53 protein-coding genes, 1 rRNA gene and 2 pseudogenes (1 of these 56 cut by a window edge) are annotated in these 57,439 nt (G+C 64.4%); 42 read left to right on the top strand and 14 right to left on the bottom strand.

The genetic code is table 11. The annotated features are described in order from the left end of the window. Positions 1-685: the 5' portion of an L-2-hydroxyglutarate oxidase gene (gene lhgO, locus RhoFasB10_RS21365; protein WP_068430247.1), read on the bottom strand. It extends 515 nt beyond the left edge of the window; only the first 685 of its 1,200 coding nucleotides appear in the window; its start codon is at positions 683-685; its stop codon lies beyond the left edge, outside the window. Between the two features lie 148 nt (positions 686-833). Between lhgO and RhoFasB10_RS21360 the strand changes: the two genes are divergently transcribed. Beyond that, entirely contained in the window at positions 834-3,233 is a 2,400-nt protein-coding gene (locus tag RhoFasB10_RS21360; protein ID WP_167678458.1) for an ATP-dependent Clp protease ATP-binding subunit, read from the top strand. Positions 3,234-3,512: 279 nt separating this feature from the next. Then, the gene (locus tag RhoFasB10_RS21355; RefSeq protein WP_346764452.1) at positions 3,513-4,376 is read left to right on the top strand and encodes an alpha/beta hydrolase; all 864 of its coding nucleotides are present in this window, start codon (positions 3,513-3,515) and stop codon (positions 4,374-4,376) included. Here the strand turns inward: RhoFasB10_RS21355 and RhoFasB10_RS21350 are convergent. After that, entirely contained in the window at positions 4,373-5,725 is a 1,353-nt protein-coding gene (locus tag RhoFasB10_RS21350) for a cytochrome P450 (protein ID WP_167678455.1), read from the bottom strand. The two genes, RhoFasB10_RS21355 and RhoFasB10_RS21350, sit on opposite strands and share 4 nt — an antisense overlap. 84 nt (positions 5,726-5,809) lie before the next feature. Here RhoFasB10_RS21350 and RhoFasB10_RS21345 point away from each other — a divergent pair, with 84 nt between their 5' ends. The 3 genes and pseudogenes from RhoFasB10_RS21345 to RhoFasB10_RS26495 all read left to right on the top strand — a co-directional run bounded on the left by RhoFasB10_RS21345 (position 5,810) and on the right by RhoFasB10_RS26495 (position 6,861). Next, the gene (locus RhoFasB10_RS21345; RefSeq protein ID WP_174551486.1) at positions 5,810-6,433 is read left to right on the top strand and encodes a TetR/AcrR family transcriptional regulator; all 624 of its coding nucleotides are present in this window, start codon (positions 5,810-5,812) and stop codon (positions 6,431-6,433) included. Next, positions 6,343-6,576: pseudogene (locus RhoFasB10_RS26830) on the top strand (DUF2256 domain-containing protein); the annotation flags it as partial. The gene RhoFasB10_RS21345 and the pseudogene RhoFasB10_RS26830, both read left to right, overlap by 91 nt. A gap of 15 nt (positions 6,577-6,591) precedes the next feature. Continuing rightward, positions 6,592-6,861, top strand: coding sequence for a DUF3253 domain-containing protein (locus tag RhoFasB10_RS26495; protein ID WP_346764453.1), 270 nt, complete (start codon positions 6,592-6,594; stop codon positions 6,859-6,861). A gap of 43 nt (positions 6,862-6,904) precedes the next feature. Here RhoFasB10_RS26495 and RhoFasB10_RS21335 read toward each other — a convergent pair whose 3' ends face one another. Further along, positions 6,905-7,852, bottom strand: a complete 948-nt coding sequence (locus RhoFasB10_RS21335; protein WP_167678451.1) for a sugar-binding domain-containing protein — start codon at positions 7,850-7,852, stop codon at positions 6,905-6,907. A gap of 128 nt (positions 7,853-7,980) precedes the next feature. Here RhoFasB10_RS21335 and RhoFasB10_RS21330 point away from each other — a divergent pair, with 128 nt between their 5' ends. The 10 genes from RhoFasB10_RS21330 (at position 7,981) to RhoFasB10_RS21285 (ending at position 18,079) form a co-directional block, all read left to right on the top strand. Further along, a complete protein-coding gene (locus tag RhoFasB10_RS21330) occupies positions 7,981-8,622 on the top strand; it encodes an SIS domain-containing protein (protein WP_240931366.1) in 642 nt (213 codons plus the stop codon). Then, on the top strand, positions 8,619-10,103 hold the full coding sequence (gene xylB, locus RhoFasB10_RS21325) for a xylulokinase (protein WP_167678447.1): 1,485 nt from the start codon (positions 8,619-8,621) through the stop codon (positions 10,101-10,103). Before RhoFasB10_RS21330 ends, xylB begins: the two co-directional genes overlap by 4 nt. After that, the gene (locus RhoFasB10_RS21320; protein ID WP_167678445.1) at positions 10,100-10,714 is read left to right on the top strand and encodes a hypothetical protein; all 615 of its coding nucleotides are present in this window, start codon (positions 10,100-10,102) and stop codon (positions 10,712-10,714) included. Before xylB ends, RhoFasB10_RS21320 begins: the two co-directional genes overlap by 4 nt. Then, entirely contained in the window at positions 10,714-11,757 is a 1,044-nt protein-coding gene (locus RhoFasB10_RS21315; RefSeq protein WP_167678443.1) for an NAD(P)-dependent alcohol dehydrogenase, read from the top strand. Before RhoFasB10_RS21320 ends, RhoFasB10_RS21315 begins: the two co-directional genes overlap by 1 nt. Beyond that, on the top strand, positions 11,754-12,518 hold the full coding sequence (locus tag RhoFasB10_RS21310; RefSeq protein WP_167678442.1) for a glucose 1-dehydrogenase: 765 nt from the start codon (positions 11,754-11,756) through the stop codon (positions 12,516-12,518). Before RhoFasB10_RS21315 ends, RhoFasB10_RS21310 begins: the two co-directional genes overlap by 4 nt. Further along, positions 12,512-13,567: an alcohol dehydrogenase catalytic domain-containing protein gene (locus tag RhoFasB10_RS21305; RefSeq protein ID WP_167678440.1), complete on the top strand. Its 1,056-nt coding sequence runs from the start codon at positions 12,512-12,514 to the stop codon at positions 13,565-13,567. Before RhoFasB10_RS21310 ends, RhoFasB10_RS21305 begins: the two co-directional genes overlap by 7 nt. Next, on the top strand, positions 13,564-15,117 hold the full coding sequence (locus tag RhoFasB10_RS21300; RefSeq protein WP_167678438.1) for a sugar ABC transporter ATP-binding protein: 1,554 nt from the start codon (positions 13,564-13,566) through the stop codon (positions 15,115-15,117). Before RhoFasB10_RS21305 ends, RhoFasB10_RS21300 begins: the two co-directional genes overlap by 4 nt. Continuing rightward, a complete protein-coding gene (locus RhoFasB10_RS21295; protein ID WP_068430212.1) occupies positions 15,114-16,133 on the top strand; it encodes an ABC transporter permease in 1,020 nt (339 codons plus the stop codon). The genes RhoFasB10_RS21300 and RhoFasB10_RS21295 overlap by 4 nt, the downstream gene beginning before the upstream one ends. Before the next feature lie 50 nt (positions 16,134-16,183). Then, positions 16,184-17,224, top strand: coding sequence for a substrate-binding domain-containing protein (locus tag RhoFasB10_RS21290; RefSeq protein WP_068430208.1), 1,041 nt, complete (start codon positions 16,184-16,186; stop codon positions 17,222-17,224). Between the two features lie 96 nt (positions 17,225-17,320). Further along, positions 17,321-18,079, top strand: coding sequence for a GolD/DthD family dehydrogenase (locus RhoFasB10_RS21285; protein WP_167678436.1), 759 nt, complete (start codon positions 17,321-17,323; stop codon positions 18,077-18,079). Between the two features lie 44 nt (positions 18,080-18,123). Here the strand turns inward: RhoFasB10_RS21285 and RhoFasB10_RS21280 are convergent, their stop codons facing one another. Further along, positions 18,124-19,632 carry an acyl-CoA synthetase gene (locus RhoFasB10_RS21280; RefSeq protein ID WP_167678434.1) on the bottom strand — a complete coding sequence of 503 codons (1,509 nt, stop codon included), beginning with the start codon at positions 19,630-19,632 and terminating at the stop codon, positions 18,124-18,126. A 120-nt stretch (positions 19,633-19,752) separates the two neighbouring features. Between RhoFasB10_RS21280 and RhoFasB10_RS21275 the strand changes: the two genes are divergently transcribed. The 5 genes from RhoFasB10_RS21275 to RhoFasB10_RS21255 all read left to right on the top strand — a co-directional run bounded on the left by RhoFasB10_RS21275 (position 19,753) and on the right by RhoFasB10_RS21255 (position 23,049). Further along, positions 19,753-20,544, top strand: coding sequence for a LuxR C-terminal-related transcriptional regulator (locus RhoFasB10_RS21275; RefSeq protein WP_068430199.1), 792 nt, complete (start codon positions 19,753-19,755; stop codon positions 20,542-20,544). Between the two features lie 87 nt (positions 20,545-20,631). Continuing rightward, complete coding sequence (locus RhoFasB10_RS21270) at positions 20,632-21,801, top strand: LLM class flavin-dependent oxidoreductase (protein ID WP_167678432.1); 1,170 nt, start codon at positions 20,632-20,634, stop codon at positions 21,799-21,801. A gap of 2 nt (positions 21,802-21,803) precedes the next feature. Beyond that, positions 21,804-22,220, top strand: coding sequence for an SRPBCC family protein (locus RhoFasB10_RS21265; RefSeq protein ID WP_167678430.1), 417 nt, complete (start codon positions 21,804-21,806; stop codon positions 22,218-22,220). Beyond that, a complete protein-coding gene (locus tag RhoFasB10_RS21260; RefSeq protein WP_068430192.1) occupies positions 22,217-22,561 on the top strand; it encodes a hypothetical protein in 345 nt (114 codons plus the stop codon). Before RhoFasB10_RS21265 ends, RhoFasB10_RS21260 begins: the two co-directional genes overlap by 4 nt. Further along, positions 22,558-23,049, top strand: coding sequence for a flavin reductase family protein (locus RhoFasB10_RS21255; protein ID WP_068430190.1), 492 nt, complete (start codon positions 22,558-22,560; stop codon positions 23,047-23,049). The genes RhoFasB10_RS21260 and RhoFasB10_RS21255 overlap by 4 nt, the downstream gene beginning before the upstream one ends. Here RhoFasB10_RS21255 and RhoFasB10_RS21250 read toward each other — a convergent pair. The 6 genes and pseudogenes from RhoFasB10_RS21250 to RhoFasB10_RS21225 form a co-directional block, all read right to left on the bottom strand. Next, positions 23,046-23,933, bottom strand: a complete 888-nt coding sequence (locus RhoFasB10_RS21250) for a TetR family transcriptional regulator (protein ID WP_114330818.1) — start codon at positions 23,931-23,933, stop codon at positions 23,046-23,048. The genes RhoFasB10_RS21255 and RhoFasB10_RS21250 overlap by 4 nt on opposite strands. Before the next feature lie 62 nt (positions 23,934-23,995). Next, on the bottom strand, positions 23,996-25,249 hold the full coding sequence (locus RhoFasB10_RS21245) for a DUF4185 domain-containing protein (protein WP_167678429.1): 1,254 nt from the start codon (positions 25,247-25,249) through the stop codon (positions 23,996-23,998). Positions 25,250-25,410: 161 nt separating this feature from the next. Beyond that, positions 25,411-26,997 carry an MFS transporter gene (locus RhoFasB10_RS21240; protein WP_167678427.1) on the bottom strand — a complete coding sequence of 529 codons (1,587 nt, stop codon included), beginning with the start codon at positions 26,995-26,997 and terminating at the stop codon, positions 25,411-25,413. 55 nt (positions 26,998-27,052) lie between these two features. Next, positions 27,053-28,135, bottom strand: a complete 1,083-nt coding sequence (locus RhoFasB10_RS21235; RefSeq protein WP_167678425.1) for a galactokinase — start codon at positions 28,133-28,135, stop codon at positions 27,053-27,055. Continuing rightward, positions 28,132-29,217, bottom strand: coding sequence for a galactose-1-phosphate uridylyltransferase (gene galT / locus RhoFasB10_RS21230; RefSeq protein WP_167678423.1), 1,086 nt, complete (start codon positions 29,215-29,217; stop codon positions 28,132-28,134). The genes RhoFasB10_RS21235 and galT overlap by 4 nt, the downstream gene beginning before the upstream one ends. Beyond that, positions 29,214-29,996 (bottom strand): annotated as a pseudogene (locus RhoFasB10_RS21225) (DeoR/GlpR family DNA-binding transcription regulator). Before RhoFasB10_RS21225 ends, galT begins: the two are co-directional and overlap by 4 nt. Before the next feature lie 156 nt (positions 29,997-30,152). Between RhoFasB10_RS21225 and RhoFasB10_RS21220 the strand changes: the two are divergent. Then, on the top strand, positions 30,153-31,859 hold the full coding sequence (locus tag RhoFasB10_RS21220; protein ID WP_243636795.1) for a sodium:solute symporter family protein: 1,707 nt from the start codon (positions 30,153-30,155) through the stop codon (positions 31,857-31,859). 12 nt (positions 31,860-31,871) lie between these two features. Beyond that, positions 31,872-32,150: a hypothetical protein gene (locus RhoFasB10_RS21215; protein ID WP_068430175.1), complete on the top strand. Its 279-nt coding sequence runs from the start codon at positions 31,872-31,874 to the stop codon at positions 32,148-32,150. 62 nt (positions 32,151-32,212) lie between these two features. Here RhoFasB10_RS21215 and RhoFasB10_RS21210 read toward each other — a convergent pair whose 3' ends face one another. Continuing rightward, complete coding sequence (locus tag RhoFasB10_RS21210; RefSeq protein WP_068430172.1) at positions 32,213-32,782, bottom strand: DUF4352 domain-containing protein; 570 nt, start codon at positions 32,780-32,782, stop codon at positions 32,213-32,215. Positions 32,783-32,940: 158 nt separating this feature from the next. Between RhoFasB10_RS21210 and RhoFasB10_RS21205 the strand changes: the two genes are divergently transcribed. Both RhoFasB10_RS21205 and RhoFasB10_RS21200 read left to right on the top strand, forming a co-directional pair. Continuing rightward, a complete protein-coding gene (locus RhoFasB10_RS21205; protein WP_167678421.1) occupies positions 32,941-34,143 on the top strand; it encodes a histidine kinase in 1,203 nt (400 codons plus the stop codon). A 36-nt stretch (positions 34,144-34,179) separates the two neighbouring features. Further along, positions 34,180-34,833 (top strand): response regulator transcription factor, encoded by a 654-nt coding sequence (locus RhoFasB10_RS21200; protein ID WP_167678419.1) that lies wholly within the window; start codon positions 34,180-34,182, stop codon positions 34,831-34,833. Positions 34,834-34,841: 8 nt separating this feature from the next. On the opposite strand, the gene RhoFasB10_RS21195 is transcribed toward RhoFasB10_RS21200, so the two are convergent. Then, positions 34,842-35,258, bottom strand: coding sequence for a hypothetical protein (locus tag RhoFasB10_RS21195; protein WP_346764450.1), 417 nt, complete (start codon positions 35,256-35,258; stop codon positions 34,842-34,844). 32 nt (positions 35,259-35,290) lie between these two features. On the opposite strand from RhoFasB10_RS21195, the gene RhoFasB10_RS21190 reads away from it, so the two are divergent. From RhoFasB10_RS21190 to RhoFasB10_RS21155, 8 genes are all read left to right on the top strand, one after another. After that, entirely contained in the window at positions 35,291-35,917 is a 627-nt protein-coding gene (locus RhoFasB10_RS21190) for a hypothetical protein (protein ID WP_167678417.1), read from the top strand. 92 nt (positions 35,918-36,009) lie between these two features. After that, positions 36,010-36,264 carry a BatC protein gene (locus RhoFasB10_RS21185; RefSeq protein ID WP_068430160.1) on the top strand — a complete coding sequence of 85 codons (255 nt, stop codon included), beginning with the start codon at positions 36,010-36,012 and terminating at the stop codon, positions 36,262-36,264. A 5-nt stretch (positions 36,265-36,269) separates the two neighbouring features. Continuing rightward, entirely contained in the window at positions 36,270-37,520 is a 1,251-nt protein-coding gene (locus tag RhoFasB10_RS21180) for a cupin domain-containing protein (RefSeq protein ID WP_167678468.1), read from the top strand. Beyond that, a complete protein-coding gene (locus RhoFasB10_RS21175) occupies positions 37,517-38,389 on the top strand; it encodes a sucrase ferredoxin (RefSeq protein ID WP_167678415.1) in 873 nt (290 codons plus the stop codon). Before RhoFasB10_RS21180 ends, RhoFasB10_RS21175 begins: the two co-directional genes overlap by 4 nt. A gap of 22 nt (positions 38,390-38,411) precedes the next feature. Next, entirely contained in the window at positions 38,412-39,536 is a 1,125-nt protein-coding gene (locus RhoFasB10_RS21170; protein WP_068430552.1) for a YbfB/YjiJ family MFS transporter, read from the top strand. Positions 39,537-39,545: 9 nt separating this feature from the next. Continuing rightward, positions 39,546-39,959, top strand: a complete 414-nt coding sequence (locus RhoFasB10_RS21165; RefSeq protein ID WP_068430156.1) for a CoA-binding protein — start codon at positions 39,546-39,548, stop codon at positions 39,957-39,959. Positions 39,960-39,998: 39 nt separating this feature from the next. Beyond that, on the top strand, positions 39,999-40,682 hold the full coding sequence (locus RhoFasB10_RS21160) for a Tellurium resistance (protein WP_068430154.1): 684 nt from the start codon (positions 39,999-40,001) through the stop codon (positions 40,680-40,682). A gap of 98 nt (positions 40,683-40,780) precedes the next feature. Then, the gene (locus tag RhoFasB10_RS21155) at positions 40,781-41,776 is read left to right on the top strand and encodes an MBL fold metallo-hydrolase (RefSeq protein WP_167678413.1); all 996 of its coding nucleotides are present in this window, start codon (positions 40,781-40,783) and stop codon (positions 41,774-41,776) included. Here RhoFasB10_RS21155 and RhoFasB10_RS21150 read toward each other — a convergent pair. Next, positions 41,734-42,816 carry a DNA polymerase IV gene (locus RhoFasB10_RS21150; protein ID WP_167678411.1) on the bottom strand — a complete coding sequence of 361 codons (1,083 nt, stop codon included), beginning with the start codon at positions 42,814-42,816 and terminating at the stop codon, positions 41,734-41,736. The two genes, RhoFasB10_RS21155 and RhoFasB10_RS21150, sit on opposite strands and share 43 nt — an antisense overlap. Positions 42,817-43,082: 266 nt before the next feature. Here RhoFasB10_RS21150 and RhoFasB10_RS21145 point away from each other — a divergent pair, with 266 nt between their 5' ends. The 10 genes from RhoFasB10_RS21145 to RhoFasB10_RS21100 all read left to right on the top strand — a co-directional run bounded on the left by RhoFasB10_RS21145 (position 43,083) and on the right by RhoFasB10_RS21100 (position 57,169). After that, the gene (locus RhoFasB10_RS21145; protein WP_167678409.1) at positions 43,083-44,150 is read left to right on the top strand and encodes a DUF559 domain-containing protein; all 1,068 of its coding nucleotides are present in this window, start codon (positions 43,083-43,085) and stop codon (positions 44,148-44,150) included. Then, a complete protein-coding gene (locus tag RhoFasB10_RS21140; protein WP_346764449.1) occupies positions 44,140-44,823 on the top strand; it encodes a hypothetical protein in 684 nt (227 codons plus the stop codon). The genes RhoFasB10_RS21145 and RhoFasB10_RS21140 overlap by 11 nt, the downstream gene beginning before the upstream one ends. Beyond that, positions 44,823-47,972, top strand: coding sequence for a DUF87 domain-containing protein (locus RhoFasB10_RS21135; RefSeq protein WP_068430543.1), 3,150 nt, complete (start codon positions 44,823-44,825; stop codon positions 47,970-47,972). The genes RhoFasB10_RS21140 and RhoFasB10_RS21135 overlap by 1 nt, the downstream gene beginning before the upstream one ends. A 67-nt stretch (positions 47,973-48,039) precedes the next feature. Then, positions 48,040-48,708, top strand: a complete 669-nt coding sequence (locus RhoFasB10_RS21130; RefSeq protein ID WP_068430141.1) for an SIMPL domain-containing protein — start codon at positions 48,040-48,042, stop codon at positions 48,706-48,708. 154 nt (positions 48,709-48,862) lie between these two features. Further along, a complete protein-coding gene (locus RhoFasB10_RS21125) occupies positions 48,863-49,945 on the top strand; it encodes an ABC transporter substrate-binding protein (RefSeq protein WP_167678407.1) in 1,083 nt (360 codons plus the stop codon). Beyond that, positions 49,942-50,748 (top strand): ABC transporter ATP-binding protein, encoded by an 807-nt coding sequence (locus RhoFasB10_RS21120; RefSeq protein WP_167678405.1) that lies wholly within the window; start codon positions 49,942-49,944, stop codon positions 50,746-50,748. Before RhoFasB10_RS21125 ends, RhoFasB10_RS21120 begins: the two co-directional genes overlap by 4 nt. Beyond that, positions 50,741-51,589 (top strand): ABC transporter permease, encoded by an 849-nt coding sequence (locus RhoFasB10_RS21115; protein WP_167678403.1) that lies wholly within the window; start codon positions 50,741-50,743, stop codon positions 51,587-51,589. Before RhoFasB10_RS21120 ends, RhoFasB10_RS21115 begins: the two co-directional genes overlap by 8 nt. A gap of 10 nt (positions 51,590-51,599) precedes the next feature. Continuing rightward, positions 51,600-52,922 carry an LLM class flavin-dependent oxidoreductase gene (locus tag RhoFasB10_RS21110; RefSeq protein ID WP_068430138.1) on the top strand — a complete coding sequence of 441 codons (1,323 nt, stop codon included), beginning with the start codon at positions 51,600-51,602 and terminating at the stop codon, positions 52,920-52,922. Between the two features lie 10 nt (positions 52,923-52,932). Further along, positions 52,933-53,856, top strand: coding sequence for a TauD/TfdA family dioxygenase (locus RhoFasB10_RS21105; protein WP_068430136.1), 924 nt, complete (start codon positions 52,933-52,935; stop codon positions 53,854-53,856). Between the two features lie 55 nt (positions 53,857-53,911). Then, on the top strand, positions 53,912-57,169 hold the full coding sequence (locus RhoFasB10_RS21100) for a DEAD/DEAH box helicase (protein WP_167678401.1): 3,258 nt from the start codon (positions 53,912-53,914) through the stop codon (positions 57,167-57,169). A 144-nt stretch (positions 57,170-57,313) separates the two neighbouring features. Here the strand turns inward: RhoFasB10_RS21100 and rrf are convergent. Beyond that, positions 57,314-57,430, bottom strand: a 5S ribosomal RNA gene (gene rrf, locus RhoFasB10_RS21095). Positions 57,431-57,439: the final 9 nt, after the last annotated feature.

The raw sequence follows: 57,439 nt of genomic DNA, 5'->3' as shown, positions 1-57,439 counted from the left end.
GGAAGTAATCGCCGTAGAACGGCACGATCTTCGGAAACGACGACTCCCCTGCTGTCACGGCGAGGCGGTCCGACTGCAGACCAGCGCATGCGATGACCCGGTCGAATCGGTTTGCACCAGAGCGGGTCTGAACGTCGACGCCAGCGGCCCGCTCGGCCAGATCCGTCACTGCGGTACGCAGCCGGATCTGCCCGCCGAACGCCGTGATGTCCTCGGCGAGCGCGCGCGTCATGCCCGGATAGTCGACGATCGCCGTTTCCGGGGAATGCAGCGCCTTACGACCGCGGGCGTGCGGTTCGATCGCGCGTATGTCCTCCGCTTCGATCAGCTTGACGCCGGGAACACCGTTGGCCAGCGCTCGCTCGTGGATGGCGTCGAGGCGCCGGCATTCGACCTCGGTGTGCGCGACGACGATCTTGCCGCACTTGTCGAACGCCACGCCCTTCTCCGCGACGAAATCTTCGAGTAGTGAAACGCCGCGGCGGCACAGCCTTGCCTTCAGGCTGCCCGGCTCGTAGTAGAGGCCCGCGTGCACGACGCCGCTGTTGTGACCGGTCTGATGCGCTCCGACGGAGGCCTCCTTCTCGAAGACGGTCACCTCGACGCCCCTCGACCTCATCAGCTCCCGAGCAACCGCGAGCCCGATGATTCCACCCCCGACAACCGCGACCTTGCTTCGCGCCACGTCCCCACCTCGCGTCGATGCTCCGATGACCGGGCCATTCTCACACGGGCCGCGGCGTGTAGAAGTTTTTTCTGTCGGCGGGAATTGATACCTTGTCGAGCACGTTAGTTGAGTCGAAGACGCTCAAGCTTCCGTAGGAGGAACACGAATGCCGGCATACCTGGGGCCCGAAGGCCCTCGTCGCATCGATATCAGCCGTCTGATGAGCAGGTCCACCCAGTCGCTCATCGGCGACGCGGCCACGTTCGCTGCCGGACGCGGCGACGCCGAACTCGATGCGTTGCACGTGCTGCACGTCATGGCACAGAACGATCCCACCCGCAGCCTTATGCAGCGCGCAGGTGTCCAATCCCCCGCCGTCGTCGACGCGGTGGAGTTGCGGCTGCCGCAAGGCGGCGGCTCGGTGAATGCCACTGCCCTGAGCAGCACGTTGAAGACCGCGATCCTCGAGGCGCACCACATCGCGCAGTCGCTCGGATCGACGTACATCGACCCCGAACACCTGTTCCTGGCGTTCGCTGCCGATCAGGATCACATCGCCGGCCGCCTGCTGGCGTCGGAGGGAATCACCCCTGAGGGGCTGCAGACCGCGCTCAAGGGCGGAACGGTCGAACCCGCGTCGAATTCCGAGACGCCCACGCTCGACAAGTTCGGCGTCGACCTGACCGAACGTGCCCGACAGGGCGGTGTCGACCCGGTCATCGGCCGTACCGACGAAATCCAGCAGACCATCGAGATCCTGTCGCGTCGCACCAAGAACAACCCGGTGCTCGTCGGTGAGGCAGGCGTCGGCAAGACCGCCGTCGTCGAGGGCCTCGCGCAGCGCATCGTCGACGGCGACGTGCCCGAGCGCCTGCAGGGCAAGCGCATCGTTCAGCTCGATCTGTCGTCCATGGTCGCCGGTACGCGCTACCGCGGCGACTTCGAAGAGCGGCTGACCAAGGTGATCGACGAGATCTCCGCACACAAGGACGAACTCGTCGTCTTCGTCGACGAGGTTCACACCATTGCGGGTGCAGGCGGCGGCGCCGACGGCGCCATGGATGCCGGAAACATCCTCAAGCCCAAGCTCGCTCGCGGCGAACTGCACATCGTCGGTGCCACCACACTCGACGAGTACCGCACCAACATCGAGAAGGACCCCGCTCTCGAGCGTCGGTTCCAGCCGGTGACGGTGCCCGAACCGAGCGTCGACGACGCCAAGGCCATTCTCACCGGGCTGCGTAGCCGGTACGAGGAGCACCACGGTGTTCGGTACACCGACGACGCGATTGCCGCTGCCGTCGACCTGTCCGATCGCTACATCGGCGACCGGTTCCTGCCCGACAAGGCCATCGACCTGATCGACCAGGCCGGCGCCCGTAAGCAGCTGACCCGTCCGGTCGTCGACAGTGCTGCGATCGAAAAGCAGCTCGCCGCACTGGAAGTGGAGAAGGAACAGGTCATCGCTCGCGAGGACTACGAGCGTGCGTCGCAGATCAGGGACGAGGTATCGACGCTGCAGGGGCGGCTGAACGGAACGGTTGCCGACGCTCCCGACGTGACCGCCGAGGACATCGCCGACGTCGTTTCACGTGCAACCGGCATCCCCGCCAGCCAGATGACGCAGGAGGAGAAGGAACGTCTGCGTCGCCTGGAAGCGGAACTGCACGAACGCGTCGTCGGACAGGACGAAGCAGTGAAGGCCATCGCCCGTGCGGTGCGTCGTAGCCGGACCGGTATGAGTAATCCGGATCGTCCCGTCGGCAGCTTCCTGTTCCTCGGTCCGACCGGTGTCGGCAAGACCGAGCTCGCGAAGGCGCTGGCTGCGTCGTTGTTCGGTGACGAGAAGAAGATGCTGCGCCTCGACATGAGCGAGTTCGGCGAACGGCACACCGTGAGCCGTCTCGTCGGTGCGCCTCCCGGATACATCGGCTACGGCGAGGCGGGTCAGCTGACCGAGCAGGTTCGACGCAACCCGTACTCGGTGGTGCTGCTCGACGAGATCGAGAAGGCACACCCCGACGTCTTCGACACGCTGCTACAGGTGCTCGACGACGGCAGGCTCACCGACGGGCAAGGCCGCACGGTCAACTTCCGCAACACCGTGGTGATCATGACGAGCAACCTCGGCTCGGACATCATCTCCAGCAAGTCCGGTGGTCTGGGGTTCACGACGGGCGAGCAGGACGAGAAGCCTCTGCGCGACCGGGTGATGGGTCGGCTGCGTGAATCGATGCGGCCGGAATTCCTCAACCGCATCGACGAGATCGTGGTCTTCCGCAAGCTCGACACCGAGCAACTGCACCGGATCACCGACCTCATGCTGGAGGAGAGCCGGGAACGGTTGTCGGCCAAGGGTATCGAGATCACGTTCAGCGACTCGGCGGTCGACTGGTTGGCACGGAACGGGCACCAGCCCGAGTTCGGTGCGCGGCCGTTGCGTCGCTCGATCCAGCGGGCGCTCGACGACCGGATCGCCGATCTGCTGCTCGACGACATCCTCACCGAGGGTGGCACCGTGTCGGTGGACGTCGCAGACGACGAGTTGGCATTGAACGTCGCCTAGTGACAATCGAAGCCGCCCGTGTACTTCCGAGTACACGGGCGGCTTCGTCGCGTTCTGACCGAACAGTCCTGGAACACGCTCTGCTGCATGTGACACCCGCGCGCACCGAGGCCGCCTCGCCGGACGCCTGATGTAGACGCTCACCGAATCGCCAGCCGCACGTCGTTTTGCCAGCAATTCAGGCCGCACCTGGCAACATGGTGAGCACCTGCGGGGATACGGACAACACTCCCGCGCGCTATGTTCGACGATGACCCCCTCAGCGTCGAAGGAGCAGCCGTGGCCGATACGTCGTCGTACATCTCGAAGCAGGACCAGCTGGAGATCAGCACCTACACCTGGCCGACACGGAAGACTCCCATCGGCGTCGTACAGATCGCGCACGGACTCGCCGAGCACGGCAGCCGCTACGCGCGATTCGCCGAAGCTCTGAACGATGCGGGATTTCAAGTCGTCGCCTCAGATCATCGCGGCCACGGTTCGTCGATCACCGACACACCTGGAGACCTGGGGTCGTTGGGGTTCCCCGCACTGTGGGCGGACATCGAGCAGCTCGGCGAACACCTGCTGGAGATCTACCCGGACCTGCCACTGTTCTTGTTCGGGCATTCGATGGGTTCGTTTGCGGCGCAGCACGTTCTGGTCGAGCGATCCGACCTGTATGCGGGCGTGGTCCTGTCGGGATCGTCGGCGATCGATGTACTCGCAGCAGGCATGGCGGACGCCCCCGCCGGTGATCTGAGTGTGTTCAACAGCGCCTTCGAGCACCGCACCGGGTACGAGTGGCTGTCGCGCGACGAGGCGGAGGTGGACGCCTATGTCGCCGACGCGTTGTGCGGGTTCGACCTTCCCGCCGCCACCGTCCCGGCATTGTTCACCGAGGCCGACAAGCTTGCCGACCCACACAAGCTCGAAGAGGTTCGCTCCGAGCTGCCGCTGCTGATCGCGTCGGGTTCGGACGATCCGCTCGCCGGTGGCGGACAGCTCGTCGAATTACTCGGGTCGCGCTACCGCGAGGCAGGCTCGAGCGACGTCACCGTCACGATCTACGACGGCGCCCGCCACGAAATTCTGAACGAGACGAACCGCGACGACGTCACCGCCGACATCGTCCGCTGGCTGACCGACAGGGCGACCGGCTAACGGCGTCGTAGATTCACGGGCTGCCCGTCCTCGGGGAAGGGCAGCGACGTGAAGTTCAGTGGCGCAGTGTAATTCGGGTCCACACTCCACTCGAACCGCCTCAACAGGTGGAACATGATGGTCTTGATCTCCGCACCCGCGAAGTACATGCCGATGCACTTGTGGACCCCGCCGCCGAACGGTTCCCACGCGTAGCGGTGCACCTTGTCCTCGCGCCGCTCCGTGGAGAACCGTTCCGGGTCGAACTTCTCCGGATCCGGCCAGTACTGCGCCATGTGGTGCGTGAAATGCGGCGCCACGGACGCGTACGTGCCAGCGGGGATGTACTTGCCCTGCACCACGGTGTCTTTCACTGCGCGGCGCGCGACGACGGGCGTCGGCGACACGAGCCGCAGACACTCCTTCATGACCAGATCGATGTCGACCAGTTCATCCAACTGCTGCAACGTCGGCGAATTCGTTTGAAGCGCAAGCGCCTCCGCGCGACAGCGTTCGCGCCACTCCGGATGCTGGCCGAGATACTGCATCATCGTCGACAGCGTGATGGTCGACGTGTCGTGTGCGGCCATGAGCAGAAAGATCATGTGGTCGATGACTTCGTCGTCGGTGAAGCGTTGCCCGGTATCGGATTCGATGTGGCACAACACCGAGAAGAGGTCGTCGGTCTCGTTGTCGCGTCGCGCCGGCAGGTAGCGCCGGAAGAACTGCTCGAGCACCCTGCGCCCGTCGAGACCTCGCTTCCACCTGGTGCCGGGAACCCGATATCGGACGATCGACGTCGCAGCCTGAACACAGGCCACGAAACTCGCGTTGATCGTGTCGATTTCGGCTTCCGTGCTGCCTTCGGCACCGCCCATGAAGATGTTCGTCGCGACATCCAGTGTCAACGCCTTGAGCGCAGGGTAGACACGGAAGTCGGCGCCCGGCTCCCAGTGGTCCAACCCTTCGGCGACGACCGGGTTCAACGCGTCGACCGACTTCGCAATACGCTGCCGGGTGAACGCCTGTTGCATGATGCGCCGGTGGCGCAGATGTTCGTCGTCGTCGAGCAGCATGAGCCCGCCGTGAAAGAACGGCCCGATCAGCAACGACCACCCGTCGCTGTTGACGAATGCCTTGTCCTTGTTCTGAAGAACTTCCTGGCACGCGTCGGGCCCGAGAACCGTGATCCACCGCTGGCCCGCCATGGTCAACCACGACACGTCGCCGTATTTCTCCCAGCGACTTCCGAACAACTTGAGTGGATCCCTCATGTATTCGAGGGTGTGTCCGACGATGGGCACCCCGCCGTCGCCGCGCACGGCGTCGAGCAGCGAGTCGGCGGGTGGGGCAGCGAGCATTCGAGCCATGGCGAACCTCCCGTAATCTGACAGGACGTCATGTCAGATGGATGTAGTCTGCGTCACATCTGCTGCATCTGTCAACATCGACACATGACCCCGACGACGCGTCGCTACGCCGGAATGAGCGCCGACGACCGCGCAACCGAACGTAGGTCCCGACTGCTCGACGCCGGGTTGGACGTCTTCGCCGACGCAGGCGCGAAGGGTGCGACGATGACCGCGATCTGCGCGCGGGCCAAACTCACCGAGCGATACTTCTACGAAAGCTTCAGCAGCAAGGACGAATTGCTGCGCCAGGTGGTCGACATGGTGTCCGACGAGATCCGAGTCGCCGCACTTGCCGCGCTCCATTCGTCCGACGGCACCGTCGAAGCCCGAGTGCGGCAGGCAATCACCGCATTCGTGACCGTGTTGACCGACGACCCGCGCAAGGGGCGAGTCGCCATGATCGAGTCACTCGCCGTCGACTCGTTGCGCCGATATCGTCGAGAATCGTTGCGCGACTTCGCCCGCCTGGTAGCAGACCAAGCTCACGAACTGTACGGCAGCGACGCATGGCCCGAGCCACGGTCGGAGATCAACGGCCTGCTGTTCACCGGCGGTCTCGCCGAACTGATCATCGCGTGGCTGAACGACGAGATCGACGTGACGCCGCAGCAGATCGTCGAGTCCGCGACCTACCAGTTCATCTCCACATCGCATCGACCACGGTAGCTACAGTGGATTCGGTGGCCCACGCTCACCGCTCCAGGCAATCGACACCCCCGGACAAGACGTGCGCGTCGTGCGGCCGCCGAATCGAATGGCGCAAGAAGTGGGAGCGACACTGGGATGACATCAAGTACTGCAGCGACGCGTGCAGGCGGCGCAAGGTGACATCCTCGGATCACGACCTCGAGAACAAGATCAGAGAATTGCTCGACGCCCGTTCCCGCGATGCGACCATCTGTCCGTCCGAGGTCGCCCGGGCGATGTCCGACGACAACTGGCGCGACCTGATGGAGCCGGTACGTCGCGCCGCCCGCCGGATGGTCGACGCAGGCGAGGTCGAGATCGCGCAGAAAGGTTCGGTCGTCGACCCGTCGACAGCCAAGGGTCCCATCAGAATTCGCTGGGCGGCTACGCCGCCCGTGCGCGAATAGTTGGCCCAGGTTGCAACTATCCGCGCACGGGTGCGGAGCGCAATCAGCGCACGAGCCCCGCAGCGGTCCCGGCGTCGATGATCAGCGACGACACCAGTCCGGATTTCAGCACGGCTCGGACGGCCGCGACCTTCGCTTCACCCGCCGCAATGGCAATGACGTGCTCGATGCCGCGCAGGCCGTCCTCCGACACGCCCATCCGCCGGTCGTCCAACCCGTGCACGCGGTTTCCTTCCGCGTCGAGCAGTAGCGCACAGGACTCGGCCACCACACCTTTCGCCGTCCAGTCCCTCGCCTCCGACGGCGTCAGCAAGTCGTACACCTGCGACAGACCCGGCCCCCACGCGCCGATGGAGACAACGGCTTTCGTCACCGAGGCATGGTGACGCAACGTCTCCTGAATTCCCCGACTGCTGCTCAGCGCAGCGCACGTGCGGGCGTCGGACACGACGAGCGGCGCGTACATCGACCACGCCTGCCCTCCCCCGAGTTCGGTGATTCGACGCACCAGTTCGGCGGATGTCGCACCGACGGCACCCGCCATGCCCGTCAACTGCACGACGTCGCATTCGGCGATGGCGTCGAGATGCGTCGTCATCCGGGACAACGTTCGACCACAGTCGACGCCGAGTACGTCTGCGGGCGTGACGATTTCGCTCAGCAGCTCAGCGGTGACGCGACCCACCGCGTCCCACAGCTCGTCCTGACCGTCACTGGCGGTACGGACCGCGAACGCCATCCGCAATCCGAACTCGTCCCTCAGTGCGCGCGAAAGTTCGATGTCGATCGATTCCGGGGCGTGCACGGTGATCTCGACCATTCCCGACGCGACGGCGTCCTCGAGAATGCGAGCCACCTTGAAGCGGGAAAGACCGAACTCGTCCGCAATCTGAACCCGTGTACGTCCGTCGACGTAGTACCGACGCGCAATCAATCCCCGCTGGACGAGTTCCTCCGGCCCAACTCTGCGGACCTCGGACTCCTGCGGCATCCCCCCACCTTTCGCTGTCAATGACACCATCATCATCACATGTGCTCATTTGAGCAAGCTGATTGACACATGAGCATGGACCAAGCATGATCCTCTTCACTATGCATGTGAGCAGTGAGGTACGACATATGAGCAAGCTCGACGACGCCGAACTTCGGCGTCTCGCGCACACCGTGTTGGTCCGGGAGGCCGTCGGCCTGTCGAACCTCGCGGATACCGTCGAGCCCAGCGTCGTTCGCGTCGCCCGCGCCGTGGTCGAGACGTCCGGCAAGGTCATCACCACCGGGTCAGGAACGTCGGGAATCATGGCCGAGCGCCTCGCCCATTTGCTGTCCGTCTGCGGCGCACCCGCCCTGTACCTGCCCGCGATGGATGCACTGCACGGCGGAATGGGCGCGATCGAGACATCCGATCTCGTGCTCGCCATCTCCAAGACAGGGCGCTCGTCCGAGCTCACTCGACTGGTGACCCGCCTCGTCGAGCGCGGGGTTCGTGTCGTCGCCGTCACCGAGTCCGTCGAATCCCCCTTCGCGTCAGCGGCCACCGACATCGCGGAACTCCCTGCAACCGAGCCCGATTCCGACCCGGGAGACATGATCGCCATGGCGAGCACGCTCGCAGTCGGCGCATGGGGAGATGCGGTCGGCGTCGTCGCCATGTCGTTGAGCGGCCACACGATGCACGACGTCGTGAACTCGCACCCGGCCGGTGGCGTCGGAACTCGCGACGATGTCATGTCCGCGTCGAACGAACCGGTGGTCGGACTGTGACGCGACAGGTCGTCGTCGGTGTCGACTCGTCCACTCAATCGTGCAAGGCCGAGGTACGCGACGCCCAGTCGGGCGAATTGCTCGCCTCCGGGTCGGCGCCTCATACTCCCGCGTTCCCACCGTGCAGCGAGCAGGATCCGCGTTCGTGGTGGGAGGCGCTGGTGGTCGCCGTCCGGGCTGCGCTCGCCGCTGCCGGCGACGTGCAGGTGACCGCGCTGTCCGTCGCGGCACAGTGCCACGGCCTGGTGATGCTCGACGCCGAAGGTGAGCCGCTGCGTCCCGCGAAACTGTGGAACGACACCACCGGCGCGGAGCAGCTCGCAAAGCTCGTCGAGGCAATCGGTGGCCCGAAGTGGGTGCGCCGCATCGGTTCCCTTCCGACCGCTGCATTCACCATCGCGAAACTCGCGTGGGTCGCCGAACACGAACCCGCGACGCTGGACGCCACGCGTCGAATCCTGTTGCCGCACGACTACTTGACCTTCCGGCTCACCGGTCGCGCCGTCACCGATCGATCCGACGCGTCCGGCACCGGCTACTTCGACGCGACGACGTCGACCTGGCTGCCCGAATTCCTCGATGCGGCCGCGGGTCCACGCGACTGGCTGCCGATGCTCCCGACCGTCCTCGGAGGCGCCGAGCCCGCCGGGGCACTGACCGATTCCGCGGCCACCGAGCTCGGTCTCACCCGTTCCGTGCTCGTCGGAGCAGGTGCGGGCGATCAGCATGCCGCATACCTCGGACTCGGTCTGAGCGACGGCGACCAGTACATCGGTCTCGGTACGTCCGGCGTGTTCGCCACGTCGACGCGCACACCGGTGTTCGACGAGGCAGGCATCGTCAACGGCGTCGCTGACACCACCGGCGGGTACTTGCCGCTCGTCTGCACGCTCAATGCAGCCCGAGTGGGTGATACCGCCGCCCGGATCCTGGGAACCGACCACGCCGGGCTCGCCGCTCTCGCCCTCGCCGCCGAACCCACCGTCGGCCCGACGCTCGTGCCGTTCCTCGACGGCGAGCGGACGCCGAACCGTCCCTACGCACGGGGCCTGCTCTCGGACCTCACGTCGGCGACGACGCGGGAGGAAATGGCGCGCGCGTTCCTCGAAGGTCCGCTGCTGTCTCTTCTGGCCGGTCGAGACGCGTTGCGCTCGTTCGGTATCGACTGCGACGGCCCGCTCACGGTCGTCGGCGGTGGCGCCCGGTCACCGGCCACGCTCCAGCTGCTCGCCGACCTCTCCGGCGACACCGTCACCGTCCCCGACGCCGACGAAGCGACGGCACGTGGTGCATGCGTGCAGGCCGCAGCCGTAGCAGCGGGCGTCGACGAGGCGGGGATGGTCGAACTCGCACGGCGATGGACCCCACCCGCACGGACGACCGTCTCGCCGCGGGAGACCACCCGGGACATCACCGAGGTCCGCGCACGCTGGGCGGCAGCAACTGCCGTCGACGCACTGGACCGGCGGGACAACGCATGACGATCACGCTGGCTCCCTGGCACGTCGGGTACGAAAAGCACTTGGCGGGGAGCGTGTACGCCGCAGCACCAGGACTCCGGACGCAGGCCGCCGAGGCACTCGTGGCGGCAGGGATCGCGGTGCACGTCGACGTCATGGCGCCCGGCGAAGGTCTCCCCGTCGGCGTCACACTGGACGAACTGGACGAGCTCGCTGCCACCGTGCCGCACGACATGCTCGGAGTGCACCTCGTCGGAAGCGCAGACGGAGTCCGCGCCATGCTCCCTCGTATCCCCGACGTGGGCGATCTGTACGTGCCGCTCGGCACACCCGGTATCGGCTCGGCGCGAGTGTGGGCGGCGATCTGGGACGAGGTCGACGAGGCGAGCGCATCGATGGTCGATCTGACCGGCTACGACGGAGCGCTGCTCATGCTCCTCGAACCTGGAACATCGGGAGTTGCCGACCCCGATCGCCTCTCGATCGCCACAGCCCTCGCACGTCGGATCGACGTCACACTCGACGGCGGAGTGACCGAACATCTGATGCCTGCATGCCTGAGCACCGGTGCGTCGACCGCCGTCGTCGGCCGTGCCCTCCTCCTCGATTCCCCTCTGCCAGAAGGACACTGATGACCACCGCAACACCGACACCGCCCGCATCGTCGATGCGCGCGAGTGTGATGACGGGCGTGCGCACGCTCGAGATCGAAGATCGCCCCGTTCCGACGCCTGCACCGAACGAGGTGCTCGTCGAGGTCGCGGCAGTGGGCGTCTGCGGTTCGGACGTTCACTACTATCGCGAAGGCCGCATCGGCGATTTCGTGGTTCACGACCCGATGATTCTCGGCCACGAGCTGTCCGGACGGATCGCTGCCGTCGGCGAGGGTGTCGACGAGAGCCGCATCGGCCAACGCGTCGCCGTCGAACCGCAACACCCGTGCCGTCGCTGCGCGCAGTGCATGGCCGGGCGCTACAACCTGTGCCCCGACATGAAGTTCTATGCGACGCCTCCTGTCGACGGCGCCTTCTGCCGCTACGTCACGATCGACGCGGACTTCGCCCACCCGGTTCCGGATTCGCTGTCCGACGAGGCCGCAGCACTGCTCGAGCCACTGTCGGTTGCCGTCACCACGATGCGCAAAGCCGGGATCGCTCCCGGGTCGTCCATCCTGATCGCAGGGGCCGGCCCCATCGGCATCATCACCGCACAGGCCGCGCGCGCTTTCGGTGCTGCACGAATCGTCGTCTCCGACCCGGTCGCCTCGCGGCGCGAGCGCGCCCTGACCTTCGGCGCCACCGAAGTGATCGATCCGACGGTCGACGACGTCGCCGCGCTCGATCCCCAGGTCGACGCATTCGTCGACGCCAGCGGTGCCGTCCCGGCCGTGCAGAGCGGCATCCGCGCCGTCGGACCTGCCGGGCGCGTCGTTCTGGTCGGAATGGGCGCCGACGACTACCCCCTCCCCGTCAGTCACATCCAGAACCTCGAGATCACGGTCACCGGCGTGTTTCGCTACACCGACACCTGGCCCGCTGCAATCCATCTCGCGTCCTCCGGACTGGTCGATCTCGACCGGCTCGTCACCGGACGCTACGACCTCGAACACGTCGCCGACGCGCTCGAGAGCGACACCGACCCTGCCAGCCTCAAGTCGATAGTGGTGCCTGCATGAGCAACAATCCCTTTGATCTGACCGGACGTACCGCGATCGTCACCGGCGGCAACCAAGGACTTGGACGCGCGTTCGCGTTCGGTCTCGCCGCAGCGGGCGCCAAGGTCGCCATCGCCGGACGCAGCGCGGAACGCAACGAGAAGGTCGTCGCCGAGGCCGCAGCCGAAGGCCACGAGTTCGCGGCCATCACAGCCGACATCACCCGGCACGCCGACGTCGAGCGGATGACCGCCGAGGCGATCGACAAGCTCGGTCACGTCGACATTCTCGTCAACAACGCCGGAACCTGCTACCACAACGATTCGTGGGACGTCACCGAAACCGAATGGGACAACGTCTTCGACCTCAACGTCAAAGCGTTGTGGGAGTGCAGCATTGCCGTCGGCGCTCACATGCGCGAGCGTAAGAGCGGGTCGATCGTCAACATCGGTTCCATGTCGGGCATCATCGTCAACCGCCCGCAGATGCAGCCGGCCTACAACGCGTCGAAGGCCGCCGTACACCATCTCACCAAATCCCTTGCCGCCGAATGGGGCCCGCTGGGCATCCGCGTCAACGCCGTGGCCCCCGGCTACTGCAAGACCGAGATGGCTCCGGTGGACCGTCCCGATCTCAAGCGCTACTGGATCGACGACGCACCCATGCAGCGATACGCGATGCCCGAGGAAATCGCTCCGAGTGTCGTGTTCTTGGCGAGCGACGCAGCGAGTTTCATCACCGGTTCGGTTCTCGTCGCGGACGGAGGATACACAGCATGGTGAGCACCGAGGTGTCCACCGTCCGGCGCATCCTCGTCGAAGGCATCGACAGCGTCAGCGTCGAGACGGTCGCGACTCCGGAGGCGGCGACCGGAGAAGTCCGCGTACGCAGCACCGTCGTCGGCATCTGCGGATCCGATGTCCACGCCGCACACGGTCGGCATCCGTTCATCGACCTTCCGTTTCGGCCCGGCCACGAGGTCGTCGGCGTCGTCGACGCAACCGGGGACGGTGTCGACGCATCCCTCGTGGGCACACGCGTCGTCGTCGAACCCAATCTCGCCTGCGGCCACTGCACTCAGTGCCTCGCCGGGCGTTACAACATCTGCGCCGAACTCGCGGTGTTCGGGTGCCAGACACCGGGCGGCCTGACCGACGCGTTCACGATCGCTGCCGACCGCGTGATCCCTCTCGACGACGCACTCGACGACCGCCACGCGGCCCTCATCGAGCCCCTGGCCACCCCCGTTCACGCTGTCCGACGGGCCGCGACACTCGTCGACGGACTCGACGGCAAACGCGTCGCAGTGTTGGGCGCGGGGCCCATCGGATTGTTCGTGCTGCTCGCAGCACGTCGTGCAGGTGCGACCGTCGTCGTCGCAGATCTCCTGGAGTCCAAACGCGCTCGGGCGCAACGGCTCGGCGCTGTCGGCAGTTTCGACCCGGCCGCTACGGACGCCGTCGCCACCGCGAAAGAAGCCCTCGGCGGGCCTGCCGACGTCGTCATCGACTGCGTCTCGCGGGAATCGTCGGTCGCTCAGGCAGTCGACCTCGTGGACAAGGGCGGCGTCGTCCTGATCGTCGGCGTTGCTGCCGGCGCGACGGCGGTGCCCCTCGACCTCGTTCAGGACCGCGAGATCATCGTCGCCGGGTGTCTGATGTACGTCCGCGAGGACGTGCAGGAGGCCATCGACATGCTGACCGAAGGCCTCGTCCCGATCGACGAGTTCGTGACCGGCGAATTTCCGCTCGATCGCGCCGCCGACGCGTTCACGGCGTCGACCGATCCAGAACACGTCAAGGTACTCATCACCGTCGGAGGACGACCGTGACAGGGCTGCTCGAATGTCGGGAAGTGACGAAGAGTTTCGGTGGGGTGCCTGTGCTGAAGGGCATTTCACTCGAGCTGGAGCCCGGGACCGTCACTGCTCTGGCGGGTGAGAACGGCGCAGGCAAGTCCACTCTGATGAAGATCGCGACCGGTCAGATCCGCGCCGACACGGGGACTGTCACGATAGGCGAGCACACCTTGTCCGCCGGCGACCCGAGGGATGCCGTACGGCACGGTGTGGCCATCGTGCCGCAAGAACTGGCGTCGATCGACGACATGACGGTGTACGAGAACATGTTCGTCGGCCGCGAGAAGCGCCGCGGCTTCTTCCTGGACCGCCGCGCGATGATCGACGAGGCAGCGAAAGCGCTTGCGGTGTTCGACGTCTCGATCTCGCCGACCGCACGGATGGGCAGTCTGCCCGTCGGCCTGCGCCAGATCATCGAGATCGTCAAGGCCGCGCGGACGGGCGCGCAGGTCGTCATGCTCGACGAGCCGACCTCTGCGATCTCCGAGCGCGAGGTCGAGGGTCTCTACAAGGTCATGAAGCAATTGCGCGATCGCGGTGTCGCCATGGTCTACACGACCCACAAGATGGCCGAGATCCGTGCCATCGCAGACCGAGTCGTCGTGCTGCGCGACGGAAAGCTCATCACCGACGAGAAGCTCACCGACATCACCGACGACGAGATCGTCACCGCGATGATCGGACGTGAACTCGAAACACTGTTTCCCGACGTCGTATCCGGCACGGGTGACGTCGTCCTCGAGGTCGAGAACCTGCACGTTTCAGGCGCTTCGGCTCCGGTGAACTTGACGGTGCGGCGCGGCGAGATCGTCGGTCTGGCCGGACTCGTCGGCGCCGGCCGCACCGAACTGCTCGAAGCACTGTTCGGTATGCGCGCGGTGACGTCGGGAACAGTCAAGGTGGACGGTCGCACGGTCCAGAAAGGCAAGCCCGCTGCGGCCATCACCGCAGGCATGGCGATGGTTCCCGAGGATCGCAAGATCAACGGCGTAGTCCTGTCGATGAGTGTGTTGGACAACGGATCACTGCCCAGACTGTCGAGCTTCAGCATCGCCGGTTGGCTGCGAAACAGGACGCGCACCAAGACGGTCTCCGACGCCATGGAGTCGGTGCGGCTGCGCAGCCGAGGAATGGGACAGTCCGTCGGTACTCTTTCCGGCGGAAATCAGCAGAAAGTCGTGCTGGCGCGGTGGTTGACCGGTACCGTCAACGTACTGCTACTCGATGAGCCCACTCGTGGCGTCGATGTCGGGGCCCGCTCCGAGATCTACCGCATCATCACCGAATTCGCCAGTCGCGGAATGGCTGTCGTGATGGCGTCGTCGGACATGCCGGAGATCGTTGGACTGTCGCACCGCGCGTTCGTCATGCGCGACGGCGCGTTCGTCGGCGAACTCGATCGGGACGCACTCGATCACCCCGAAGTTCAAGACTCGGTCTTCCGCATGGCGACCGCCCTGGACACACGTAGCGAAAACCCTGCGGCCCTTGACCGGTCGCCACTCGAGGAGGCACAACAGTGACAACACCCGTCGCTGAACCGGACGCCAAGACGTCCGTCTCGGCAACGACCGGAGAACCGGTGCGCCGATTCTCCGGCGCGTGGGCCGGAGCTCTGGCATTGCGTTATTCCATGGTCATCGTCATGCTGCTGGTGATCGGCTACTTCTCCTACCGCAGTGCTCGTTTCGGCACCGTCGACAACCTGCAGACCATCCTCGTGGCGGCCGCACCGTTCGCGTTGATCGCTCTCGGGCAGACACTCGTCATTCTCACCGGTGGCATCGACCTGTCGGTCGGCAGCGTCATCGCAGTCTCGGCCATGGCGTCCGCCGCCGTGGCCAAGGCCAACCCGGGCCAAATCTGGATGACGGTACTCGTGGCCGTGGCCGTCGGACTCGTCGCCGGTTCGATCAACGGTTATCTCGTTTCTCGCATCAATGTGCCCCCGTTCATCGCAACACTCGGTATGCTCACGGCCGGTTCGGGTTTCGCGTACGTGATCGGCGGTGGCGCACCGATCAACGGCCTTCCGTCCGAGTTCGGGCAGATCGCCAACACCAAGATCTTCGGAATTCAGATTCCGGTGCTCGTGATGATCATCGGAATCCTCGTGCTGGCCGTCGTCATGAAGCGAACCGCGTACGGCATGCGGGTCTACGCCGTCGGCGGCAACCGCACGGCGGCCGAGATTGCCGGCATCAACGCCAAGAACGTCCTGTTCAGCGTCTACGCGCTGTCAGGCGTGCTCGCGGGATTGTCGGGTGTCATGCTTGCCTCTCGCGTCATCTCGGGCCCGCCGAATCTCGGTCAGGGATACGAACTCGACGCGATCGCCGCGGTCGTCATCGGCGGCGCGAGCCTCATGGGCGGACGCGGAACCATCTGGGGTACCGCGCTCGGCCTGTTCATGATCCAAACGCTCAACAACGGTCTCGACCTTCTCGTCGTCCCCGCCTACTGGCAGGACGTCATCAAGGGCGTGCTCATCGTCGCCGCGGTGTCGGTCGACGTCTGGTCGTCGAAACGAAGAACCTGACCGATCTTTTCCGAACCCTCGCACAACCATCCACCGATCTGGAGATGACAATGAAGTTTGCTTCCAAAGTGCTGACCGTGGCCGCCGCAGGCGCGCTCACTGTCGGCCTCACCGCCTGCGGCGCAGGTGATACGAGCGCTCAGGACGGCAAGACTCGTATCGGCGTCACCGTCTACGACATGAGCTCGTTCATCACCGCGGGCAAGGAAGGTATGGACACCTACGCCGCGGCGAACGACATCGAGTTGCTGTGGAACTCCGCCAACAACGACGTCTCGACGCAGGCAAGTCAGGTGGACTCGCTGATCAACCAGGGCGTCGACGCGATCATCGTCGTGCCTGCCCAGGCTGATTCGCTCGCCCCGCAGGTCCAGTCCGCCAAGGACAAGGGAATTCCGGTCATCGCAGTCAACGCAGCACTCGAGACCGATCAGATCTCCGGCAACGTCCAACCCGACGACGTCGCCGCAGGCGCGCAGGAAATGCAGATGATGGCCGACAGGCTCGGCGGACGCGGCAACATCGTCATCCTGCAGGGCCCACTCGGCGGATCCGGTGAGATCAACCGTGGCGCAGGCATCGACCAGGTTCTCGCGAAGTACCCGGACATCAAGGTTCTGGCCAAGGACACCGCGAACTGGAAGCGTGACGAAGCCGTCAACAAGACGAAGAACTGGCTCTCCAGCTTCGGTGACCAGATCGACGGCGTTGTCTCGCAGAACGACGACATGGGCCTCGGTGCGCTGCAGGCACTGAAAGAAGCCGGACGCACCGACGTTCCGATCGTCGGCATCGACGGCATCGAGGACGGTCTGAACGCCGTCAAGAGCGGCGAGTTCATCGGCACGTCCCTTCAGAACGGCACCGTCGAACTGTCCGCCGGTCTCGCCGTCGCGAACCGCATCGCCAAGGGCGAAGAGGGCGACACCGCGCCGGTGTACGTCATGCCTGCCATCACCCAGGACAACGTCGACGTCGCCATCGAGCACGTCGTCACCGAGCGTCAGGCCTTCCTCGACGGTCTGGTCGAACTGACGAACAAGAACCTCGAGACCGGCGACATCGCCTACGAGGGAATTCCCGGTCAGTAGCTCGACCGAAGTCGATTTCACTTCGAGGCGGGGCGGTGCCCCTCCATGCCCGCCCCGCCTCGAACACCACTGCTCGAACGAAAGGTGTGCCCTGACATGACGTCCCTCCCCGCGCCCGTCGACTTCTCGTTCGACGGCATGGTGGCCGTGGTATCCGGCGGCGCATCGGGTATCGGCGCTGCCATCGGTGCAGCCTATGCGGCACAGGGCGCCACCGTGGTACTGCTCGATCGCGACGGCGACGCGGCCGCCAGGGCTGCGTCGGACATCGGCGCTCGCAGCGTTTCCTGCGACGTGGCCGACCGCGAATCGGTCCGTTCCGCAGTCGATTCGGTGATCGCCGACTTCGGACACGTCGACGTTCTGGTCAACTCGGCAGGCGTTGCGCGTCTGGCACCTGCCGAAGACCTGTCCGACGACTTCTGGAACCTCACCATCGACGTCAATCTCACCGGCACGTTCCTGATGTGCCAGGAGTTCGGTCGCGCCATGCTCGAACGCGGCTCGGGCCGCATCGTCAACATCGCCTCGCAGGCGGCCACCGTCGCCATCGAGGAACATGCCGCCTACTGCGCCTCGAAGTTCGGTGTACTGGGGTTGACGAAAGTCCTTGCCGCAGAATGGGCGGGGCGCGGCGTCACCGTCAACACCATCTCCCCCACCGTCGTCATGACGCCCCTGGGTCGTGAGGCCTGGTCCAACCCCAAGGGCGACGCTCTGCGCGCCCGCATACCGGTGGGCCGCTTCGCGGAAACCCACGACGTGACGTCGGTTGCGGTCTTCCTCGCCTCCCCCGGCGCAGCCATGATCAACGGCGCCGACATCCTCGTCGACGGCGGTTACACGATCTTGTAGTGCGGCTGCGCCACCCGTGCGCGGATAGTTGGCCCAGGTTGCAACTATGCGCGCACGGGTGCGGAGCGCAACTCCCGCTTCAGAAGTTTGCCGCTCTGATTACGCGGGAGCTCGTCGACGAACGTGACGGTCTTGGGCACCTTGAACGGTGCGATCAACCCCTTCACATGGTCGACGATGTCCTGCGTGGTCACGCCGTCCGCCCCGTCCTTCAGCACCACCACCGCGGTGACGGCCTCGATCCATTTCTCGTCGGGTGTACCGATGACGGCGACCTCCGCGACAGCGGGATGCGTGTAGACGGCGTCCTCCACCTCACGCGAGGCCACCAGAATGCCGCCGGTATTGATCACGTCCTTGATCCGGTCGACGACGGTGATGAACCCTTCGGCATCCCGCGTCACGAGATCACCGGAGCGAAACCACCCGTCCTGGAACGCTTCTGCCGTCGCCTCCGGCTTGTCCCAGTAGCCGTCGCACAATTGCGGTGACCGGTAGAGAATTTCACCGGGCTCGCCGTCGGGAACGTCGTCGCCGTTCGCGTCGACGACACGTGTCTCGACGAAGAACACCGCACGACCGCACGACGCAGGACGCTCCTCGTGCTCCTCTGGTTGCAATACCGTTGCGAGCGGACCGATTTCGGACTGTCCGAAGCAGTTGTAGAAGCCCAGGTCCGGATACCGCTCCCGTAGACGGTTCAGTACGGTCACCGGCATGATCGACGCGCCGTACTGGGCCTTGGTCAGCGACGACAGGTCACGCGTCTGCAGATCCGAATGATTCGCGAGCGGCACCCACACCGTCGGCGCGAGGAACAGCGAACCGATCCTGTCCTCCTCGATGCGCCGCAGGATCTCCGGCACATCGGGGCGCCTCATCAGATGCACTGTCGCACCGACCGACAGATACGGCATCGTGAACACGTGCATGCCGGCCGAGTGGTACATCGGCATCGCGATCAGCGGATTGTCGTCCTTCGTGAAACCGAGCGCGATCACCGACGAGACGTACTCCGCGATCAATGCGCCGTGAGACATCATGGCGCCCTTCGGTTTCGACGTCGTTCCCGACGTGTAGAGCAGCTGCGCCAGGTCACTGGATTCTGCGGCGGACTCGAGTTCGTCGGTGCTCTCGGAACCGTCGAGCAGGTCCGGCAGAGCCAGCACGTGATCGACCGGCAAGTCGGCACGGACGGAGTCGAGCGTGGCCGCGAGTTCCGGGTCGACCAGTACCGCGCGCGAACCGGACTGCCCGACAAGATATTTCAGCTCGTCCCCGACGAGTGCGTAGTTGACCGGAACGTGCACCAGCCCTGCCCGCGCGCACGCGAGGAACCCGACGACGTACGCATCGGAATTCACACCGTACGCGGCGACGCGGTCGCCCGTGACCAACCCCAGCGCAAGCAGGCGTCGCGCGGCCCGGCTGACCGCGTCGTCGAGCTCGCGATACGTGTGGCTGCGGCCCTCGAACGTGATGGCGGTGCGCTCGGGGGATCGGGCGGCCGACCGGCGCAGTACGCCGTCGATGGTGTTGGTTCGGGTGCTCATGAGCGGAGATTATCGTGCGGCTGTGCCACCCGTGCGCGAACAGTCGGTCCAGGATGCAACTATCCGCGCACGGTTGGCGAAGCCGCCCGAACGAACGTCCGCATTGGTTACCATCGCGGGATGCGCTCCTCCGTGCCCGAAGCCGCCTCGTCGTGGCAGGACACACTGTCCCCCGAGCATCTGCGTCGCATACTCGGGGTCCTCGACGTGTGCCGCACTTCCCCGGGTGGCACGCAGTTCAAGGAAAGTCTGGTCGACGCCATCGCGACGATCTTCGACGTCCGCGACGTCACGTTCTTCTTCGGATCGACCTATCCGACGCTGTTCGCCGACCCCGCGCCCCTGCTCACCGGTGCCGCCGAGCCGCTGCTCGTCGAATACCAGGAGCGATGGCGCGACAAGGACGTCTTCGCGCTCCCGCAAGCCCGACGCACGCTGACCGACGACGGGTTCGCGACGCTGGACGATCTCGCTCGTCTCCCGGTTCCGCAGCGGTCCTACGTCGAGGACTATCTGGCACCGCACGGGATGGGCACGGCGTCGGCGATCCACCTTCGCTTCGCCGACGGCGAGGCCCTCGTCGGAATGTTCGACCGCGAGCGCTACTGGGATCTCGGCGATCTCACCGCGATCCGATTGCTCGCCGCCCACCTGCGCGTGGCCAGTCGATCCATCGTCATCGGTGACGACGTCGACGCAGAGGACCCGCTCGCGGGGTTGACTCCCCGACAGGTCGAGGTGGCCGAACTGATCAGTGACGGCTTGACCAACGCGCAGATCGCCGCCGAACTGACACTGACCGAAATGACTGTCAAGAAATACGTCAGCCGCATCTTCGAGACCACCGGACTACGCAACCGCGCAGCTCTCACGGCCTCGCTGGTGCGCAGAAACGGGTCGGCTGCCCGTTAGGTTGTCCACTTTCGAGGACTGTCAGCGAGTGTGGCGTGGGTCATACAGTCGCTGGGACCCCATCCCCTCGTCACAGTTGGAGAACCGATGACGCGCCTGAAGTTCGGTACGTTCCTCGCCCCGATCCACACGCCCGGACAGAACCCGACGCTTCTGCTCCAGCGCGATCTCGAGCTCGTCGAATACATCGAGAAGCTCGGCTACGAGGAAGCGTGGTTCGGCGAGCATCACTCTGCGGGCGCCGAGATCTACGCATCCCCCGAGATCATGATCGCCGCCGCAGGCGAACGCACGAGTCGTATCAAGTTGGGCACCGGTGTCACGTCGGTCAGCTACCACAATCCACTCTGGGCGGCCGAGCGCATGGTGATGCTCGACCACCTCACCCACGGCCGCGTCCTGTTCGGCCTCGGTCCAGGATCGCTGCCGACCGACGCCGCGATGCTCGGCCTGTCGCAGATCGACACCCGCGAGCTGTTGGCGGAGAACGCCGACATCATCATGCGACTGCTGCGCGGCGAAACCGTCAGCGCGAAGACCCGCACGCACGAGTTGTTCGACGCGAAGATCCAGATGGCCCCGTACTCGGATCCGCTGTTCGACGTCGTCGTCGCCGCCATCGCGTCGCCGACCGGCGCTCGCCTCGCCGGCAAGCTCGGCATCGGCCTGCTGTCCATCGCCGCCACCCTGACCGCCGACGGCTTCAGTGCACTGCAACACCATTGGGGCATGCTCGAGGAATTCGCCGAGCAGGCGGGACGGTCCGACGAAGTGGATCGTTCGACGTGGCGCCTCGTCGGCCCGTTCCACATCGCCGAGACCGTCGAGCAGGCATACGAGGATGTCGAGCACGGGATCGAGTACTGGTTCAACTACCTGCAGCACGTCGCCGCGTTCCCGCAGATGGACGTCCGCGGTGAGAACAAGAAAGAGATGATCGACTTCATCAACACGTCGGGCATCGGCGTCATCGGTACCGCGGAGCAGGCACGCGCACAGGTGCAACGACTCGTCGACCAGTCCGGCGGCTTCGGCACGCTGCTGCTGCAGGGCCACGACTGGGCGAACCCGCAGGCCACCAGGCGTTCTTACGAACTGTTCGCACAGGACGTCATGCCGTACTTCCAGGGCCAGGCGCAGCCGATGCTCGATGCGGCAGCCCATGCCGAATCGGTCCGCGAGGGCCAGGCCGACGAGCATCGCAAGGCCGTCGACCACATGACGAAGAAGTACAACGCCGAGTTGGGGAGGGCCTGATCATGGCAACCGTCTCGGTACGACAGGAGTTCGCCCAGAGCCCGTCCGCGCTGTGGGCCGTCGTCGGCGATCCGGCGGCTGCCGCGTCGTGGATCCCGTCGGTCGGCTCGGCCACGATGGAGGGCGACGTCCGGCACGGTGTGTTCACCGACGGAAACCCGGTGCGGGAACGCATCGTGGCCCACGACGACGAGAACCGCACGTACACGTACGAATACGTCGACGGGCCGCTGCCGCTGGCCAAGTACGTGTCGACGATTCGCGTCGACGCCGCGGGCTCCGGATCGGTCGTCTCGTGGGACGCGGAATTCACCGCGTCGGGTGACGACCCGGCCGCGTTGGAGAAAGATCTCGAGATCGGCATCGGCGACATCTACCGCGCCGCACTCGACGAAGCCGGGCGGCTGGCGCAGTCGTGACGGCCGGTCTTGCTTCACTGTTCGACAAGGTCACCGTCATGCACTCGACCAGCGAATGGGCCGACGTGCATCGTGACCTCGTCGACGTTCTGGGTCCGGCCGTCTTCTCCGACGGCCGGGCCTGGGCCAGTTTCGGCGCGATCAGCCTGTCCGACGAATCCGGGCCTGCGTGGTCCCTTCTCGCGAAGACGACCGATCTCGAGGCCGTCGCCCGGGCCGCGCAAGACCTCGGGTGGGACGTCGGCACACCGGTTCGAGGTAGCCACGAATCGCGCCTCCCTCTGCGCTCCCCCGCCGGGCTGACCGTCGTCGCCTACGCACCGGAAGGAAAGACCTCATGACCGCACCAGCGCACGACCCCACGCACTTTCGCACGGTGTTGGGCCAGTTCTGCACCGGGGTCGTCGTCGTGACCTCGGTCGACGACGCCGGAAGCCCGCTCGGCATGGCCGTCGGGTCGTTCACCTCCGTCTCGCTGGACCCGCCGCTGGTGGCGTTCTTCGTCGCGCACACATCGACGACGTTCCCGAAAATCGCTGCCAGCGGACGGTTCTGCGCGAACATCCTGTCCCACGATCAGCTCGACCTCTGCCGGGCGTTCTCCAAGTCCGGCGGGGACAAGTTCGCGGGAATCGGTTGGCATCCGACCGATTCCGGCGCCCCGGTGTTGGACGGAGCTCACGGCTGGATCGACTGCGCCATCGACAGCGTGCAGCGGCTCGGCGACCACGACCTGGTCGTCGGGCGAGTCGAGCAGCTCGACACCGACGGCGCCGACGAGTCTCCTCTCGTGTTCTACCGCGCCGGGTTCCACGCACTGCAGCGCTAGAGCTTCAGCCCTTCGCCCGCCGGTCGGTGCGCAACGAGGTCGAGAGCGAACCGGACGTACGCAGCCGCGATCTCCTCTGGCTGCTCGTCGCCCTGCGGGTTGTACCACTGCGCGACGGACACGCACATCGTGACGACGGCACGCGCGGCCTCGTGCGGACGGTTCGTTCCGAACAGGCCGAGGTCGACGCCGGACTGCACCTCGACGTCGACCATTCGCTGCAGCGCAACGCGTTTCGTGGCGATGGCTGCGTAGCTGTCGTCTTCGAGGCTGCGCATCTCGCTCGATCCGACGAACCCCATCTCCTTGCGGTAGCTGTGGTAGAGCGTCAAGCTCTCGACGAGGCGTGAGAACCGCTCGACATGATCGTCGGGATCGCACTCGTCGCGGGCGGCGGTCGCGCGTCGCAGCAAATCGGTCATCGTGAGCTCGAACAGGGCGACCAGCATGGCCTGTTTGCTCGGGTAGTAGTGGTAGAGCGCCGACACGCTCGATTCCGCTTCCTCGGCGATGTCGCGAATCGAGCAGCCGTGGTAGCCCTTGCGAACGATGCAGGCCAGCGCGGCCCGCAGGACGACATCCATCGGAACGTCGTCGAACTCGCGCCAGTTGCCGGTGGTCGATTCGTCCTCGTCGGGTCGCCTCGACGCGACGCTCGCCGAACCCGTCGCGAACAGATCGGCGGGCGAGACACCGAGCGCGGTGGCGATCTCGTGCAACCGATCGACACTCATGGTGGTCCTGCCCTTCTCGAGGGCGGTGATGGTCGCCGGGCTCAGTTCGAGACGTCGCGCCAGTTCGCGGAGGGACACACCCGTCGCCATCCGGGTCTCGCGTACCCGCGCCCCGATGTGCACCCCGGGACTGTCTGCCATGGACACCATCTGTTCAGCGTAACGGAACGTAATTGTTCGGCACGATCGAACGACTCGGACATGCGTCAGGGCTAGGGCCTCAGCGCATAGAGATTCGTCCGTAACAGCAACACGTTGTAGTCCGACCACCGAGAAGCCGTGAAGTACAGGTCTTTTCCGTTGGTCGTCGGGTGAATGTAGGGCGCGTAGATGCCACCCGAGGTGTTACGGGCGTCGAGCAGCGTGGTCGGCGCGGTCCACGGGCCCTCGGGCTTCTCGGCGGTCCGAGCGACGATCGTGCGGTTCGCCTCGTTGCCGTACAGCATGATGTACCGCTGCAGGTAGTCGTTCCAGGCCACCGACAACTCGCTGACGGGTTCTTCGACGACCGAGACCGAATCGGCGACATCCGTCGACCACGGTCGTGCAGGATCCGCCGTCGAATACTCGTACTTGCCGAGATCGAGAATGTTCTCCGGCAGGACACGAGACAGGAAGGCTGCGCCGAATCGTCCGTTGGGCGTACCGAATTGGTAGATGTAGCCGTCCTGCCCGCGTGTGTACGCGTTCATCTGGAACTTGCCGTTGCTCTCCTCCACCTGCTCGACGCCGGGGATCGTGACACCTGCATTCACACGGATCGTCGACGGCGCCGTCGCCCAGGTCTGGCCGTTGTCGTTCGAGACGGCGATGGCAGAGAAGTTCGTGACCCACCGCCCGGGCGCTCCCCATTCACGCACCGACATGTAGTTCATGTACTGGACGCCGTCGATCGAGATGGCCGCGGTCGGGATCGTCGTGTCCTCGACCTTCGGCAGTCCGAGGCTCGGAATGACTTGACTGGCGAAGTTCGGGGCGAGTGGCTGCACGACCGCGCCCGAGTCGACGTCACCTGGAACAGCCGGGCCGACGGTGATGCCGTCGGACAGGTTGTCGTCGTTCGACCTCAGCAGAACGTTGCTGCGCCACTGCTGACCGGTGACCGAGCAGTTACCGAAGGTGTCGCCGAACGCCATCAGCGTCTGACCTGCACCGTTGTCCCAGCTGATGCCGAGGTCGGTGCCCGAGATACCGAGGGTCTCGTACGTGTCGTTGGGACTCTGCGGTCCGGTGACCCACGCGATCGACTGCGTGGCGCCGGTATCGATGCGCGGCAACGGGCCCTGCGGGCCTCGTGGATCTCTGCCGTCGCCACTTCCCGACGATCCGAACAGCGGCGACGACCCCGGGCCGCCCAGTCCTCCACACGGTTCCGCCGACGCGACAGGGCCGGCGAGGACGGCGAGCCCGCTCGTCATCAGAGTGAGGGCCGCACCGAGTGCGATCTGTCGACGTCGTGTGCGCATACGAATCCTCACGGGGTCGTGTTACTCGTGTGACTGATGTGGTGAGTGTTACTGAAATGGACTGTTTGCGCAAGAAATGGGCAACGGCAAACCCCGTTGTAGCGGAATGACATTGGTGTAATTTACGTGGGAATGCAGCGATGCGACGGGCAGCGGGGACGCTACTCGGGCGGTCTCTGCGGAACGGCACCTGTGAAGAACAGGGCGGTCACCGCCAGGAGTGCGGTGAGCGACAACGCCATGCGCAGAGCTTCGAGACGCGCATCCGCATTGAGCTGCACGATGTCGTTCACTCTGGCCTCGTCGATCGAGGCATCCTCGGCGGCCGCGCGCAGCTGTGTGTCGGACAGGAACGGTACACCTGACGACAGTTCGGTCGACGCCTGCTCCTTCACCGCGGCGGGGACATCCGAATTGCCCTGTATGCCAGTGACTATCGACGCGCTCAGCGTGGCGATCAAGACCGAGCCGATCAGAGCCGTTCCGAGGGATGCCCCGAGATTGGTGGCCGTGTTCTGAAGTCCACCGACCTCTGCACTCTGCGAATCCGGCACCGCGGACACCGTCACCGCACCGAGTTGCGACGCGAGCGCACCCAGTCCGACACCCATCAGCAGCATCGGTAGTGCAACGATCCCCGCGTTGGCCCCCGGATCCAATCCAGCGACCAGGATCAGGATTCCGACGATCATCGACGCCCAGCCCGCTCGTACGACACGTCTGGGATTCGCGCGCGGCCACATCCGCGGAATGCCTGCGGCCGAGACGAGGAGCGCCACCGACAGCGGCAGCAGTCGAAGTCCGGTCTGCAACGCACTGAGTTCGAGGACGACGGACAGGAACAACGGGACGGTGAAGAAGACACCGGCTTGCACGGTGAATTGCGAGAAGAACATGGTCAGGCCACCGGTGAGCTGGCGGTTTCGCAGCAGTTGTGGGTCGACGAGCGGCCGCGCATCCGTGGCCGCGAGGTGAGTTTGCCAGCGCAGGAAGACGTACAGCAGCACTGTTCCGGCGAGGATCAGCCAGATCACCGGCGACAACCCCAGGATCACCGGGCCGCCCGTCTGCGCACGCACCCAACCCCATTCGCCGGAACGCAGGACACCGAACACGATGGATCCGAGACTGACGATCGACAGCAGTGAGCCGACGACGTCGAGCCGGGCAGGCTCGGGTGGAACATCCTTGACCCGGCGCAGAACCGCCAGAATGACCACGACGAGAACGACTTCGCCGAAGAACACGTACCGCCAGGAGGCGAACGTCGTCACGGCACCGCCGATCAGGGGGCCCGCGGCGACCGCCATTGCCCCGGCCGCTGCCACGAGACCATAGGCGCCTGCACGTCGCTCGGGCGGGAAGTTGGCCGCGACCAGCGCCACGATGGCCGGCATGATCAACGCAGCACCGATGCCTTCGAGCAGTGACCACCCGAGCAACAGGACGGGAAGTCCGGGTGCGAGACCCGTCGTGAACGAGCCGGCGCCGTACACGACCAGTCCGATGCCGAAGGCCCGTCTGCGCCCGATGATCGTGCCGATCTTTCCGCCGGTGATCATCAGTGTCGCCATCACCAGCGTGTACAACGTGATCGCAGTCTGAATCCCGGTGATGGAGGTGTCGAGGTCGGCCGCGACCGACGCCATCGACACGTTCATCACCGAGCTGTCCAACGTCATCAGGAATTGGCCTGCGGCCAGTACCGCAAGCACCAACGACGAACCGGACTTCACCCGGGCGGGCATCCTCCGATGATGCGCCGGGAGCTGCCGCCTACGAATCACCCGGGGAGGGTGACTGTCACCGCTGTACCGCGGCTCCCGCGCCCGCACGGGCGGTGAAGATCGTGGGTGCCGGGTAGCCGCTTTCGGCGATGTCCGACGCGATCTTCTCGGCGATCGCATCTTTCTCGGCGGCCTTGACGAGAGCGATGACGCACCCGCCGAATCCGCCGCCGGTCATGCGGGCCCCGAGCGCACCGTGCCGGACCGCCGAGTCCGCGATGAGATCGATGTGCGGTGTGGTGATCTCGAAGTCGTCGCGCATCGACGCATGCGACTGATTCATCAGATCACCGACGCGGCGGAATCCGCCGGCCGTCAACGCTATTCCGCAGTCGAGGACGCGTTCGTTCTCGGTCAGGACATGCCGTGCTCGGCGACGGTCGGTCGGATCGTCTATTCGGCTCAGGACATCCTGCCCCTGCACTTCCCGGAGCGAATCCGCCCCGAGAACGTGCGCCGCCCGTGTGCAGGAATCCCGACGCGCCGCGTATTCCCCTGTCGAATGCTGATGTGCTGCATGGGAATCGACGACCAACAACGCCAGACCGTGACTGGCCGGGTCGAAGTCGACGGGCGTGACGTCGGCCGCCTCGAAGTCGACGAGGAGCGCGCGGTCGGCTTCGCCGTGGAGCGACGCCAGCTGGTCCATGAGGCCGGTCGGGGCGCCGACGAAGTCGTTCTCGGCACGCTGCGCGATCCGCGCGACATCGAGAAGGTCGAGTTCGACGCCGGTCGCTTCGTTCACGGCCAACAGCACCGCACATTCGAGCGCTGCGGACGACGACAGTCCCGCGCCGATCGGCACAGTGCTGCTGATCGACATCGTGCCGCCGACGACGCGGTGGCCCGCCTCGGCGAGCGCCCAGACGACGCCGGCCGGGTACGCGGCCCAGCCGTCGACGTCGCCGGGTTGTACGGTGACGTCGAAGGCGTGCTTCCCTGCCTCCCTGTCTGTTTCGAGCGTGATCGTCGTGGAGTCGTCCGGCTCGAAGCGGACGGTCGTACGCTGCTCGAGCGCAATGGGCATTGCGTACCCGAGGTTGTAGTCGGTGTGTTCACCGATCAGATTGATGCGCCCCGGCGCGTGCGCGACGATCACTTACGCAACTCCTTCAGTCGGTCGGCCATCTGTTCCGGCGTCACGTCGGTGATGAACGCGTCCATCGCCGACTCCGACCCCGCCAGGAATTTCAGCTTCGTGGCGGACCGACGCACCGACATCAATTCGATGTGGAAGTACCCGTCCTGCTGACCGCGATCCGGTCGATACTGATGTAGCGCCGAAATGTAGGGCAGCGGTGTGGGATACATTCGGTCGAACCGACCTAGCACGTCGAGGTACACGTCGGTGAGCCCGTCGAGCTCCGGTTCGGTGAGGTCGGTCAGGTTGTGCACGTGGCGATTCGGATAGATGTGCACCTCGACCGGCCAGCGCGCCGCGAACGGCACGAACGCCGTGAATTGCCCGTTCGACGCGATCACTCGGACACCGTCCTGAATCTCTCTGGCCAGGATGTCCTCGAAAAGGTTTGCGCCGTCGTTGTTCTCGGCAAAAGTGCGAGCCTGACGCAGCATCGACGTCGTTCTCGGCGTCAGATACGGGTAGCCGTAGATCTGGCCGTGCGGGTGGGACAGCGTGACGCCGATTTCCTCTCCCCTGTTCTCGAAGCAGAAGACCTGCTCGATCCCCGGCATCGCCAACAGCGTTTCCGTCCGCTGACGCCAGACGTCGACGACGAGCCGTGCGTGCTGGTGACTCAGTTCGAAGAACGACGTCGTGTGGTTGCTGGAGAAACAGATGACCTCGCAGCGGCCGACGCCGGGACCCGAATCGCTTTCCGGGTCCAGCGGTTCGGCGGCAGGTCCTGCGTGCGACAGGCTGGGGAAACGGTTCTCGAACACGACAACGTCGTAGTCCGCGGCCGGCACCTCACTCGAATCGCCTCGCGGGGACGGACACAGCGGGCACTGATCGGCCGGAGGCTTGTAGGTGCGGTCCTGACGCAACGCGGCGATCGCGATCCAATCACCGGTCTGACGGTCACGACGAACCTCGGACTGCGCGACGGTGGGGCGCGGCGACAGCGGCCTCACATCCGGCACCGGACGAACGTCGTTGCCGGGCAACGAGAAGAAGAGTATTTCGCGACCGTCCGCCAGCGCCGCCTGTGTGATCTTCATGCATTCTCCGTCTCGGCTACGACAATGGTGTCGACATGTTTCGCGAGTGCCCTGCGGTCGGCGGACGCGAGTCCGTCGTCCACGACGAGCGTGTGGACGTCCGACATCCGTCCGAACACGTTGGTTCCGACCTCGCGGTACTTGGTGTTGTCGGCGAGCACGAACAGTCGCCGACCGGTGGCGATGAGACGTCGATTCGTCTCTGCCTCAGCGATATTCGGTGTAGTCAGCCCCGATTCGACGTCGAATCCGTGCACACCGAGGAAGACCGCGTCGACACGGAAAGAATCCAGCGCCGCGTTGGCGACCGGACCCACCAGCGCATCGGACGGCGTGCGCGATCCTCCCGTCAGGTACACGATGGGGTCGGGTTCCGACGGGTGCCCGGTCAGCTCCTAAAAGATCGGGATCGAATTGGTGACGACGGTGATCGAACTGCGTCCGCGCAGTAGCTTGGCCAGCTCGAGCGTCGTGGTTCCTGCGCTGACCGCGATGGTCATACCGTCCTCGACCGCTCCGAGAGCTGCTCGACCGATCGCCACCTTCTCCGCGTGCTGACGTGCGGCCTTCGCCGTCGACGGTGGTTCGACGCCTCGGTTGTCGCGGGCGATCGCGCCACCGTGCACCTTGCGCAGAACCTCCCGCTCGTCGAGAACGTCGAGGTCACGCCGGATGGTCATCTCGGACACGTCGAGACTGTCCGCGAGGTCGACGACCTTGACGGCACCCTCCGCGCGAAGCGCCGACATGATTCGTTCATGCCGCTCTGCTGCGAGCATCCGCTTCTACCTCCGAGTCCCTGGTGAAATCGAACATTACCAAACATCGAGCCGGCAAATAACGGTCGAATCTGTACGTAAATGTTTGGCTCTGTTACTTTATGTTCACATTGCTCACGACCGTGAGCCAGCTCACTCGACCAGGGAGGTTGACGCGTGACGTCGAACCTTGCGGCAGAAGGCGCGTTGTCGTTCAACACGAACGCGCTGGACTACGTCCTCATCGCCGTATATTTCGTATTCGTCCTCGGAATCGGATACGTAGCCCGCCGACAACTGTCGACGAGCCTCGACTTCTTCCTCTCCGGCCGTCGGCTACCCGCATGGGTCACCGGCATCGCATTCGTGTCCGCGAATCTCGGAGCCGTGGAGATCATGGGCATGTCCGCCAACGGCGCCCAGCTCGGTCTTGCCACGATGCACTACTACTGGATCGGAGCGATCCCGGCGATGCTGTTCCTCGGCATCGTCATGATGCCGTTCTACTACGGCTCGAAGGTGCGCAGCGTTCCTGAGTTCATGCGCAAGCGGTTCGATTCCAAAGCGCACCTGGTCAATGCGATCAGCTTCGCCGTCGCGCAGATCCTCATCGCGGGTGTCAACCTGTTCCTGCTCGCGACCGTCGTGAGAACCCTTCTGGGATGGTCGCTCTGGGTGTCGCTGATCGTCGCCGCGGCAATCGTGTTGACGTACACCGTCCTCGGCGGCCTGTCCGCCGCCATCTACAACGAAGTGCTGCAGTTCTTCGTCATCCTCGCTGCGCTCGTGCCGCTGACGGTCATCGGGCTCATCAAGGTCGGCGGCTGGTCCGGGCTGAAGGAAAAGGTCGTCCCGACGGTCACCGACGGCAGTGTCACCGCGTCGACGGGTGAACAGCTCTCGTCGTGGCCCGGGCAGGCGTTGAGCGGTTTCGATTCCCCGATCCTGTCCATCGTCGGCATCGTGTTCGGACTCGGATTCGTGCTGTCGTTCGGCTACTGGACGACGAACTTCGTCGAGGTGCAGCGCGCCATGGCGTCCGATTCGATGTCCGCAGCCCGGCGAGCCCCGATCATCGGCGCGATCCCGAAGATGTTGGTGCCGTTCGTCGTCGTGGTCCCCGGCATGATCGCGGCCGCGGCCATCGGCGACATGATCAACCTGAAGCAGAACGGCACCGGCGACATCACCTACAACGACGCCATGCTGTTGATGATGCGCGACATCCTGCCCAACGGTTTGCTGGGCGTCGCCGTCGCCGGTCTGATGGCCGCGTTCATGGCAGGTATGGCCGCGAACATCTCGGCGTTCAACACCGTGTTCAGCTACGACCTCTGGCAGCAGTACATCGTCAAGGATCGCGAGGACGGCTACTACATCACGGTCGGACGCGTCGCGACCGTCGTCGCAACGATTCTCGCGATCTTCACCGCGTTGATCGCGTCGGGATACTCCAACCTGATGGACTATCTGCAGACGTTGTTCGGATTCTTCAACGCACCGCTCTTCGCCACGTTCATCCTCGGTATGTTCTGGAAGAAGATGACGCCCGCGGCCGGGTGGATCGGGCTCGTGTCCGGAACGGCGTCAGCGGTGTTCGTGTTCGTCCTGTCCGAGGTCGGGGTGATCAACCTGCCCGGTCAGGGCATGCCGTTCGTGGCCGCATCCGCTGCGTTCGTCGTCGACATCGTCGTCAGTATCGGTGTCAGCATGGTGACCCGACCGAAACCGGCGAAGGAACTGGTCGGCTTCGTGTACTCCGAGACTCCTCGCGAGATGTTCGCCGACCCCGAAGATGCCACCAACCCGTGGTTCAAGCGGCCGGTTCCGTTGGCAGGCTTCGCGTTGGGCCTCGTCGTCGTTCTCAACATCGTCTTCCACTGATAGGGCACTGACATGACCTCACCAGATTCGAAGCCCAGCGCGATCGCGCGATTGTTCGACATCCGTTCCGTCATCGGCGCGCTTCTCGGCATCTACGGAATTCTGCTGACGCTGGCGGGCCTGTTCCCGTCGGTGTTCGGCAACGAGACCCATTCCTCGCCGTCGAACAACGTGGTCGACATGAGCGTCGGAACGAGCGCCAACCTGTGGGTCGGGCTCGTCATGCTCGCTCTCGCGCTGACATTCGGTGGATGGGCACTCGCGCGGCCTGCGGTCGTCGGGGACAAATAGGCGCCTTCGGCGCACGTGCACGAAAATACATACCCCTCTATGTATTTTCGTGCACGTGGGGTTTACAGCCCGATGGTTACACCACCTGAGAACACCGAGTCGTGCAGTTCGATCTCGGCAGGAACTGTGCCCGCAGGAACGTCGAAGACGACCGTCGCCTCGATCGAGTTGCCCGGGTTGATCTGCTCGAACGCGATCCCCTGATCGAGCACGATGGTCGCCATGTCGTCGACGGAGTACTGACGCCCCTGGCCGTCGAGCAGCTTCTGCGCCGACGTCGTGAAACTCTGCGCCTGATCACCGATGTTGCGGACCGACATCGTCACGAGCACGTACTCGCCCTGCGCGGTCTCGGTCAGAAAATCCTGTCCGACGCTGGGTACTCCGGGCTGAGCGCCGGTGACGACGAACTCGAATTTGCCGTCGCGCACCGGGGTTCCGAGGCCGACGACCGGTTCCGTCGCCTCGGGGGCCGGGGCTCCGGGACTCGACGTGCTGGTGTCTCCTGATCCGCTGTTGACCGCGGTGACCACGATGACGAGAACGATCAGCGCGAGAATTCCGGTCAGGATCTTATGCCGGAAGAACCAGTTGCGCTTCGGTTCGGTGGCGACGGGCTGCGGTGTGGTCATGATGTAATCCCTTCGTTCGTGAGCGATGGGACAAGAACACCGCAGCGGGCCTGGTCACCACTTCGGCAGAACGGACGAACCGTCTCATCCTTTCGGTCGGGGTTCGAACCGAACGACCGGTGCGTTCGTGTCGGCGGGCGACCGTATCGTTTCCGGTCATGAGCACGAGCACTCCCAGCAGGTGGCGTCGCCGCGTGTGGACGACGGCTGCCGTGACCTTCAGCGTGTTCTGCTCGTTGATGACCGTCGGGCTCGCATCGACTGCCGACAACGTCCCGGTGTGGAACTACGGGATCGGGGTGACGCTGAACCTCGTTGCTGGGTTCGCGTTGATCTGGCGGCACGACAAGCCGTTCGTCGTACTGGGTCTCGCCGTTGCCGGCCCGCTGTTCTTCGAGACCGATGCGACCGCCGCTCTCATCGCGTTGTATGCCGTCGCACGATTCGCGACTGGTCGCAGACTGGGGCTGTCCGCGGGCGTCGTGCTCGTCGCCTGTGGCGTCTCCCTGACCTACGACGCGTACCGTCGGCGTGACTATTCGGTGCTGACGGTCGGCACCCAGACAGTCGAGGACGGGCCTGTCCCGGACTGGAACGTCCCGCTGTGGATCGCCTGGCTCGTCGCGCTGGCGCTTGTCGGTGCGGTCACGGGTCTTGCTGTTCTACGCCGCACCCAGTCGGATCTCGATGCTGCCGTTCACACTCGCGACCGGTATGCCAAGCAATCCGACGCGCTGCGTGAGGAAGCAATTCTCGTCGCCGAACGCACTCGAATCGCGCGCGACATGCACGACACGTTGGCGGCCGGCCTCAGTCGAATCTCGTTGTTCGCGGGCGGATTGCAAGTCAACAGCACCGAAGGACCCGAGAAAGTCGCCAACACCGCGTCGTTGATCAGGCAGACCGCCCACGACGCGCTCGACGACCTGAGGCGCATCATCGGCGTGCTCCGCGGCACAGGCGACTACGCGGGCGGACGGCGAAGCATCGAAGGGGTGTCGGATCTCGTGCACAGCGTCCGCGACGCCGGCACCCATGTCACCTACTCGCTCGACCTGGCGCCCGGAGACCTGGGAGCGTCCACCAGTCAGGTGGCCTATCGCGTCGCGCAGGAGTCGCTGACCAACGCCCAGAAGCATGCACAGGGCGCGCCGATTCATGTAGGCGTGCAGGGCAACAGCGACGTCGGACTCCGCGTCGTAGTCCGTAATCACCTCACCGGTGCACCGGCGTTCGCGCACGGATCGGGCACCGGTCTGACGGGGTTGAGCGAGCAGGTTCGTCAGATCGGCGGCACCTTCGAAGCACAAGTCGTCCCCGGCGAATTCGTCGTCCAGGCCTGGCTTCCCTGGCACACGTGAACTTCTGTCGGTGGCGCGTCGTAAGCTTCGCGCACCATGACAGCACCGGGCATCATCACAGTTCTCGTCGTCGACGACGATCGGTTCGTGCGCGCAGGAGTTCGTGACATCTTCGCTGCCACGGGCGACATCGAGGTGACTGCCGACGTCGACGACGGTGACCGAGTCATGCAGGCCGTGAGTACATTCCGTCCGCACGTGGTGCTGATGGATCTGAAGATGAAGCGCGTCGGCGGACTGGAGGCCACCCGTCGGCTCATGACGCTGCAGAACCCGCCTGCCGTCATCGCGATGACGGCACTGGACGTCGACGACCTCGTCATGCAGGCGGTCGCGGCAGGCGCGCACAGCTTCGTCAGCAAGGACGAAGCGCCCGAAACCTTTCATCTCGCTGTACGCGGGGTCGCCACGGGCAACACGGTCTTCAGCAAGGACTCGCTGAGACGAATCGTGGCGTCACAGGCCCCGGCGCCGCAGGCGGTACCTACCGCACTGAACTCGCTCACCGAGCGTGAGCGAGAAGTGCTGTGCATCATGGCTTCCGGTGCCACCACGTCGGCTATCTCGAAGAAGTTGTTCCTCAGCGAGACGACGGTGAAGACGCACATCAACGGCATTTTCACCAAGTTGGGTGTCTCCAACCGGGTGGAGGCAGCACTCGATGCTTTCCGCGCCGGGTGGGTGACCTGAGCGGCGCGTCAGATCGGCAGCAGCGGTTCCAGAAGTGCGAACTGTTCCCGGTCCACCCACGACGGGTTGGATTGCTGCGGTGAGCGAAACACCTCGAGACCGTCGAGACCCTGCACGTTCCTGATCGCCGATGCGAGGACGGGCTCGGCAAAGAGTTCGATGTCGGTGGCAATCTTCCACCGAGGCCCGGGAACCGCGCTGCCGGTCACGACGCCGGCGCCCCAGAATCCGCGTCGAGGATGTGCACTCACCCAGAACAGCACTCGCTGACCGGCACTCATCAGCCGCGTCCGATAGTTCGAGGCGACACACCAGTTCTCGTGCGCTCTGCCGGCGGCGATCATCGGCCCGAGGTCCGTCGTGTTCGGGTTGCACTTGATCACCCAGGCGCCCAAGGACTCGGGCGTCACCGTTCGTGTCGTCACTGTTGCCAGCGTAGGACGCTACCGTGGGCAGCATGATCTGGTACGTCTCCTACGGCTCGAATCTGCTGGCAGAGCGGTTTCGGACCTATCTGACCGGGTCGGCCGCTGACGGCGAGTTCGGCTTCCATCCTCCGGCTCCGTCACCGGCGCCGCCCGCGGACGACCGCTGGCTGTGGATCGACCACGCCCTGTACTTCGCCGGGGTGTCCCAGCGGTGGACGGGTTCGGCCGCGTTCGTGTCCACCGAGCGCGGCGACGTGCGGTCTGTCGCCCACGGATACCTCGTCGAGCACGACCATTTCGCGCACCTACTCGCCGTCGAGAACGTCGTCGACGACATCGATGTGGTCGAGCCCACCGAAATCGAGGTCGGAACCGTCGGACTTCTCGACATCGACCGGCGCGGCCAGGCTTTCCGAGGTAAATACGACGCCGTCCTCCGCCTTCCCGACATCGACGGCATCCCGGCGGTGACCGTCACCAGTTCGACGGTCCGTGAACGCGGGACACCCGCCGACCGCTACGTGCAGACGATCGGACGAGGTGTCGCCGCGTCCCCGTTCGATGTCGATGCCGACACCTATGTCGCCGACGCGATCGCCCGGTCGTCGACGATCACCCTCCCCGAGAAATCGGACGAAAGCCGTCTTCCCAGGTGATCGAGTTTGAAAGTGTGATCGACCGTCAATCCTCGGTCGGAGCGCGGCAGGCCCGCGCCTGAAAAGAAGGTACGTCGACCGAAAGGCATCCGATGAGCATCAACGACGACGACATCACGACGAGCGGCTCGGGCGGCGAAGGACCTGCCGACGGCGGCTCGAACCCGAACGGCCACGACGGCGGTGCCGACGGCACGGCAGGACCCGGCGAAGGCCCCGCTGACGGCGGCTCGAACCCCAGCGGCCACGACGGCGGCGCCGACGGCACGGCAGGACCCGGCGAAGGCCCCGCCGACGGCGGCTCGAACCCCAGCGGCCACGACGGCGGTGCGGACGGCACGGCTTGAGCCACATAGCTGACGACCAGCGCGGATCGGGCAACCGGTCCGCGCTGGGCCGTCTGATCTCCGTCGACGAACGAGTTTTCGCCGACGACTACTGGGGCCGACAGCCCCTTCTGTCGCGCGCTTCCGAGCTTCCCGGATCGTTCGACGACCTGATGACGCCTGCGGCAGTCGACGAGCTCGTCTCGCATCGCGGTGTCCGCACCCCGTTCGCGCGCATGGCCAAGGACGGGTCGCTGCTGGACAAATCGCAGTTCACGTCGTCCGGCGGATTCGGCGCCGAAATGACCGATCAACTGGACTCTGCCGCCATCCTGTCCGCGTTCGCCGACGGGCACACACTGGTCCTCCAGGGTTTGCACCGCCTGTGGCCGCCGCTGATCGACTTCGTCCGCGATCTGGTCGACGACGTCGGGCACCCGACGCAGGTCAACTCGTACATCACGCCTGCGTCGTCGAAAGGATTCTCTCCGCACTACGACGTGCACGACGTGTTCGTGCTGCAGATCAGTGGCGAGAAGCGCTGGATCCTGCACCCTCCCGTGTACACACATCCGCTGTCGAATCAGCCGTGGTCGGACCGCACGTCGGCGGTCGAGGAACGTGCACGCGACACTCCCGCGATGGACACCGTGCTTCGGCCCGGCGATGTCCTGTACCTTCCTCGTGGTTGGATCCACTCCGCGGAAGCATTGGGCGACACGACGATTCACTTGACCATCGGGGTCGCGTCGCTCAATCGATACGACGTCGCGCACCAGTTGTTCGGCGCGCTCCAGGACGAGGCCGCTCTGCGTGCGCCCCTTCCCGCAGGCATCGATCCGACCGACACCGACGCCGTGCTCCCCCATGTGGATCGAGTCATCGACGACGTCGCTCACGTGCTGCAGCAGCTCAGGACCGACGAGTCTGCACGTCGGCGCATCGCCGAACGCCTCGGCAGGCGCTTCTCCGACATCACACGACCCGAGCCGGTGAATCCACTGCGCACCGTCGATTTCATGAACGACCTGGGCGCGGAGAGCGTCGTGATGTGGAGGCAGGGACTCGACCCGGCGATCACGCAGGGCGGCGGCAAGATTCACCTCGGACTACGCGGTAAGACCGTGTCCCTTCCCGATGAATGCGCCGACGCGATACACCAGCTGCGGTCTCGAAAGCCCTGCCGCGTAGGCGAACTCGTCGGACTCGACCTCGGCAGCGCGATCGTCGTGGCCCGACGCCTCCTTCGGGAAGGCGTACTGGTACCGGCGTCGTGACGTGCAGTGAGGCCGCGCGTTCGCGTGGGGATTCTCTGGCGGGAACCGCATCCGCGGGTCGGCGCTGGTTTCTGCTCGAAATCGACGGCGCGTGGGGACATTCGGCGTTCGTGAATTCCGACCGCGTTCTCGCACCCGCGCTCGGTTTCGGTATCGCGCGGCACGTGGAGGCCGCCGGTATGCGCAGCCTGGCAATTCGACGCCCCGGCCGTCACCGCGGTGAGGGTCGGTGGCGCTGGGCCGTCGTCGATGCTCGCGTCGGCACGGAAAGCATTCGCTGGGGTGAGGTCGAGCGTCCCGAGGACGTTCTGGAACTCGACGTCGACGATCCTGCCGGGACGCTGTCGACCGACCCCATCGTCGCGGTATGCACTCACGGCCGTCACGACCAATGCTGCGCGGTGCGCGGGCGCCGAGTTCTGCCTGCGCTCATGACCGCGCACAGCGAGATCACCTGGGAATGCTCGCACCTCGGCGGCGATCGGTTCGCCGGCACAATGGTGGTCTTTCCCGAGGGCTTGTATTACGGGAACGTCGACGACGCGGATGCAGAGCAGATCGTCCGTCTACACGGCGAGGGAATGGTGGATCCCCGTTTTTTCCGCGGACGCTGCTCGCTGTCAGCCGTCGCACAGGCGGCACAGCACCACGCACGAGTTGCGCTGTCCGACAACCGAATCGACACCCTTCATCCGGTTTCCGAACGACAGGACGGGTCGTCGTGGACCGTCGTTCTCGATCACTACGGCCGGCATGTCGAAGTGCGGCTCGAGCAGGGGATGTCCGACCCCATCACCACGACGTGCAGAGCCACGCAGGCAGGCCCGGTTCGTAGGTTCGACGTCATCTCCATGTCACCGGTTGGGTAGCGTGCGCCGAGTGGATCAATCGATGACTGGCCGACGCGTCTCGCTCTCCGCCGCCTCAGGACTCGCGGCCGCCATGGGCGTCGGCAGGTTCGTGTTCACACCGATTCTGCCGATCATGGTCGACTCGGCCGGCGTCAGCCCGAGCAGCGGCGCGGTCATCGCCACCGCGAACTACGCGGGCTACCTCCTGGGCGCAGTCGTGCTGTCGATTCGGCCGGGCGTCAACACCACCGCGGCGTTCAGAGCGTGGGCAGTCGTGCTCGTCGTCAGCGAGCTCGCCATGGCTGCCGTGGACAGCACCGCATTGTTCTCGTTCCTCCGCTTGCTCGCCGGTATGGCCAGTGCGGCAATTTTTCTCGGATGCGCCAGCACCGTCGCACATCATGCCAAGGCGTCGCCCGGTGTGACGTTCGGCGGGGTCGGCACCGGCATCGCGGCGTCGGGAATTCTCACACTCGTTGCAGCGCCGCACCTTTCGTGGCAAGGACTGTGGCTCTGCTCGGCATTGTTGACGGCGATTCTGATTGCGCCCGCGCTCGCCCTCCGCATCCACGCCGAATCCCGTTCGGGCGGTGGCGAAAACCCGTTGTCGACGCGTGATCGCACCATCTGGCGGGTCCTGCTGGCCACGTACTTCCTCGAAGGCCTCGGTTACATCATCGTCGGCACATTCCTCGTTGCAGCGGTCGGCGGTCACGGAAATTCGTCGGTCGGCCCTGCCGTCTGGATCGTGGTCGGCCTGGCCGCGGTGCCCGCAACCGTCCTGTGGCACGCCGTCGCTCGTCGCATCACGACGAAACGCGCACTGGTGGCTGCATTCTCGTTGCAGACGATCTCCGCGCTGCTCCCAGCGCTGACCTCGAACTCCGCCGTCGCCGTCGTCTCGGCCGTCCTGTTCGGCGGCACGTTCATGGGCATCACGCTGCTGACTCTCACGACCGCCGCCCGCCTGCCCATCGGCCGCACGGCCGCCGCCCTGACCACGGTCTACGGTGTCGGCCAAGTCCTCGGGCCGCTGGTCGTCGCACGGGCAATCGGAGACTCGTACACCGTCGCGTTCATCGTCGCCGCGGTCGTTCTCGCTCTCGGCACGATCGGCGCCGCTGCGGTCGCACGACTGCAGACCGATGTCCGTGCCGAGGTGTAACTTGCGGTCATGACTACCTCGTGGCAAGACCCGAAAGCAGTCGACCTCATGCTCGACGACCTCGAGACGTGGGCAGTGGTCGGTCTGTCCGGCGATCCGAGCAAAACCGCGTACTCCATTGCCGAATTGTTGCAGCAACGCGGCAAACGAATCGTTCCGATTCACCCCGACGCACCGACCGTGCTCGGCGAACAGGGCTTCGCGACGCTGGCCGACGTCCCCTTCCCGATCGATGTCGTCGACGTGTTCCGACGATCCGAGGCGGCAGGCCGGTTCGCCGACGAGGCGGTAGCGGTGGGCGCTAAGGGCGTGTGGTTTCAGCTCGGCGTCGTCGACGAGGCAGCGTTCGAACGCACGACCGCCGCTGGGGTTGCAATGGTTATGGACACCTGCCCGGCCATCGAATGGCGGCGTAGACCGTAGCCTGAACCACACGAAAAGGACATCTCCGAAAGGCTTCTCATGGCGATCGACAACACCCGCAGACCGTCCGATTCCGGTGCGTCCGGCGTCAACCTCGGCAAGGTGACGCTGTCCAAGGCTGCGCCCACGGTCAGCCTGGCCAAGAAGGGTGAGTCCCAGGGCACCATGCGCGTGAACCTGAACTGGTCGAGCGGGGCGCCGGCGCAACCGAAGAAGCAGGGCTTCTTCGCCAAGCTCGCCGCGGCCGCGAGCGCACCGAGCGCAGTCGATCTCGACCTGGGTTGTCTGTACGAGCTGGCCGACGGGTCGAAAGGCGTCGTTCAGGCCCTCGGCAACAGCTTCGGCTCGGTCCAGGGTCACCCGTTCATCGCTCTCGACGGCGACGACCGATCCGGCAACGTCGCGGGTGGCGAGAACATGCACGTCAACCTGGCGAACCCCGCCCGCTTCAAACGAATACTGATCTTCGCGATGATCTACGAGGGCGCTCCTAACTGGGCTGCCGTCGACGGTGTCGTCACGTTGTTCCCCACCAGCGGACCGCAGGTCGAAGTGCGACTGGATTCAGCCAGCAATGCCGCCCGCATCTGCGCGATCGCACTTCTGCAGAACTCGGGCCAGGGTTTCACCGTCACCCGCGAGGTCAAGTACATCGACGGCGGCCAGGCCGAGCTCGACAAGGCATACGGGTGGGGAATGCGCTGGACGGCGGGGCGTAAATAGAGGTCCGCCCACACCCGGTTGCGTGATCGCGTTCACCGAAGGTCACTATGGATGTACAGAGGATCGATTACGTGAACTAAGCAACAGGGTGGGTGCACATGAGCGACGCGGCAGCAATCGGAGACCGCATCTACCGAATTCCGGTGCCCATCACCGATAACCCCCTCGGCCACACACTCGTCTACGCGATGGAGTCACCGAACGGCTTGATCCTCGTCGACGCCGGATGGGACGACGACAACGCCTGGCACGGCCTCACGTCGGGTCTCGAGGCCATCGGACACTCGGTGACCGACGTGGAGGGCGTCGTCCTGACACATTTCCACCCCGACCACATCGGGCTGTGCGGCCGGGTGCGCGAGGCGTCGGGCGCGTGGATCGCGATGCACGAGGCGGACCATGCCCAGTTCAAGGGCATGGTCGAACCACGCGACAACGACTGGCTCGAGGCCGAGAAGCAGAACATGATCGCGGCGGGCGCGTCGACGGCTGACCTCGCCGCGTGGCAGAACGTCGCACCCGAGCCGCCGACGGGTCCCGAATCCGCGCCCGATCGAGTACTTGTCGACGGCGAAGCAATCGCGCTCGCCGGCCGTGAGCTGCGTGCCGTCTACACCCCCGGCCACACCCCGGGACATGTCTGCTTTCACCTTCCCGAATCCGCTGTCATGTTCACCGGCGATCACGTTCTGCAGAAGACCACTCCACACGTCGGGAACTTCGTGTACCCACTCGAGGAACGCGACGCGTTGGCCGAATTCATGGACTCGTTACGACGGGTGCAGACGATGAACGTCACTCGCGGCCTCGGCGCGCACGGACTTGCGATCGACGACGTCGCCGGTCGTGCAGGCGAATTGATCGAACATCACGAGGAACGGCTCGACCATCTGTACGACGCGTTCGGCGACGATCGAATCTCCGTCTGGCAGGTCGCCGAACGGATGCAGTGGTACAAGCCGTGGGCCGACATCTCGCCGATGGGCAAGGTGATGGCGCTGTCCGAGGCGGCTGCACATCTGCGACACCTGGTGGCGCGCAATCTCGTTCGTCAGGTCCCGGAGACATCACCCTCGTTGTTCGCGAGGGTCTGATCGACCGGCGTCATCTCCAGTCGGACACCCATCAGGCGCACTTGTCGAGTGTGATCGAAGCGGTCGACGAGGGCGGCAGCGGCGTCGGAGATAACCGCCGGGTCGAACGTCGGTTCTCTCAATGCGGCTGTGGTGGTGTGAGTTTCGAACGGCACGTATCGGACTTTCAGCGTGACACGTACGGCCATGCGGTCGGCCGCCATGATGTCCTCGCGCACTCGCAGAGCCAGCGTCCGCACCTCCTCGGTGACGGCTGACCAGTCGTCGAGATCCTGCTGAAACGTCGTCTCGCGACTGTGCGACCGCGGAATCCACGGTTCAGCGGACACCGGTGACAGGTCGACGCCCCGGCCTTTGGTGCCGATCCACGGCCCCGTCTTCGGACCGAAGGCCGCAGCGAGCACGCCATCGTCGGTCGCTGCCAGCTCGGCGACCGTCGTGATACCGAGTGTCGCAAGCTTTCTTGCGGTTTTCTTACCTATCCCCCAGAGCGCGTCCGTGCCGCGTTCCCCCATGACTTCGAACCAGTTGTCCTGCGTCAGCGTGTAGACGCCTTGCGGTTTCCCGAAGTCCGTGGCGATCTTCGCCCGGAGCTTGTTGTCGCCGATACCTACCGAGCAGTGCAGAGCCGTCGCCTCGAACACCTCGTCGTGCACTCGTCGTGCGAACGCGATCGGATCATCGGTCTCGACGCCGAGAAACGCCTCGTCCCAACCCATCACCTCGACGACCACGCCCAGCCCTCGCAGCGTCTCCATCACCACGTTCGACGCGGCCGTGTACGCCTCACCGTCGACCGGGAGAAAAATCGCGTCCGGCAATTTCTTCGCAGCCACACGTAGCGGCATTCCGGAGCCGACTCCGAACGCACGGGCCTCGTACGACGCCGTCGACACCACGCCGCGTTCCGTCGGATCTCCCCTGCCGCCCACGACGACCGGTTTACCCGCGAGCTCCGGATTGCGTAATACCTCGACCGCGGCGATGAACTGATCCAGATCGACATGCAGCACCCACCGTCGGCGCGGGGTGGCGGTCATGAGGACATTCTGCGTCATAGGGGCGATCAGTTCGAGCGAACCGGGTTGGCCGGATGTCCGACGTCCGATCATCCAGTCGAATGAATTCCTCCGGCCCCTACGTCCGATTGAGCAGTTCGAACCGACGTCGTCGAAAATCGCCGCGTGCAGCACTGCGGGGGTCGTGCCAAGATGTCCGGGATGTTCGAATTCGGTTCGCTCAACACCGACGTGGTGGTGCTATGTCCCGTCGATCCGACAACGGGGACGGCACGACGAGGATTCATATGAAACATCACGACGAGATGCCGTGGTACACCCAGCATTCGCACAATAGGGTGGTCCAATTCCTGGGTGTCGACGCCGCGACATTCACTTCGCAGCTCGACCCGCTGCCTGCCGACGCACCCGCGATCGTTCAGCTTCCGATCGACGAGGCGCAGCCGCAGAACCAGCTCGTGAAGTCGATACTCGACCTCCTGGAAAGCGCAGCGCGTCAACTATTCCCTGTGTGGCTGCCGGGCGCCGAGGACTTCGACGGCCCCAACCGTCTCGACGTGTTGGCTACACGACGCCTTGCGAACGACCTGTCCGAGTCGGCCGGTCACTTCGGCCCGTACGTTGCAGCGCTGGCCGAATCCGCACTGCGCGATCACGTGATTACGCGGACGTTCATTGCCGAAACCAGGGCAGAGGGTGTTCGGCGGTTGCTCGCGTCGGCATACGAGCGCGACGCGGTCGCTCTGATCCTCGACGTCGATCCACGCGTGCTCGAAGCAGCGCCGAACCAGTTCGTCGGCGCGTGCGAATGGCTCGCGCATCACGGAGGGTTCGCCGTCTGGGTAGTCGGTGCGCCGACTCCCGTATCCGACCGCGTCCGCAGCGTCGCCGTTCCGCTGGACAAGGTGCGCCTGCACACCAGGACGGACGCCGAGGACACCGGACCGGTCCGAATTCCTGCACTGGCCGGTCGACCGCATCCGGGCAGCGCGGCCGAGAAGAAGCTCGAACGCGCTCTTGCGCTCTGCGTCTGGGCCACCGGCCGAGAGTGGAATCAACCCTTTCAACCGTCCAGCCTCCACGAACGCATCGTCGTCGACTTGCGTTGGCCCGCCGAGAAATGTGTCGTCGAAGTCGATGGTCCGGAGCACCGCCACGCCGCCAAATTCGCGCGGGACCATCAGCGGGACGTCGTTCTTCAACTTCACGGCTACTCCGTGCTGCGGTTCACCAACGAACAAGTGCTGGACGACGTCATCGCTGTAGTCTCCGCAATCGAGAGCTTCATCGAGAAGAGGCGGCGAGCGATGCTCCCGCGTAGTGCACATATCGAAGGGAAACCCAGTGGCCAGTGACGAATTGACCGGCACAGAGCGATTGATCCTGCTCGTGCTGATGGCCCAAGCCGAGGAAACGTCGAACACGCGGCTGAAAGAACTGGGTCCTGAACTCAAGAAGGACCACAGGGACAGACTGAACCGACTTCGCTTGATCGAGTCCGACACCAGCAAGAGGCCGTATGTTCACACCCTGACCGAGGGTGGCTGGGCTCAATGCGCCCGCGAACTCAAGAGCGGCCCTCCTCCCCGCGCGACCCCGCAGGCAAAGGGTCTCTATACGGTGCTCGCCGGGCTGCAGCGCTACCTGGACAAAGAGGATCTGCGGCTGTCGCACGTCTTCCGCGTCGAAACGCCTAGCGACGAGACGCCGTCCGTCCCAGCATCGGACACGCCTGTTCGGCCCGTCGCGGTGACACCAGCGGCTGAAGTCGACATCGAGGCGGGCGTTCGCAAGGCCTATTCGAACCTCGCCTCGCGTGAGGGCGCATGGGTGACGCTCGCTGACATCCGTTCCGAGCTCGCACATATTCCGAGAGCCAAGCTGGATCGAGAACTCGGCGAGATGAAGAGGTCGGCCGACGTAACTTTCATCGCTCAGGAAAATCAGAAAGAACTCACCGATTCCGTTCGAGGCGCCGCCATTACCATCGCCGGACGACCAGTACACCTGATAGCAATCGAGGGATGATGAAGGATCTCGAACGGAAAGCCCTGAGATCGATTCGACTCAACTGGGCTCCCACTCCGGACGACGTCTGGAAGTCGCAGTCGGAGTTGCACGCTCACTCGCTGCACGACTCTGCGTTGAACTTCATCATGGAAGCTTTCGACGATGCTGACGCCAGCCCCGACGCCAGCCCGATCGGTGTCGCCCTGCGCGGTACCGCAGGCTCGGGAAAGACCCACCTACTCGGTCAGGTACGCGAACGGGTGCAGGCAAGCGGCGGCTACTTCTTCCTGATCGGTCTACTCGATTCGACGACCTTCTGGCAGACCACTCTCGTCGGCATGCTGGATGATCTGACACGCCCCGCCCCTGAACAGGACACACAACTCAAGCTGTTTCTCTGGCGTCTGGCCTCGACTGCACGCGTCTCGCGAGCAGAACGCCGGGCAATCATCGGCGAAGACAAACTGACACCGGAAACGCTCGACAGGTTCGTCGCTGCGGTCCATACCGTGCACACACGTCTGATCAACCAGAGTCAGTCAACTCTACGAGCTCTGGTCCTCTACGCCGCGACCGAACTGAACGTCCTGGACATCGGCAACGCATTCCTGCAGTCGATCGAGGAGGTGGCAGTCGGAAGTCGGGAGAAGTGGGGAATTCAGCAGAGTGTGCTCACTCCCCAACAGGTAGTGCGCGATATTTCGAGGTTGCTCGCGGCAACGGGTCCTGCGGTACTGGCGGTGGATCAGATCGATACCCTTCTGGCGCAGTCACGATCTTCGACGGATGCGCAGGGTACCGCTGACATGTCGGACGACCTCGTGCTGGAGCAGGTCGCGCACGGGTTGATGGCGCTCCGCGAAAATCTCGGACGCACAGCCTCGGTCGTCGCGTGTCTGCCCTCCGTTTGGGAATTGATCCAGTCGCGCGCGACCGCTAGCGTTGCGGACCGCTTTCGAGTCACGCAGACGATCACAGGCCTCGACAAAGGCTCGATTGCAGAAGAGATCCTGGAGAAGCGGTTCACGCCGAAATACACAGCAGCCGGATTCGAGCCTCCGTACCCGACGTGGCCCGTGTCGCGCGCTGCCTTCGCGACCGCTGAGGGGATCACTCCTCGGCAACTGATGATCAACGTAGACAAACACATTCGGCGTTGCCTGGAGACCGGCGAGGTCGTCGAGATGACGAATTTGGTTGGCGACCAGGTAACGCTGCCGCCACCCGATGACAACGAATCGGAACTGAAACTACTCGACGAACGCTACGAGGAGTTTCGCAAGTCCGCGGTCACCAATCTGCCCACGAGCCCGAAGTTCGAGGACAAACTCGTACCACCGCTTCTGCACGCAGGCCTGACGTCCTGGATCAAGGAACTAGGGGACATCGGCGACGCGTTCAGTCTCGACAATCTCCCGAGCGCCAAGCCTGCGCTGCACGCCCGACTTCGGCAGAAGTTGGATCCCGCGACAGAAGACGAGCAGCATTGGGCATTCCGTGCGATCGCGTCGGAGAACGCTGTGGCAGTGCTGAACAGACTGCGTGCAGCGTGCACCACGGCGGGACTGCACACGGGAATCTCACGCCGGCGCCTGTTCATCGTGCGCAACGCCGCATGGTCGTCGGGCCCCAAAACGGCGCAGGCAGTCAACGACTTCGAGCAAGCGGGCGGTCGAACCCTGTCGATCTCCGAAGAGGATCTCGCGTCACTGTCGGCCCTGAAAGACATGGTCGACGAGGCGTCACCCTTACTCGACTCGTGGTTGGCCACCCGTCGCCCCGCGCACGACATCAAGGTCCTCGTCGACGCGATCGACGACTCCCCGGCGACCGGCTCCGGCCTGTTCCCTATCGATGACACCGGCTCGACGGACGAAAATGGCGGCGAGGCGTCGCCGGAGGCGGAGACACCAGTGGAGATCGACCCGCGCATGGTCCCGTTGGGCGCGAAGCTGGACCGGAACGGGCATCTTGGAATCGACCTCGAAGCCCTACGCAAACACACCGCGATCTTCGCCGGATCCGGTTCGGGCAAAACAGTTCTCATCAGGCGGTTGGTCGAGGAATGCGCACTTCGCGGCGTGTCCGCAATCGTGTTGGATCCCAACAACGACCTTGCACGTCTCGGTATCGCGTGGCCGACGCCTCCCCCTCACTGGGACAGTGCCGAGGTCAGCCGGGCCGCCGAATACCATCGGAACACAGAGGTGATCGTGTGGACGCCTCGTCGTTCCGCTGGACGTCCGATCAGCTTCCAACCTCTGCCGGACTTCGCAAGCGTGAAGGACTTCCCGGACGAGTTCGCGGAGGCACTGGACTCAGCCGTCGCAACACTCGCGCCGCGGGCACTTGTTTCCGGCAAGACATCGAAGGCGATGCAGGCGAAAGCTGTTCTGAAGCAAGCGTTGGAACATTTCGGCCAGAACTCGGGCAGCAACCTTGTGCAGTTCATCGATCTTCTCTCCGAATTACCCGATTACATAAGCGATCTGGAGAACTCGGAGAAGATCGCTGCAGATATTGCACAGAATCTGCGGGCGTCGATGGTCAACGACCCGATGTTCGGCGGCGAAGGTACGCCCATGGATCCAGGCCTGCTGCTGACTCCGTCGCCCGACAAGCGTGCGCGCATCTCGGTGATCAGCATGGTCGGCCTCCCGTCCGACGAGCAGCGTCAGAGCTTCGTGAACCAGTTACAGATGGCACTCTTCGCGTGGATCAAGAAGAACCCCGCCGGTGAGAAGCCGCTGGGCGGTCTGTTCGTGATGGACGAGGCGCAGACCCTGGCTCCATCCGGGGCTTTGACGGCATGCACGCAAAGCACTTTGGCACTTGCCTCGCAGGCCCGAAAGTACGGACTGGGGTTGGTCTTCGCCACACAAGCCCCCAAGGGCCTGAACAACCGGATTCCGGGTAACGCCGCCACCCAGTTCTTCGGATTCTTGAACAGTCCGGTGCAGATCGATGCCGCACAGGAAATGGCACGCGCGAAGGGCAGTTCGGCGACCGATATCGGAAGGCTCAAGACGGGACAGTTCTACGCCGCGGTCGAGGGCGAAGGATTCAACAAGATTCAAGCCCCACTTTGCCTGAGCTACCACCCCAAGAGTCCGCTGACCACCGAGGAAGTCATCGATCTGGCCCACAAGCCGATACCCGGACGCTGAATGCACGGGTGGTGATCGGCGCGCGAACATCCGACCACCGGTCACCACCTGTGCCACACTCGAACGCATGGACTCGCATCCACTCGAGATCACGGTCGTCGGGCGAGGTCAGGCGACGTTCACGCCGGAACGCTGCACGGTGTCGCTCGTCGTCAGGACCGACGGCCGTTCCGCCGAGGCAGCGGCCGAGCCGGCCCACCGGCTGGTGAAAGACCTGACAGGACTGATCGACCCGCTGTTCAACGAGACGTCGGGTCCCATCGACACATGGGCGCTCGATCAAGTGCGCCATTCGCGCAGGCGCCCGTTCAACCAGGACGGCGAGCAGCTTCCCTACGTCTATCAGGCAGTCGCAACGATCGAAGTGCAGTTCAGTCAGATCGACGTCATCGATGCGTTCGTCTACGCCGTGTCGGCGCTCGACGGCGTCGACGTCGGTCGTTTCGACTGGGCTCTGACCGAACAGAGCGCGTTGGAGAAGACCCGCTTCGTCCGCACCCTCGCGGTACAGGACGCCGTCGAGAAGGCGGAAGTGTATGCGCAGAGCGTCGGACGCACCGCCATCACCGCACTGGCGATCGCCGATCCTGGACTTCTCGGTGTAGCGGCCGCCACCCACTCCGACTACGCACTTGCGTCGCGCGCTTATGTGGGCGGGGCGGACGACGGGTTCGAGTTGAAGCCGCAGGACATCGTCATTCACGCCGAGGTACACGCCCGGTTCTCCGCGAGCTGAGGCCTGCGCGACGGCTCTGCGCCGTTGCGCCGCCGCATGCGTTCGACGCACGACCGACCACGACCATGACGGAACGGCGGCCGTCACGACACCCTTCGACTCGAGCTGATTCTGACTCTGGACCGGTACCGGACGCATCCGTACCTTCGTCACAATGTCAGGAAACACGCTGTATCGCAGACTGATCCGCACACTCGCCGCGGTCAGCGCTTTGTTGATGTCTGTATCACTGGCCACAAGCTGTGCGGGCTCGTCCGAACCGGAGAAGACGCTCGACGGCCGAACCGTCCTGCGGTATCAGGGATCGACCGGACAGGTCACGTTTCCCGAACTCGCCGAGAACCTCGGATATTTCGACCGGATAGCGCTGAACTGGGTAGGTGACACCACCAGCGGACCGCAGGACATCCAGTCCGCCGCGACAGGTGACACCGAGTTCGGCGGTGCGTTCAACGGTGCAATCGTCAAACTCGCGGCCGCGAATTCTCCTATCCAGTCGGTACTTTCGTATTACGGCGCCGACAAGGAGACGTTCAACGGATTCTACGTTCTCGACGACAGCCCGATCCGATCGGCACGAGATCTCATCGGCAAGAAGGTCGCGATGAACACATTCGGCGCGCACGCGGAGTTCGTCATCAGAGAATGGCTGGCACAGCAGGGACTGTCGAAAGACGAGATAGCACAGGTCGAATTGACTGTCGTCCCGCCGGTGAACACCGAACAAGCACTACGGCAAGGCCAGATCGACGTCGGAACCCTCGGATCGGTCTTCCGACAGACGGCCGTCCAACGAGGTGGTTTGCGCGAACTCTTCACCGACGAATCCCTGTACGGAACCTTCTCGTACGGAACCTACGTTCTGAGAAAGGATTTCATCGCAAAGAACAAGGACGACGTCGCCGACTTCGTCCAAGGTGTCGCCCGCGCGATCCGATGGACACAGACCGTTCCGCGCGACGAGGTGATCGCACGCTACAAGGACATCATCACCAATCGGGGACGCAACGAGAACCCCGATCTGGTCGATTACTGGCGCAGCTCGAGCGTCGCGCCGGGCGGCGTGATCGCCGACAAGGAGTTCCAGATCTGGATCGACTGGCTGAAGCGCAACGAGGACCTCGGCGACGACATACAACCGTCCGATATCTACACCAACGAATTCAATCCGTATTCGAACGGTACCTACCCACCGAACAGCGACTCCGACGGTCGGGCGTTGCAGGAGGCGAAATGACCATTCCGAAACTGACTTTGGACGGCGTCACCAAGCAATTCGACGCTCGTGGCGAACACGAGAAGTTCACGGCAATCGACGACATCACTCTCGACGTCGCGCCAGGCGAATTCCTCGTTCTGGTCGGGCCGAGCGGTTGCGGCAAATCGACCTTGCTGGACCTTCTCGGCGGCCTCAGCGATCCGACGCGTGGACGAATTCTGCTCGACGGCAACCCGATCCAGGGTCCCGGTCTCGATCGCGGCATCGTCTTCCAACAATACGCGCTACTCCCCTGGCGTACTGCGAGACACAACATCGAATTCGGTCTGGAAGCAAAGGGACTACCGAAGAACGAGCGCCGCGCCGTCGCGCAGCATTACCTCGAACTCGTGGGTCTCGACGCCTTCGCCGACCGCTATCCACACGAGTTGTCCGGCGGCATGAAGCAACGCGTCGCAATCGCACGCAGCCTCGCGTTCGATCCCGAAGTCCTCCTGATGGACGAGCCGTTCGCCGCGCTCGACGCCCAGACGCGCGAATCGCTGCAGGACGAACTGCTCCGCATATGGAAGGCAACCGGCAAGACGATCGTCTTCATCACGCATGGCATCGACGAGGCAATCTACCTGGGCCAACGCGTCGCCGTTCTGACGTCACGGCCAGGCCGAATCAAAACCGTCGTCGACGTCGCCATCGACCGTACGGTCGACGACGTCCGTTCCGACGCGCAGTTCCGATCGTTGCGCCACCACATCTGGACGCTGCTTCACGGTGAAGTCGAGCGTGCACAGTCCGTCGAACTCGAGGTGTCCCATGGTTGATCTCAAGCCCACGCCGACGAAAGTCGTTCGTACAGAGCCGATTGCCGCAGAGTCGGCTGAGCCGTCATTGCATCGACAGGGCGCGTCGGTGGTGTGGCGCATCGTCAAGCCGCTGCTCGCCATCGCGGCCTTTCTGGCCCTGTGGGAGCTCGCACCCCGATTCGGCCTCGTCGACGAGGTCTTTCTTCCGCCCTTCTCGGTCGTCGCCGAAGCGTTCGTCGAACTCGTCGTCAACGGGCAACTGTGGGAACATCTGTCCGCCAGTTTGTCTCGTGCGCTGACAGGTTTCGCCATTGCCATCCTCGTGGCCGTTCCTCTCGGCGTCGCGATCGCGTGGTACAAACCCGTGGCCGAGTTCCTCGGCCCGATCCTCGAACTGTTCAGAAACACAGCGGCGCTGGCTCTCTTGCCGGTGTTCATTCTGATCCTGGGTATCGGTGAGACTTCGAAGATCTCACTCGTTCTGTACGCCAGCACATTCCCGATTCTGCTCAACACCATCTCGGGTGTGCGCACCGTCGACCCGTTGCTCATCAAATCGGCTCGGTCGCTGGGTTTCTCACCGCTGAGGCTGTTCCAGAAGGTCGTGTTGCCCGCAGCGGTACCGACGATCTTCACCGGGGTCCGGATGGCAGCCGCGTCGTCGATCCTCGTTCTGATCGCCGCCGAGATGGTCGGCGCAAAAGCGGGTCTGGGGTACCTGATCACAGCGTCGCAGCTGAACTTCCAGATCCCGAACATGTATGCCGGCATCCTCGCGATCTCACTCGTCGGACTGACGTTCAACGGTCTCATCGTCGCCGTCGAGCGGCGCATCTCGCGCTGGCGCCCGACTCACTGAAAGGGAAGTCATGACCGAACGAAAACAGCTTCACCTCAATGCATTTCTGATGGGTGTCGGGCATCACGAAGCCGCGTGGCGCCACCCTCGTACCGACGCACACAAGGTGCTCGACGTCGAACATTTCCAAGACCTCGCACGGTTGGCCGAGCGCGGTAAGCTCGATTCGGTGTTCTTCGCCGACAACCTCGCTACTGGGCCTCGGGTGAAGAACAACGCACCGGCGATCTTCGAGCCGATCACGTTGCTGACGGCGATGGCCACCGTGACGAGTCATGTCGGACTGATCGCGACGGCATCGACCGGTTACAACGAACCTTTCACTCTCGCTCGCAAGTTCACGTCGCTCGACCACATCAGTGGCGGACGCGCCGGTTGGAACATCGTCACCTCGGGAGGCGTCGACGAAGCAGCCAACTTCGGCTACGACGAAGTCCCCGATCACGCGGGGCGTTATGATCGCGCAGCCGAATTCGTAGACGTGGCAACGGCACTGTGGAACAGTTGGGAACCGGATGCGTTGGTGCTCGACGAGGAAACCGGCACCTTCGCCGACGCCGACAAGGTCCGGACGATCGACCACGTCGGCGATCGATTCGCAGTCCGTGGCCCGCTGAATTCCCCTCGGTCCGTTCAGGGTCGACCTCTGCTGGTGCAGGCCGGCTCGTCGGAGAGCGGAAAGAACTTCGCTGCGCGGTATGCCGAAGCCGTCTTCACGGCACAACGGACGCTGGTCGAAGGTCAGCAGTTCTACAGTGACCTTAAAGCCCGATTGGCCTCGTACGGCCGCGGGGCCGACGACCTGAAGGTGCTCCCCGGCATCGTCCCGTACCTCGCGTCGACGGAGGCCGAAGCACGTGCGCTCGAGGCCGAGTTCACCGATCTCATATCGCCGGAATACTCTCTGCGACAGCTGTCGTGGATGCTCGGTACCGATCTCAGCGCCCATTCCCTCGACGAACCGCTGCCGACGCTGCCCCCGATCGAGAACATCCGCGGCAACAAGAGCCGCTACCAACTCGTGAAGAACCTGGCCGAATCAGGGAACCTCACCGTCCGTCAGTTGATCGGGCTTCTGGGTGGCGGACGCGGCCACCGCACGTTCACAGGAACACCGGAGCAGCTGGCCGACGAGTTGGAACTGTGGTTCGACGGCGGAGCGGCGGACGGATTCAACATCATGCCACCGTTCCTGCCCGGCGGCCTCGAGCTCTTCGTCGACCACGTCGTGCCGATTCTGCAGCGCAGGGGGCTGTTCCGCACCGATTACACCGAAAAAACACTCCGAGGTCATTACGGTCTCACTCCGCTCGCGTCTCCGACGTCCGTCTGAAAGGGATTACATGTCAACCACGTTCGCGATACCGACCACCGAGCAGGTCCAGGTCGTCAAACTCGGACAACACATCGGAGCCCGAATCGACGGTGTCGCCCTCGGGGCCGACCTCGACGCGTCGACCATCGATCTCGTTCAGCACGCTCTCGCCGAGCACAAGGTCGTCTTCTTTCGCGGCCAGCATCACCTCGACGACGAATCGCAACACGCATTCGCCGAACTTCTCGGTACGCCCACCACCCCGCACCCGACGGTCACGTCCCGCGGCGTCAAGACGCTCGCCATCGACTCGGAGTACGGCAAAGCCAACAGCTGGCACTCGGACGTCACCTTCGTCGATCGCATCCCGAAAGCGTCGATTCTGCGTGCGGTCTCACTCCCGGACTATGGCGGGACGACGACGTGGGCCTCCACGACGGCTGCCTACAACGCCCTTCCGGATTCGCTGAAGGCGCTCGCCGAGAACCTGTGGGCAGTGCACAGCAACGTGTACGACTACGCCGCAACATCGGCCTCACGGATCGCCGACGAGAAGACCACCGAGTACCGCAAGGAGTTCCAGTCGACGTACTACGAGACGGAGCACCCCGTCGTACGGGTCCATCCCGTCACCGGCGAGAAGACGCTCCTGCTCGGGCATTTCGTCAAGAACTTCGTCGGGCTGGGCACCGCGGAGTCACGAGCGATCTTCGACGTTCTTCAGGCGCGTATCACCGAACTGGAGCACACCACGCGGTGGTCGTGGCAGCTCGGCGACGTGGCGATCTGGGACAACCGCGCAACGCAGCACTATGCCGTCGCGGACTACGACGACCAGTACCGACGCCTGGAACGGATCACGCTGGCCGGAGATGTTCCTGTCAGCGTCCGTGGAGAACGCAGCCGTGTGATCGAAGGGGACGCGTCGCATTACTCGATCATCGAGGACTGAAACAGCGGGTCCCTCGACCCGAATCTGTCGGTGGGTAGTTCTATCTTCTGCGGCCATGACGATCCCAGCGATGGACGACCTCGATTTCGACGCTCTCGAAGTTCGCTTCGGCAGCGCAGTATTTGCACGCGGAACCCAGTACTTCGACGAGGGCCGAGTCGGGTACGTCGAATGGAACGAAGCGGCTTCGACGCTGACAGCATCGGTGCGTGGCAATCGTGCGACGCCGTACGCGACGTCGATATCGGTGGGCATCGAAGCGGGTCGTATGTGCAGCGTCGACTACGGACGATGCAACTGCCCCGTCGTCTTCAACTGCAAGCACATCGTCGCGACGCTCCTTCGAGCCCGCGCCGACGGTCGAACGACCGCGCGAGCCACGCACGGACTTCCGATCGTCGGCCACTGGTCGCAGGCGCTGGCCCCGATTCGTCGCGTCGGAGAAGAACGGCGGCAACGCGGATTCGGGCTCCAACTGGGAGTACAGCCGTCGAGCGGGCGATCCGATGCAGTCGGATTGTTCGCTCGGCCGGTTCGTTTCGACAGTCGCGGAGCGTGGTTCACCAGAGGTGTCTCGTGGTCGTCACTGTCCGCGACCTCCGACCATCGGCTCGAACGACAGAGCGAGATTCTGCGAGAGCTGCACGCGCTGTCCAGAGTTCGTGCGCACGTCGTGATCCGGCATTTCTACGAGGCTCACGACGCGTCACTCGTCGATTTGTCCGAGGTACCAGGTCGCGTGTTGTGGAGTCTGCTCGACGAGGCACGCGATGCCGGTGTCACGTTGGTCCATACCCGGCGCGAACTCGGTGAAATTCCCTGGCCGGGGACCGCGGCGTTCGTCGTCGACATCACGGGCGACGACATCGGCACTCTCACACTCCAGGGACGCGTCACCGTCGACGACGAGACCATTCCGTCCGAGAGACGACGGTTCGTCGGTTCCGACAACGCGGGGATCGTCTATTGGGACGCCGGATCCGACTACACCAATAACGGCTTTCGCCTGGCTGCTCTCTCCCAGTCCGTTCCTGCGGCACTGAGGCGGGTGTCGAACTCGTCTCTGCCCCTGACCATTCCGGTAGCCGACCGCACCGACTTCGCGGTGAACTACCTCCCAGCGCTCGAACGCGACAGTACGATCGTTTCCTCTGACGCGTCGTACACCCCACCGGTATTTGCCGGTCCGGACCTGCACATCACTGTCACCCATATCGGCGGTAGCCGACTGACCATCAGCGCACTGTGGCGTTACTACCTGGACGACCGTGAGTTCGACTACGCCGCCGACGTACTCGGCGCCGGCGACGGCCTTCGAGACGCGGCGTCGGAAATTGCAGTGCTACGTTCCGTGCTCGATCTGTTCGGCAGGAACGATTCGAGCCCGGGTTTGTTCACGCCGTTCACCGTCGCAGACACCGAGGCTGCGCTCTTCGTCGTCGACGTCCTGCCGCAGCTCGATGGGTACGACAACGTGCACGTGTCGACGATCGGTGACGTTCCCGACTTCGAGGACGTGAGCGACGACGTCGGCGTGGCCGTGTCGACCGAAGCACTGACCAACGACAACGATTGGTTCGACCTCGGAGTCGTCGTCACCGTCGACGGGACCGACATTGCGTTCGCGAGTGTCCTTACCGCGATCACGCGCGGCGCCACACACATGCTGTTGGACGACGGCCGATTCTTCTCCCTCGCCCGGCCATCGCTCGAGAAGCTGCGTCGGCTCGTCCAGGAGGCGCGTGACCTGCAGGACGATCCCGAAGGGCCATTGCGGATCAGCAGATATCAAGCATCGCTGTGGGAGGAGCTCGCCGAAATCGGTGAGGTGACGCGTCAGGCCGACGCGTGGCGTCAACAAGTCGCCGCTCTGCTACAGCTCGACTCGGTCCCGGCTCAAGACCCGCCTCCAGGTCTCGACGCCGTCCTTCGTCCCTATCAGGTCGACGGCTACTCCTGGCTGTCGTTTCTGTGGACCCACGGTCTCGGGGGCATCCTCGCCGACGACATGGGACTCGGAAAGACGGTGCAGACACTTGCCATGATCGTCGACGCCAAGGAGAAGGGTGCGTTGAGGGCACCACTGGTCATCGTGGCGCCGACAAGCGTCGTACACAACTGGGCACGGGAAGCAGCAAGGTTCGCACCCTGCCTCACTGTGGCGACGGTCGCAGAGACCCGAACGCGACGGCGATTCTCCGTCGCCGAGATCGCGGCAGGCGTCGATGTCGTGGTCACGTCGTACACGGTGTTTCGACTCGACTTCGACGACTTCGACGCTGTCGCTTGGTCCGGACTCGTCCTCGACGAGGCGCAGTACGTGAAGAACCACAAGGGCAAGACCTACCACTGCGCACGACGGCTCTCGGCGAACTTCAAACTCGCCATCACCGGAACTCCTATGGAAAACAACCTCATGGAGCTGTGGGCGCTGTTGTCGATCACCGCACCCGGATTGTTCCCGTCACCGAACCGCTTCATCGAGCACTACCGAACACCGATCGAGAGGAGCGGCAACGTCGACGTTCTGAACACTCTCAGGCGGCGTATCAAGCCTCTCGTCCTCAGACGGACGAAAGAAATTGTCGCTCAGGACCTTCCGCCGAAGCAGGAACAGATCATCGACGTCGACCTTCATCCCCGCCATCGTAAGGTGTACGAGACACGACTCGCCAGGGAGCGGCAGAAGATACTCGGTTTGCTCGACGACTTCGAGCGTAACCGCGTCATCATTCTGCGTTCGCTGACCATTCTGCGGCAGTTGAGCCTCGACGCATCCCTCGTCGACGACACGCATGCCGACATCCCCAGCGCCAAGATCGACGAGTTGGTCACCCAGCTGCGCGACGTCGTCGACGGCGGTCACCGCGCGCTCGTCTTCAGCCAGTTCACCCGTTTCCTCGGGCGTATCCGAGAAAGGTTGGAGGATGAAGGAATCGAACTGGTCTACCTCGACGGAACGACCCGCAACAGGGCCGACGTCGTCGAACGCTTCACATCAGGAGACGCTCCAGTCTTCCTGATCAGTCTCAAGGCCGGTGGGGTCGGATTGACGCTCACCGAGGCCGACTACTGCTTCATCATGGATCCGTGGTGGAACCCCGCCACCGAGGCGCAAGCAGTGGACCGAGCTCACCGAATCGGCCAGACCCGAACGGTATTCGTCAATCGATACGTCGCGCGAAACACGATCGAAGAAAAGGTCATGGATCTGAAGGAGCGGAAAGCGAAGCTCTCCGCCAGCGTCCTGGACGACGGCGGCGCGTTCTCCGGGAGTCTCAGCGCGGACGATATCCGCGGGCTGTTCGAGTGAATCAGCTTGCGCATGGATGGTCCGTGGCAGCGGGTAGACGGGGTGGGTGGTTCATTCATGCTGTTAGCCGGCGGGTTTTGTGTTTGGGTGTGGAATGCAGAACACCCCGCAACCGGGGGGTTGCGGGGTGTTGTGCGATGTTGTGCACGGCGGTGTCCTACTCTCCCACACCCTGTCGGGTGCAGTACCATCGGCGCTGGAGGGCTTAGCTTCCGGGTTCGGAATGGGACCGGGCGTTTCCCCTCCGCTATGGCCGCCGTAACTCTGTGA

Origin of the sequence: Rhodococcus sp. B10 (assembly GCF_011770055.1) — a bacterium.
GTDB classification, from domain to species: Bacteria; Actinomycetota; Actinomycetes; order Mycobacteriales; family Mycobacteriaceae; genus Rhodococcoides; species Rhodococcoides kyotonensis_B.
Note: the sequence above shows the minus strand (reverse complement) of the source record. Positions and strands in the feature narration are given on the sequence as shown.

Coding starts and splice junctions, on each gene's coding strand:
- RhoFasB10_RS21170 (WP_068430552.1), top strand. CDS start 38,412: ATGACTGGCCGACGCGTCTCGCTCTCCGCCGCCTCAGGACTCGCGGCC.
- RhoFasB10_RS21110 (WP_068430138.1), top strand. CDS start 51,600: ATGACCGAACGAAAACAGCTTCACCTCAATGCATTTCTGATGGGTGTC.
- RhoFasB10_RS21290 (WP_068430208.1), top strand. CDS start 16,184: ATGAAGTTTGCTTCCAAAGTGCTGACCGTGGCCGCCGCAGGCGCGCTC.
- RhoFasB10_RS21190 (WP_167678417.1), top strand. CDS start 35,291: ATGATCTGGTACGTCTCCTACGGCTCGAATCTGCTGGCAGAGCGGTTT.
- RhoFasB10_RS21320 (WP_167678445.1), top strand. CDS start 10,100: ATGACGATCACGCTGGCTCCCTGGCACGTCGGGTACGAAAAGCACTTG.
- RhoFasB10_RS21240 (WP_167678427.1), bottom strand. CDS start 26,997: ATGCCCGCCCGGGTGAAGTCCGGTTCGTCGTTGGTGCTTGCGGTACTG.
- RhoFasB10_RS21150 (WP_167678411.1), bottom strand. CDS start 42,816: ATGACCGCCACCCCGCGCCGACGGTGGGTGCTGCATGTCGATCTGGAT.
- RhoFasB10_RS21265 (WP_167678430.1), top strand. CDS start 21,804: ATGGCAACCGTCTCGGTACGACAGGAGTTCGCCCAGAGCCCGTCCGCG.
- galT (WP_167678423.1), bottom strand. CDS start 29,217: ATGAAGATCACACAGGCGGCGCTGGCGGACGGTCGCGAAATACTCTTC.
- RhoFasB10_RS21160 (WP_068430154.1), top strand. CDS start 39,999: ATGGCGATCGACAACACCCGCAGACCGTCCGATTCCGGTGCGTCCGGC.
- RhoFasB10_RS21285 (WP_167678436.1), top strand. CDS start 17,321: ATGACGTCCCTCCCCGCGCCCGTCGACTTCTCGTTCGACGGCATGGTG.
- RhoFasB10_RS21145 (WP_167678409.1), top strand. CDS start 43,083: ATGAAACATCACGACGAGATGCCGTGGTACACCCAGCATTCGCACAAT.
- RhoFasB10_RS21245 (WP_167678429.1), bottom strand. CDS start 25,249: ATGCGCACACGACGTCGACAGATCGCACTCGGTGCGGCCCTCACTCTG.
- RhoFasB10_RS21215 (WP_068430175.1), top strand. CDS start 31,872: ATGACCTCACCAGATTCGAAGCCCAGCGCGATCGCGCGATTGTTCGAC.
- RhoFasB10_RS21335 (WP_167678451.1), bottom strand. CDS start 7,852: ATGCCGCAGGAGTCCGAGGTCCGCAGAGTTGGGCCGGAGGAACTCGTC.
- RhoFasB10_RS21315 (WP_167678443.1), top strand. CDS start 10,714: ATGACCACCGCAACACCGACACCGCCCGCATCGTCGATGCGCGCGAGT.
- RhoFasB10_RS21105 (WP_068430136.1), top strand. CDS start 52,933: ATGTCAACCACGTTCGCGATACCGACCACCGAGCAGGTCCAGGTCGTC.
- RhoFasB10_RS21135 (WP_068430543.1), top strand. CDS start 44,823: ATGAAGGATCTCGAACGGAAAGCCCTGAGATCGATTCGACTCAACTGG.
- RhoFasB10_RS21155 (WP_167678413.1), top strand. CDS start 40,781: ATGAGCGACGCGGCAGCAATCGGAGACCGCATCTACCGAATTCCGGTG.
- RhoFasB10_RS21130 (WP_068430141.1), top strand. CDS start 48,040: ATGGACTCGCATCCACTCGAGATCACGGTCGTCGGGCGAGGTCAGGCG.
- RhoFasB10_RS21330 (WP_240931366.1), top strand. CDS start 7,981: ATGAGCAAGCTCGACGACGCCGAACTTCGGCGTCTCGCGCACACCGTG.
- RhoFasB10_RS21360 (WP_167678458.1), top strand. CDS start 834: ATGCCGGCATACCTGGGGCCCGAAGGCCCTCGTCGCATCGATATCAGC.
- RhoFasB10_RS21275 (WP_068430199.1), top strand. CDS start 19,753: ATGCGCTCCTCCGTGCCCGAAGCCGCCTCGTCGTGGCAGGACACACTG.
- RhoFasB10_RS21185 (WP_068430160.1), top strand. CDS start 36,010: ATGAGCATCAACGACGACGACATCACGACGAGCGGCTCGGGCGGCGAA.
- RhoFasB10_RS21310 (WP_167678442.1), top strand. CDS start 11,754: ATGAGCAACAATCCCTTTGATCTGACCGGACGTACCGCGATCGTCACC.
- RhoFasB10_RS21350 (WP_167678455.1), bottom strand. CDS start 5,725: ATGGCTCGAATGCTCGCTGCCCCACCCGCCGACTCGCTGCTCGACGCC.
- RhoFasB10_RS21280 (WP_167678434.1), bottom strand. CDS start 19,632: ATGAGCACCCGAACCAACACCATCGACGGCGTACTGCGCCGGTCGGCC.
- RhoFasB10_RS21100 (WP_167678401.1), top strand. CDS start 53,912: ATGACGATCCCAGCGATGGACGACCTCGATTTCGACGCTCTCGAAGTT.
- RhoFasB10_RS21305 (WP_167678440.1), top strand. CDS start 12,512: ATGGTGAGCACCGAGGTGTCCACCGTCCGGCGCATCCTCGTCGAAGGC.
- RhoFasB10_RS21115 (WP_167678403.1), top strand. CDS start 50,741: ATGGTTGATCTCAAGCCCACGCCGACGAAAGTCGTTCGTACAGAGCCG.
- RhoFasB10_RS21125 (WP_167678407.1), top strand. CDS start 48,863: ATGTCAGGAAACACGCTGTATCGCAGACTGATCCGCACACTCGCCGCG.
- RhoFasB10_RS21205 (WP_167678421.1), top strand. CDS start 32,941: ATGAGCACGAGCACTCCCAGCAGGTGGCGTCGCCGCGTGTGGACGACG.
- RhoFasB10_RS21250 (WP_114330818.1), bottom strand. CDS start 23,933: ATGGTGTCCATGGCAGACAGTCCCGGGGTGCACATCGGGGCGCGGGTA.
- RhoFasB10_RS21200 (WP_167678419.1), top strand. CDS start 34,180: ATGACAGCACCGGGCATCATCACAGTTCTCGTCGTCGACGACGATCGG.
- RhoFasB10_RS21270 (WP_167678432.1), top strand. CDS start 20,632: ATGACGCGCCTGAAGTTCGGTACGTTCCTCGCCCCGATCCACACGCCC.
- RhoFasB10_RS21210 (WP_068430172.1), bottom strand. CDS start 32,782: ATGACCACACCGCAGCCCGTCGCCACCGAACCGAAGCGCAACTGGTTC.
- RhoFasB10_RS21255 (WP_068430190.1), top strand. CDS start 22,558: ATGACCGCACCAGCGCACGACCCCACGCACTTTCGCACGGTGTTGGGC.
- RhoFasB10_RS21165 (WP_068430156.1), top strand. CDS start 39,546: ATGACTACCTCGTGGCAAGACCCGAAAGCAGTCGACCTCATGCTCGAC.
- RhoFasB10_RS21120 (WP_167678405.1), top strand. CDS start 49,942: ATGACCATTCCGAAACTGACTTTGGACGGCGTCACCAAGCAATTCGAC.
- RhoFasB10_RS21345 (WP_174551486.1), top strand. CDS start 5,810: ATGACCCCGACGACGCGTCGCTACGCCGGAATGAGCGCCGACGACCGC.